Consider the following 55,403-nt stretch of genomic DNA (forward strand, 5'->3'; position numbering starts at 1 on the left):
CGGGAGTCACAGAAGTCGCAAAGCGCTCCAACATCCCGGCCCGTCCCTACCAGCATACGAACCACTCACGTGGCTTGAAGTTCCTTAGGAACTCAACGCCGGGGATCTCGGCGCCCGGAGCGGATCAGTCCAGGTCGACGACCACGGGCGCGTGGTCCGAGGGCGACCCGCTGCCCTGGGCGGGGTCGCGCTCGTCGCGGTCGATGAAGGCACCGGTCACCCGGCCGGCCAGCGACGGCGAGGCGACGACGAAGTCGATCTTGAGCCCGCGGTCGCGCTCGAAGCGCTGGCGGTAGTAGTCCCAGTAGGTGTAGCCCGGCGCGTGCTCACGGGTGACCTCGACGTACCCGTCGTCGAGGAAGCCCTGGAAGGCGGCCCGCTCCGGAGGGGTCACGTGCGTCGACTTCGCGAACTGAGCGGGGTCGAACACGTCGTCGTCGGTCGGGCAGATGTTCCAGTCGCCGACCAGCGCCGTGTCGCCGTCCAGCCACGAGCCGGCGGCGTCGCGCAGGCGGGCCAACCAGTCGAGCTTGTAGAGGTAGTGCGGGTCGTCGGGCTTGCGTCCGTTGGGGACGTAGAGCGACCAGATGTCGACGCCGCCGCAGCGTGCCCCGATCGCCCGGGACTCCGCCGCCAGCGGGTCGCCGTACCCGGGCATGTCGTCGAAGCCGACGCGTACGTCGTCCAGGCCCACGCGCGAGATGATCGCGACGCCGTTCCACTGGTTGGTGCCGGCGACGGCGACGTCGTACCCCAGGCCCTGCAGGCCCATGAGCGGGAGCTGGTCCTCGCGGGCCTTGGTCTCCTGGAGGGCCAGGACGTCGATCTCGTGGCGCTGGAGGAAGGCCTCGACGCGGTCGATGCGGGAGCGGAGGGAGTTGACGTTCCAGGTGGCGATGCGCACCGCCCCACCCTAGGAGGGCGCCCCCACCCCTCCGGAGGGCGCCCGAAGATTTTGCGTCGACAGGCCTTTACACGGGCGATCCTCATGCGCAAGGTTCAGCGCACGCACTGTTCTCGGGAAACAGGTGCACCTGCTGGACCCCGAGGCGGAGCGTGCCCACCACCCCCCTCTGAGGAGATCCTCCATGCAGCGCAGCCGTCTCGGGCAGCTTGCCCTCGCTTCAGCCGCCGTCCTGGCCGCCACCCTGGCCACCCCGGCGATCGCAGCCACCGACAGCGACATCCCGTCGTTCTCGGAGTTCCAGTCGCAGACCTTCCGCGACACGGACAAGCAGTACATCGTCAACGGTGACGAGCCGGTATCCACCACCGGTGACCTCAAGGCCTTCTACGACAGCATGGTCGAAGGGTCGGAGAAGGCCATCGAGGAGGGCCTCGTCGTCAACACCGTGGGCGGCGCGGACGACAAGTGGAGCGCCTCGCAGGCGATGAACCTCACCTACTGCGTGAGCACCAAGTTCGGCAGCCAGTACACCAACGTGGTCAACGCCATGGCGGCCGGCGCCGGCCAGTGGGAGGCTGCCTCGTCCAAGGTCGAGTTCACGCACCTGTCGGCCAACGACTCCAAGTGCACGGTCCGCAACAACGCGGTGCTCTTCTCGGTCGAGCCGACCAGCACCACGTCGTACATCGCCCGGGCGTTCTTCCCGAGCTCGCCCGACCGCTCGCGCAACGTGCTCGTCAACGCCCCGTCGCTGATGAACTCCGGCTCGTGGACCCCGTCCAACATCATGGCCCACGAGCTCGGCCACGCGCTCGGCTTCCGCCACGAGCACACCCGCCCCGAGGCCGGCACCTGCTTCGAGGACAACAACTGGCGTCCGCTGACGCCGTACGACTCGTCGTCGATCATGCACTACCCCCAGTGCAACGGCACGAGCAGCAACCTGAGCATGACGGCGACCGACCGCCAGGGGATCGTGGCGCTCTACGGAGCCTGATCCTCCACGACCCGCGAGCGCCCCTCCTGTCCCGAGCAGGTGGGGCGTTCGTGCGTCCGGGATCCTCGGGATCAGGCGGTCCAGGCGGTCAGCACGCCCGGCGTCGCGGAGTCGGCGAGGCGGACGGCCCGCTCGCGGGGCACGTCGTGCACGACGACCTTCTCGGCGCCCGCGGCCGTGGTCGCGACGAGGTCCACCAGGCCGAGCCGACGCTGGAACCACGACTCGGTCACCACCCACCCGATGATCCCGTCCGTCTCCAGCACCGTGCGCACGCGGGCCGCCTGCGCGTGGCCGACGACCAGGTGGGTCGGCGCGGCGGGGTCCGGAGCGAGGGCATGGCCGAGGTGCCGGTACGACGCCTCGGCGACCGCGGCCCCCCACGGCAGGCCCACGACGAGCACGGCCGCCGGCAGCCACCACCCGAGCCAGGAGATGTCGGTCAGGAGCACCGGGAGCACGCTCAGCACGGCGAGGTCGACCACGCCCAGCGCCTGGCCCACGTGCTCCCGGCGGCGGGCCGACGGGCCGTGGGCGGTGAGCGGGGCCGTCAGCCGTCCGGGTGCGGCCAGCACGTCGTGGCCGACGTCGACGCAGACCTGGCGCGGGCACGGGGGCAGGATCCGGGTGACGCCCTCGCTGCCGACCCCGGTCGCCAGCGTGGACAGCTCGCCGCCCCCCACGGCACGCAGCAGCAGCGGCTCGCGCATCTCGACGCCCCGGACCCTGGTCTCCTCGACGCTGATGGAGCGGGTGGTGAAGAGCCCGGCGGTCAGGTGCAGCGAGCCCTGGCCCCGGGTGAGCCGCATGTCCCACCACTGCACGACGTAACCGGTGACGGCGATCAGCACCCAGGTGAGGAGGCCGCCGATGAGCACGAAGGGCACCAGCAGCCACAGCGCGACGGACCTGACCCACTGCCAGCCGTCGCTGAGGTGCTCCGGGTCGAGGAAGGGCAGGTCCTCGCCGAACTGCGCGAGCAGGCCGACCAGGCCCGCCAGCAGCACCAGCCGCGTCAGGCTGAACGGTGCGAAGCGCAGCCACGACCAGTCGATCGCCGCCAGCTGGGTGTCGGGGGCCGGCGGAGGAGTGGGCGCCGCCGGCTCCCCGTCCACCGCGGCCGGCAGCTCCTGCCCGGTCTGAGCGGCGCGTCGGGCCAGCAGGAGCGCGCGGAGGTCGGCCGCTCGCTCGCGGGAGACCGCATCGAGGGTGATCCGGTCGTCGTCGACGCCGGTGCCGATCTGCACCTTGGACAGCCCCAGGACCCGGTGCAGCAGCGAGGCCTCGAGGTCGACGCTGCGGACCCGGTCGAGCGGGGCGGTCGAGGTCGTCTTGTTGAGCAGGCCGGTGCGCTTCTGGAACTGGGTCGCGGTCACCCGCCACGACGTGGTCAGCCAGGGGAGCACGCCGAAGACGACGGCACCGAGCACCACCAGGGGCACCGACCACCACGGCATGCCACCGTCGCGGCTGCTGAGGCCGACGAAGGCGATGACGGCCGGCACCAGGAACTGGCCGACCGCCTTCACCGGGTCGAGGAGGAGGTTGCGGGGGTCGAGGCGCTGCCACTCGGTGGGGTCGGGGTCCTGGCCCGGATCGGCCGCCGGACCCACCTCGGGGATCACGTGGCGTCGCCCTCGCTGGCGCCGGTGATCTCGGTGAGGGTCGCCACCAGCTCGCGCGCCTGCGCGGCGTCGAGGCAGTCGATCGTGATCGGTCCGGCCGCCGAGGCCGTGGTGACGGTCAGCGAGGCCAGCCCGAAGACGCGCATCAGCGCCCCCTGGCGCGAGTCGACCGTCTGCACCCGGCTGAGCGGGGCGATCCGCGAGCTGATGGTGATCCACCCGGCGCGCGTGTGGATGGCGGTGTCGGTGACCTCCCAGCGGTGCACGCGGTAGCGCACGGGTGGCATCACGACGGGGTACGTCACGAGGCCGACGAGGGCGAGGACACCGAGCAGCAGCACCCACCACGGCGGCGTGCCCACCGTCAGCCACCACACGGCGTACCCACCCACGACCAGCAGCCCGACGAACGCCGAGGTGATCAGCGCCGCCACCCGCCAGTAGCCCACCGCGCGAGGAGAGACCTGGTGGGCGGGCTCGCGCAGGGTCCCCGCGCTGCGCGAGGGAGGGGTGGCCGGGGCCGGTGCCTGGGTCATGGCCCCGAGTTTTCCACGACCGCAGAACTGCAGGTCTGTGCATCGCACCTACCTGCAATGCGAAAGTCGTTCCCCTCGGTGGTCTAGACCGGTTGTGTGGTCGTCGTCCGTATCCAACCGGAGGGAAACCCACATGAAGTCACGCACGATCAGCCGTCTCGCCGCAGTCACGATCGGGGCCACCGCCCTGCTGCTCGCCGGCAGCCCGTCGTCCGTCGCGGTGCAGGCCCAGGAGGACGTCCCGAGCTTCGCGGAGTTCCGCGCGGCGACGTTCCAGGACGTGGGAGGCCAGTACGTCGTCAACGGCGACGAGGTCATCGCCGACACCCAGGAGCTGCGCGCCTACTACGACCGGATGGTCGGGTCGAGGAAGGACACCGACGAGGCCGGTCTCGTGGTCAACACCGTCGGTGGTGTGGACGACAAGTGGAGCGCCGGCCAGGTCGCCAACATGACCTACTGCGTGAGCACGGCGTTCGGGTCCGACTACAACGCCGTCGTCTCGGCCATGGCCCAGGGCGCGGCCCTGTGGGAGTCGGCGTCGTCGCGGGTCAACTTCACCTACGTGCCGAGCGCAGACACTAACTGCCGCACGAGCAACAACGCGGTGCTCTTCTCCGTGGAGCCGACCTCGACCAACCAGTACATCGCGCGGGCGTTCTTCCCCAGCACCGCCGACTCCCAGCGCAACGTGCTCGTCAACTCGACGTCGCTGCAGAACTCCGGCTCGTGGACGCCCGGCAACATCCTGGGCCACGAGCTCGGCCACGCGCTCGGCTTCCGCCACGAGCACACCCGTCCCGAGGCCGGCACCTGCTTCGAGGACAACAACTGGCGTCCGCTGACGGCGTACGACTCGGCGTCGATCATGCACTACCCGCAGTGCAACGGCTCGTCCGGCGACCTGTCGTTCACGTCGACCGACGGCAGCGGTGTCCGCGCGCTCTACGGCAGCTGACAACCCCCCCACCGAAGGTCCGGCGCGTGAGCGCCGGGCCTTCGGGCGTCCGGAGTCAGCCGCCGACGGTCCAGGTGTCGTCGCCGGTCGGGCCGAGGGCGGTCGCCGTCTGCAGGAGGTACGACGTGAAGCCGCTCGCCGCGCTGAGCGCGTGCACCTCGGTCATCGTCCCGGCCCGGTTGACCAGCACGAGGTCGTCGCGGCCGTCGCCGTCGTGGTCGGCGGTGCTCACCGACCACGTGGCGGGGTCGACGGCCGGGGCCGCGGTGAAGGTCTGGGCCAGGTAGGTCGTGAAGCCGGTCTCGGCGTCGAGCACGTGCACCGCGGTGCGACCGTCGGACTGGAGGTCGACGAGGTAGAGGTCGTCGCGCCCGTCGAAGTCGTAGTCGCCGGTCGTGACCTGCCACCGGTCCGGTTCGAGGGACGGCGCCGCCGTGGCGCCGTCCGCGAGCTCGGTCTGGAAGCCGGTCGCGGAGTCCAGCACGCTCACCCCGAGCCGTCCGGAGTCGTCGAGGTCGAGCACCCACAGGTCGTCGCGACCGTTGCCGTCGTAATCGCCGGCGACGAACTGTGCCTTCCCCAGTCGGGTGTCTCGCTGCAGTATCGTGGCCTGGCTCAGGAACGACCGCAGGTAGGTCGAACCACCGAGCACCTTGACCTGAGCGGTCCCGAAGCCTGCGGGCAGTACGGCGTACACGTCGGTCACCCGGTCGCCGTCGAAGTCACCGGTGGCGTAGCTCCAGCCCTGGCCTTCGAGCGGGAGCCCCGTCTGGTTGGAGAACGTGGTGTAGCCCGACGCCGGGTCGAGGACGTGCGCCTCGACCCCGGTGGGGGACTCCGCGATCGCGACCACGTCGGCGGGGGTGGCGGTGGTGTGCCTGCTGATCCGCTCCACGCGCACCTCGTCCACGTACATCGATGGTGAGGTCGAGCGCTGGCCGCACGTGGGCTGTTCGTCGTCGGGACAATTTCGCTTCACCTGCAGGCGCATGTGCTCGAGGGTGACGGGCGCGTGGTCGGTCGACCACGTCTCGACGCCGTCGACGAAGAAGCGAGTGGGGATCGGCGACTCGGCGGCCGGATCCTGTCCGGGCGCCATGTAGGTGAACTCCGCGGAGTACTCGTGCCACTGCGTCATGTCCTCGGGGTACTTGTCGCCCAGACACGCTTGGTCCCCCAACGGCGGGGAGTAGCGCCAGTAGTACGCCGCGAGCACGCGCTCGCAGCGCGGCTTGCCGCCCCAGCTCTCGACGATGTCGATCTCGCCGACTCTCTGGGTGTCGTCGGTGCGGAGCCAGAAGGCCGGGTGCACGCCGGTCTCGGCGGGCATCTTGAGGGTCGCCGAGACCCTGTAGGTCGTACCGACCTCGTACGGGATCGTCCAGAGTGCCTCGAGATCCGCCTCGGGCCGCATCTCGAGCACGCTGCGGCCGTCGTACGTCGTCTGGGTGATCCGGTCGGCGTCGGAGCTCGACACATGGGTCCAGCGCTCGGCGTACGGCAGGTCGAAGCCGTCGTTGTAGACCTCGACCGGTCCCGTCGTGGTCGCCGCCGAGACGAGCGGAGTCTCCGGCACCACGAGGTCCGGTACGGGGGGCATCGTCGGGCTGAGGAATTGCAGCACGACGAGCAGCTCACGAAGCCAGGAGGGCATGTGTCCTTCGAGGGCCGGGGAGGGGACGACATCAAGTGAACAAGGGCAGTGGTGGTCCGGCCAAACCGACCGCCCGGATCAGGGCGATCCGGGCGCCCGGCCGTAGACTCCCCGCCCGTGGCTCTCACCATCGGCATCGTCGGACTCCCGAACGCAGGCAAGTCGACGCTCTTCAACGCCCTGACCAAGAACGACGTGCTCGCGGCGAACTACCCGTTCGCCACGATCGAGCCCAACGTCGGCGTCGTCGGGGTCCCCGACGACCGCCTGCCGAAGCTGGCGGAGGTCTTCGGCTCGGCCAAGATCCTGCCCGCGACGGTCGAGTTCGTCGACATCGCCGGGATCGTCCGCGGCGCCTCGGAGGGCGAGGGACTGGGCAACAAGTTCCTCTCCCACATCCGCGAGTCCGCGGCGATCTGCCAGGTGACCCGCGTCTTCCGCGACGAGGACGTCACCCACGTCGACGGCGAGGTCAACCCGGCCTCCGACATCGGCACCATCCAGACCGAGCTGATCCTCGCCGACGTCCAGACGGTGGAGAAGGCGATCCCGCGGCTCGAGAAGGAGGCCCGCGGCGACAAGTCCAAGGCCCCGGTCCTCGACGCCGCGCGCGAGGCGCTGACGGCCCTCGAGGGCGGCACTCCGGTCATCGACACGAAGCTCGACCGCGACCTGCTGCGCGAGATCTCGCTGCTGACCGCCAAGCCCTTCATCTACGTCTTCAACTGCGACGCCGACGAGCTCGCCGACGATGACCTCAAGGCCCGCATGCAGGAGATCGTCGCGCCGTCCGAGGCGATCTTCCTCGACGCCAAGTTCGAGTCCGAGCTCGTCGAGCTCGGCTCCGACGAGGAGGCCCGCGAGATGCTCGCCGAGATGGGTGTCGACGAGCCCGGCCTCGACGTGCTCGCCCGCGTCGGCTTCGACACCCTCGGCCTCCAGACCTACCTGACCGCCGGGCCCAAGGAGACGCGCGCCTGGACGATCCGCAAGGGCGCCACGGCTCCCGAGGCGGCCGGTGTCATCCACACCGACTTCCAGAAGGGATTCATCAAGGCCGAGATCGTGTCCTTCGACGACCTGATGGCCCTCGGCACCATGCAGAAAGCCAAGGAGGCCGGCAAGGTGCGCATGGAGGGCAAGGACTACGTCATGGTCGACGGCGACGTGGTGGAGTTCCGCTTCAACGTGTGAGGTCGGCACGGCGTCGTACCCGCATTGCCGCGGGTCTTGCCCCTCGTGACAGGCTCGGCGGGTGAGAGAGCACCGCGTCAACCCGGTCGACGCCATCTGGATGAACATGGACCGCGTCCAGAACCTGATGGTGATCGAGTGCGTCATGTTCCTCGACGGACCGGTGGACCGCGAGCGGTTCGACCGGGTGGTGCAGCACCGGCTGATCGATGCCTACCCCGTCTTCTCGCGGCGTCCCACCGTGCCGCGGCGGCGCTGGACGAAGGCGCGCTGGCGCGACGTACCGGACTTCGACTTCCGCGAGCACGTCCGGGAGGTGCGGCTGCCGGCGCCCGGGGACGCCGCCGCCCTGCAGGAGTACGTCGGGGGGTTCCTCGCCACGCCGCTGCCGCGTGACCGCCCGCTCTGGGACATCCACCTCGTGGAGGGGCTCGACGAGGGGTCGGCGATCTACGTCCGTCTGCACCACGCGCTGGCCGACGGCATCGCGCTCACCCAGGTGCTGCTGTCGCTGACCGACGCGACCGCCGATGCCGACGAGCACGGCTCGGACGGCGGCGGTGCGCGCCACCACGGCGTCGGCGACCTCATCGAGGCCGCCCGGCGTGCCGCCCCCGAGGTGACCGAGGCGCTTCACCCGGCCCGGGTCCGGGCCGGGATCGCCGCCGCGGTCCGGACGGGGATCAGCGGTGCCGGTGTGCTCTCCAAGCTGCTGCTGACCCGCAACCCGGAGTCGGCCCTCGCCGGGGCCGCCGGATCCCACAAGCGGGCCGTGTGGTCCGACCCGATCGACCTGCAGCTGATCAAGGACATCGCCAAGGGCTCCGACGCCACGGTCAACGACGTGCTGGTCTCGGCGCTCGCCGGTGCCATCGAGCGCTACCAGGTCGAGCACGGTGACCGCCCGGTCGACATCCCGACGATGGTCCCGGTCAACCTGCGCCCGATGCACCTGCCGCTGCCGCGCGAGCTCGGCAACCGCTTCGCGCTCGTGGTCCTGCTGCTGCCCTCCGGTCTGGTCACCGCGACCGACCGGCTCGCGGAGACCAAGCGCCGGATGGACCGCATCAAGCGCTCCCCGGAGCCGGTCATCACGTTCGCGATGATCCAGGGGATCGGCCGCCTCGGCCGGCGGCTGAGCAGCGCCCTCGTGACGTTCTTCGCCGGCAAGGCCAGCGGGGTCACCACCAACGTGCCCGGACCGCGCGAGCCCCGCTACCTGGCCGGGACCCGGATCACCAGCCTGCTGGGCTGGGTCCCCGGATCCGGGGACCAGACGCTCGGCACCTGCATCTTCACCTACGCCGGGACGGTGCGCGTCGGCTTCAAGACCGACACCGCGGTCATCCCCGACCCGGAGCACATCCTCGACGCCTTCCACGCGGAGATCGACGACCTCGCCGGCGAGCTGGCGGCCGCCCGGCCCTGACCCGCCGCCGATCGGGACTTCCACGCCGCTGCGTGGAAGCTCAGTCCAGCTGGACGGCGTCGGGGGCCGCGACGGCGTCCGCGGCGAGGATCGCTCGGGCGACCTCGACCTGTCGGACGAGGAACGCGCGTTCGTCCAGCTTCTTGCGGCGCATCCAGGTCGTGACCTCGAGGTTGCACTTGCTCGCGTTGCACGAGCCGCAGGCCGGGACCAAGTTGGACAGGGTGTAGCGCCCGCCGCGCGAGATCGGGAGCATCGTGTCCTTCTGCAGGGCCGCGACGTCGGCGCCGCAGTAGGCGCAGCCGCCCCACTCCGCGCGCAGCGCGGCCCACTGGGCGGCCGTCAGGTCGTGCTCGACCCGCGCCATCCGGCGCTTGCGACGGCGCGCATGGGTCGCGGCTCTGGTCCTGGACGGCACCGTACGAGCGTACGGCGATCGCGCGCTCGCGGCGGGCAGGCTCGGCCTTTCGGTCCCCGACATGTGGCGCGATACTCGGGGCCATGATCGGTCACAAGCCCGTCTCCGTCCCGGCCTCCGAGGGGGCTCGCGCCGCGGCCGAGGGAAAGGTCGTCATCTACTGGCGCAAGGGCTGTCCCTTCACCCGACGCCTCCGCCTGGTGCTCGGCCGGCGCGGCTCGGATGCCGTCTGGGTCGACATCTGGGCCGACCCGGACGGGGCGGCGTACGTCCGCAGCGTCAACGACGGCAACGAGACCGTGCCGACGGTGGTCATCGACGGGGTCGCGCACACCAACCCGTCACCGCGCGCGGTGGTCGCGGCGCTGCCCTGAGCCTCAGGCGACCAGTGACCGGGTCGTGCGCAGCAGCATCGCGAGCCCGCCGGTGACTACGAGCAGGGCGACGGTCACGGCGACCACCCCGGTCCAGCCGAAGCCGGTCCATGCCTGGGCGCCGAGGCTGCCGAAGACGGCGGCGCCGAGGTAGTAGGTGAACGTGTAGAGCGACGCCGCCTGTCCGGCGCTCACCCCGCCCGCGTGCGCCCGCGCCGGGACCCAGCCGCTGGCCACGCCGTGCAGGCCGAAGAAGCCGATCGCCAGCAGCGACAGCCCGGCGACCAGCACGACGAGCGACGGCGAGAGCGTGAGCAGCGCGCCGGACACCGCCACGCCCGCACCGATCGGGAGCACGCCGCGGCGACCGAAGCGGTCGGCCAGCCGACCGAACCCGGCTGCGCTGATCGCGCCGAGCGGGTAGACGAGGAAGACGAGGCTCGCGGCGCCGAGTCCGAGGTCGAAGGGCGGGCCCTCGAGGCGGAAGGTGATGACGTTGAGCATCGCCACCATGGCCCCGAAGGCGCAGCCGCCGATGACGTAGAGGCCGAGCAGGGCCGGGTCGCTCACCGCCCGGCGGGCCATGGACAGCATCGGGCGCACGCCGGTCGGGGCGGCGACGAAGTGTCGCGAGTCGGGGAGCAGGCGTCGTACGACGAGGGCGCAGGCGGCCGCGAGCGCCGCGGCCACCGACAGCGCCCAGCGCCAGTCGCCCAGCTCCGCGGCGTACCCCGTCAGCAGCCGGCCGGTCATCCCGCCCAGTGCGGTCCCGCCGATGTAGAGCCCGGCGGCACGGGCCTGGGTGGAGGAGTGCAGCTCCTCACGGAGGTACGCCGTCGCGGCCGCCGGCAGGCCGGCCAGTGCCACCCCCATCAGGCACCGCAGCACGAGCAACGCCGTCCACGACGGCGCCAGCGCGCACCCGATCGCGCACAGCGTGGAGAGCAGCATCGACAGGTGGATGAGGCGGGTCCGCCCGACCACGTCGGAGAGCGGTCCCACCACCAGCATCGCGAGTCCGAGCGAGAGCGTGGTCAGCGAGACGGTGAGCGTCGCCTCGGTCGTGGACACCTCGAAGCGGGTCGCGAGCGCCGGCAGGATCGCCTGGGTGCTGTAGAGCAGCTCGAAGGTCAGCACCCCAGCCGCGAAGAGCGCCACCACCACCCGCAAGTAGCCGGCGGAGCCCGGGAGGTGACCCTCGTCGACGAGGGGCGGCGAGGGAGCGGTGGGGGAGGACATGACCCCGCGAGTCTGCGCGAGCGCGAGTGATACGTCCAATGTCTCTGCCGACCGGACTGCATGCGTAGAACGTATGATGAGACCATGCAGATCCGGGACCTCGAGTGGCTCCTCGCCGTGGCCGACCACGAGCACGTCACCGGGACCGCCGCGGCCCTCGGTGTCAGCCAACCGACCCTGTCGCGCGCCCTGGCCCGGATGGAGCGCGAGCTCGGCGCCCAGCTCTTCGCCCGGACGCCTGACGGCGTGCGAGCCACGCCGGTCGGGGCCACGGTCGTCGACGGGGCGCGGGAGGTGCTCGCGCGCTACGACCAGCTGCTCGCCGACGTGGCCGGCGAGCTCGACCCGGAGTCGGGGGTGGCCCGGCTCGCCTTCCTCGACTCGATGGCCACCTCCCTGGTGCCGCGGCTGCTGCGCGACTTCCATGCCGCCGCCCCGGCCGTCCGGGTGCTGCTCAGCCAGGAGCCCGCCCACGAGATGGAGGCCGACCTGGCCCGCGGGGCCGTGGACCTGGCCGTCACCTCGCACCCGGCACCGGGCGGCGGGTGGCACGTGCTGCAGGAGGAGCGCATGGTCGTCGTGGTCCCGCCGACCCACCGGCTCGCGGGCCGGACCCGGCTGACCCTCGACGAGCTCGACGGCGAGGAGCTGGTGACGACGCCTCACGGCTTCGGGTCCCGCTCGCTCGTGGACGACCTGCTGCGCGAGGCGGCGGTGACGATGCCGGTGTCCTTCGAGAGCCAGGACCTCGGCACCATCGAGGGGCTGGTCGCGGCCGGCCTGGGGGTGGCCATCGTGCCCGAGGCGCTGGCCGGGGTGTCGGGGACGGCGGGCGTCCAGATCGCCGGGGCGCCCGGCGCCCACCGGACCATCGGGCTGACCTGGCGCCTCGACCGCCGGTTGCCCCCGGCCGCCGAGCGGCTGCGCTCCTCCATCACCGGCGGGGCGGTCTGAGCCGACGCCGCCGGAGGCGTCCAAGGTCACACGGCCCGGGACTTGGATCGTTCCAATCCAGTCCGCACACTGGAGGTACGACCACGAGAAGAGGATCCCGATGACCCGCCTGATCGACGAGCTCAACGCCCTGCACGCGTCGTACGTCGACGCCGTCAACACCGCCGTCTCGAACGACGACCTCACCACCGCCGCCGAGCTGGCCGGTGACTACGACCGCGACGCCATCATGATGATGGCCGAGCACGAGGGCCGCCAGGACCTGCTGCCGCTCTTCGGCCTCGACGCCTCCGGCGGACGCGTGTCCGTCGAGCGCGACACCCCGCTGCGCTGCATCGTCCGGCGCGTCACCACGCTGCGCGCCGCCTGACCGCATCCCACCCGGCGTGACTGCTCGGGCGCGCCTCCTCGGGACGGCGCCCCGGGCAACCGCCCGGGCGGCTGGAAGACTGCCGCCCATGGGACACGAGTGGGACGCACACACCGCCGTCGAGGCCACGCCCGACGGCTGGTCGGCCGAGCTCGATCCGGGCTGGGTGGTCGGCGGGGCGGTCAACGGCGGGTACCTGCTGGGCGTGCTCGGTCGCGCGATCGGCGAGACCGTCCCCGACAAGCCCGACCCGCTCGCCGTCAGCGCCTACTACGTCTCCGCATCCCGCCCCGGGCCGGCCACGGTCCGCACCCGCGTCGTCCGTGACGGCGGCAGCACCGCGACGGTGGCCGCCGAGCTCGGCCAGGGCGAGGACACCCGCATCACGGCCCTCGCGACGTACGGCGACCTGTCCCGGCTGCCGGACGACGTGCGCACCACGGCGGTCGAGCCCGACCTGCCGCCCCTCGAGGAGTGCTTCGCGACCTCCGACGCCCCGGCGGGATCGTCCCGGACCCCGCCGCTGATGGAGCGCTTCGACATGCGCTTCGACCCGGCGTGCGTCGGCTGGGCGCTGGGCCAGCCGAGCGGACGCGGCCTGCTGCAGGCGTGGTTCCGGCTGGCCGACGGCCGCGAGCCCGATCCCGTCCAGCTGCTGATGGTCCTCGACGCGCTGCCCCCGGTGACCTTCGACCTCGGGCACATGGGGTGGGCGCCCACCCTCGAGCTGACGGCCCACGTGCGTGCGGTCCCCGCGCCGGGCTGGCTGAAGGTGTCCCACCGCACTCGCAACGTCGCCGGCGGGATGTTCGAGGAGGACTGCGAGGTCTGGGACTCCGCGGGCCGCCTCGTCGCGCAGAGCCGCCAGCTCGCACGCTTCCCGCGTCCGGCCTGACCGGGTCGGCCCGCCTGACCGGGTCGGCCCGCGGGACCGGGTGACGCCAGCCCGACGGAGGGTCAGCCGCCGATCTGCTCGATCTGGTGCAACCCGCCGTGCTCGAGGGCCCGGGCCCGGACGTCGGCGTCGCTGCAGAACCCGTCGAGGGTCCGCTTGAGGCACAGCAGCCCGAGCAGGTGACCCTCGTCGTCGACGACGGCCAGCCGCCGCGTCGCCTGCTCACGCATGAGCGCGAGGGCCTCCTCGACCGGGTGGTCGGGGGAGACCGTCCGGCCGGCGAGCGGCGCCAGGTCGAGGGCCGGACCTTCCGGGTCCGTCGGCCCCGCCAGGTCGTCGCGCAGCAGCGTCCCCCGCAGCACGCCGCCGTCGGTGAGCAGGAGCATGTGGACGTGCGCGTCGCCGAACGCCTCGCGCGCGCCTGCGACGGTCAGGTCGCAGCCGTGCGTCCACGGCGCGGTCACCATCGCGGCGGCGACGGTCCGTGGGTCGCACGTCAATCGAACCACCGGCGGTCCATCGAGATGATCCAGCGACGGCGCGGGTGCTCGGTGACCGTCCAGATGCGGTCGGTGGAGGGCCAGTAGGACAGGTCCTCGGGTCCCATCGGCACCGCCCAGCGCCGGACCCGCATCGAGCCGGGCTGCCCGGCCGCCACGGTCCCCGGCATCCAGCGCCCGCGCGAGACGGTCACGTGGTAACGACCGCCCGCGAGGACCGCGCCCTGCATCTGCCGCACGCCGCCCTCGTCGATGGCGAGCGGGCGGGAGACGCCGTCCTCGCCCGTCTCGAGCTGCCAGGTGGCCGGGTCGAGCGGGTAGCGCGCCAGCCGGGTGCTCGCGTCGGGGTCGAGCGCGTACTCGCCCGCGACCAGCGCGGGCGGGTCGGAGCGTCGGTCGAGCGACAGGAAGGAGTAGCGCAGCTTGTCGTGGCCCTCGTCGGTGAAGGCCTGGTACGTCGCCCGCACCGGCAGCACGTAGCGGTGCCCGAAGGACGCCACCCGGGTGCCCGAGACCCCGATCTCGTCCGGGTGGTCGTCGTCCCCGGCGACCCGCATGATGTCGTCGACCCGCGCCGTGACGAACCCGCGGCTGGTGGCCGCGATGTGCAGCCACGGCCCGGCCCAGACGATCCCGCCGGCGTGGATGTTCATCGGGCGCAGCTGCAGGACCCCGGCCTTGTCGAGGACGGGGACCACCAGCAGGACGTGGCGGTACTCGAGGGTGTCGAGGTCGATGAACGTGACCCGCGAGCCGCGCTTGATGCCGTCCTTGGCGGTGGAGTACCAGGTGGTGACGAGCACCCGTCGGCCGTCGGGTCCGACGACCTCGGTGTCCGAGGAGTCCGCGCTGGTGGAGATGCCCTGTGGGTACCAGTTCTCGTCGCGCTCGTCGTACGCGTCCCACGCCCAGGCCCGGCGGACGGCGCGGCCGAGGAGCCGCGGCAGCACCCGCGCGGGACGGAGGCGGTACTTCAGGTCGGACAGCAGGCCGTCCAGTCCCGCCGGTTCACCGAGCACGGCGGCGAGGGCCGCGATCTCGCGGACGTTGTCGTCGGTGCGCTGCAGGTGCACGCCCTCGACGTGGGGGCGGGTCTCCTCGGGTCCGGGCGGGGGAGAGGATTCACCGGCTTCGCGCATGCCCCCACCGTAATCGCGCGTCTCCGGCGCCGGTCGTCGGCCGGTCCCCACGACCGGAGAGCACCCGCGCGCTGGTTAGGGTCGACGGCGTGACCGACCAGCCACGCGTCCCCGTCGTGGGGGCAGCGATCGTCCGTGACGGTCGCGTCCTGGCGGCCCGTCGTACGACGCCCGCCTCGGCCGCGGGCCGCTGGGAGTTCCCCGGCGGCAAGGTCGAGCCCGGCGAGACCCCCGACGCCGCCCTGGTCCGCGAGGTCGCCGAGGAGCTGGGATGCACCATCGCGGTGACTGCCTGGCTGCCGGGCGCGGCGGCCATCGGCGACACCCACGAGCTCCGGGTCGCCACCGCCGTGCTGGTCGCGGGGGAGCCCGAGCCGACCGAGCACGACCTGCTGCGCTGGCTCGGTGCGGACGCCCTCGACGAGGTCGACTGGCTCGAGCCCGACCGGCCGTTCCTCACGCTGCTGGCTGGGATGATGCCGCGGTGAGGGCGATCTTCTTCGATGAGGACGACGCGCGTGCCGTGGCGGCCCGGCTGCTCGCCGACGGCTTCGAGGCGAGCGTCGCCCGCGAGCGGCTGGCCGGCGAGGACGACGACGAGGGCCATCCCTGGGCCGTGCTGTCGGACGCGCCGGACTTCATGGTCGAGCTGCTCGTCGACGAGTACGACGGGTGGCTGGACGCCGCGGACGACGCGCCGGCCGCACCCCCGCTGCCGCCCCTGGACCTGCCCGCCGCCCCGAAGCGGATCAAGCGACCGACCGGTGACTGACCCGGCGACCGGGCCCGTGGCCGACCCGGCGGCCGCGGAGCGCACCGGTGCCGCGCGCAGCCCGGTGGGGACGTTGCCCCTCGTGCCCGCGGCGGCGTTCGTGCTGGTGTGGTCGTCGGGCTACATCTCGGGTCCCTACGGGGTGCAGCACGTCGAGCCGTTCACGCTGCTGGCCCTCCGTTTCGCCCTCGCCGCCGTGATCGCCCTTGCGGTGGCGCGTGTCTTCCGCGGCCCGCTGCACGTCGACCGCGCCGACCTGGGCCGGATCGCGCTGACCGGGCTGGCGATGAACGCCGTCCAGTTCGGCGCGATGTACCTCGCCTTCGACGCCGGCCTCGGTGCGACCCTCGCCTCCCTGCTCCACGCGCTGACCCCGGTGCTCACCGCCGTGCTGGCCGCGGCCCTCCTCGGTGAGCGGTTGTCCGCGCGGCAGGTCGCCGGGCTCGTCGTCGGCGTGGCCGGAGTGGTGATCGTGCTCGGTCCTGACATCGAGAAGGCCGGCGGGCCGGTGGCCGTCGCGCTCGGCGTCTTCGGTGCGATCACCCTGAGCCTGGGCACCCTCGGCCAGCGCTGGATCGGTCACGCCCCCGACCCGTGGTGGTCGGCCGCGATCCAGTTCAGCGTCTCGGTGCCGCCCCTGGCGGTGCTGGCCCTGGCCCTGGAGGGCACCGACGCGGTGAGCGACCCGGTGCGCGGCGGCCTGACCGTGGTCTTCCTCGCCATCGTCAACTCGATCATCGGCCTGCTCCTGCTGGGCAAGCTGGTGCGTGCCGGGGGAGCAGGTGCCGGAGCGAGCCTGTTCTTCATCGCCCCGCCGGTGACCGCGGTGATGGCGTGGCTGGTCCTGGGCGAGACCCTCGGGCCGCTGGAGCTGGTCGGGCTCGTGGTCGCCGTGGTCGGTGTGGCCCTCGGGACGGGCAGCCTCCCGACGAGGCGGCGCGGGGCCCGGCCCTAGGCTGGAGCCATGACGTCCGACCAGCGCCTGCTCCTGGTGCACGCCCACCCCGACGACGAGACCATCAACAACGGCGCCACCATGGCCCGCTACGTCGCCGAGGGCCGCGGGGTCACCGTGGTGACCTGCACCGCCGGCGAGATGGGCGAGGTGCTCGTCCCCGACCTCGAGCACCTGGCCTACGACCGCGACGGCGGCCTCGGTGAGCGACGCAAGGGCGAGATCGCCGAGGCGATGGCCGCGCTCGGCGTCACGGACCACCGCTGGCTCGGCGGCTTCGGTCGCTTCCACGACTCCGGGATGGCCTGGCACGCCGACGGCCACGCCGTCGCCGGCGACTTCGTGCCCGACAACGGCTTCTGGCACGCCGACCTCCTCGAGGCCGCCGACGAGCTGGTGCGGATCATCCGTGACGTCCGACCCCAGGTGCTCGTGACCTACGACGAGTTCGGCGGCTACGGCCACCCCGACCACATCCAGGCGCACCGCGTCGCGACGTACGCCACCGCCCTCGCCGCCGTCGCGGCGTACAAGCGCGACCTCGGCGAGCCCCACGACGTCGCCAAGGTCTACTGGTGCGCGATGAGCGAGAACCGCATGCGCGACAGCCTGCGCCGGATGCGGGAGTCGGGCGACACCACCAGCTTCGAGGGGATGGATCCCGACGGCGACCTCGGACCCTTCGTCACGGCCGACGACCTGATCTCGGCCCGCGTCGACGGCCAGGCGTACGCCGCTCGGAAGATGGACGCGCTCAAGCTGCACCGCACCCAGGTGGACCCCGACGGCCCATTCTTCGCCGGCGCCGAGTCCGGCCACGCGTTCTGGGGCGACGAGTACTACGTGCTCGCCAAGGGCGACCGCGGCCCGGTGGGCGAGGACGGCTTCGAGGCCGACCTCTTCGCCGGGCTCTGAGCCGGTGGGCCTCGTCCTCCGGGGCGGGTGCGCCGTCGTGCTCCTCGCGGTCGGTGCCGCCGCGGGGCTGGCCACCGTCCTGCTGCACCAGCGCGGCTGGGGGCTGGCCCTCGGGCTGGCCGCCGCGGCCGCCACGACCCTCGCCCTGCCGCGGGGCTGGTGGTCGCGGGTGGCCTTCATGCTCGGCTGGATGGGCGCCGTCGTGTGGGCGATGATGCCCAGGTCCGAGGGCGACTACCTGATCCCCGCCAACGCGTCGGGGTACGCCGTGCTGGTCGGGTCGTTCGTCGTCTTGCTGGTCGCGCTGGCCACCAGCGGACCTACTCGCGGGTCGCGCGACGATCCCGGGGATTCACCGACCCCGACCTAGGATGCGGGGCGTGTCGCTTCTCCCCGCCTCCGATGTCGACGCCGGCCCTGAGACCCAGGACAAGGCCGGCGGCCGTGTCGTGCTCTGGCTGCTGCTCGGCCTCCTCGTCGTCTTCGGGGGGCTCTACGTCGCGGCGCACTACGCCGCCGGCGACAAGGTGCCGCGGGGCACCACCGTCAGCGGTGTGAGCATCGGCGGCCACCCGCAGGCCGAGGCGGCCGACCGACTCCGGGCCGGGCTGGCCGAGCAGGTCAGCGCCCCGATCGAGGCCTCCGTCGACGGCACGCCCGTCACCGTCGAGGCCGCCGAGGCGGGGCTCGAGGTCGACTACGAGGCGTCCGTCGCCGAGGCCGGCGGCGAGGAGAGCTGGGACCCCGTCCGGCTCTGGAACTACTTCACCGGCGGTGACGACCTCGAGGCCGAGGTGGTCGTCGACGAGGCCGCCCTCGCTGCGCTCGCGACCCGCCTCGACGCCGAGCACGGCCGCACCCCGCGCGAGGGGGCGCTGGCCTTCGAGGGCGCCCGCATCACCGAGACCGAGCCGCGCACCGGGCGCTCGCTGGACCCGGCCGCCACGGGCGACGCCCTCGCCGCCGCCTGGCTGGAGGGCGCCACCGCCGAGCTCGACCTCGTCGAGGACCAGCCCGAGATCGACGAGGGCGACCTCGCGGAGGCCCGCCAGTCCTTCGCCAACGCCGCGGTCTCCGGACCGGTCACGCTGTCCTTCGAGCAGTCCAGCGTCCGCCTCCAGCCCGCCGACTACACCCCGGCGCTCAGCATGGAGCCGGTCGACGGCGCGCTCGAGCCCCGGCTCGACGACAAGGCACTGGCCGCGATGCTCGAGGGCAAGGTGGCCATCGACGGTGCTCCCGTCGACGCGACCGTCGCGCTGGTCGGCGGCCGTCCGCAGGTCGTGCCCGCCAAGCCCGGCGTGACCTACGACGAGCAGCAGATCACCGACGGCTTCCTCGAGCTGGTGGCCGCGTCCGGCGACCAGCGCACCCTGGCCGTCGACGCCAAGGTCGCGCGACCGGACTTCACCACCAAGGACGCCCGGGCCCTGCAGATCCGCGAGCAGGTGTCGTCCTTCACGACCTACTACCCCTACGCCGAGTACCGCAACGTCAACATCGGCCGGGCCGCCGAGATCGTCGACGGCTACGTCCTCAAGCCGGGCGAGACGTTCTCGCTCAACGACACCGTCGGTGAGCGCACCGTGGCCAACGGCTTCACCGAGGGTTACGTGATCTCCGACGGCATCCTCGTCCAGGACCTCGGCGGCGGCGTCTCCCAGATGGCCACGACGCTCTTCAACGGGATGTTCTTCGCGGGCCTCGAGGACGTCGAGCACAAGCCGCACTCCTTCTACATCGACCGCTACCCGGTCGGCCGGGAGGCCACCGTCGCGTGGGGCGCGGTGGACCTGCGCTTCCGCAACGACACGCCGTACGGCGTCCTCATCGACACCAACGTGACCCCGTCGACCCCGTCGACCTCGGGCGTCGTGACGGTGTCGATGTACTCCACGAAGCACTGGGACATCACCAGCGCGACCGGCGAGCGGCACAACATCACGCAGGCCGAGGTGCGCCGAATCAACACGCTGCGCTGCCACCCCAACGAGGGCTACGGCGGCTTCGACATCGACGTGACGCGGTTCTTCGAGCCGGTCGGGGCCAACACCGAGACGCGGGAGCCCGAGGTCTTCTCGACGACCTACACACCCAGCGACACGGTCATCTGCACCAACCCCGACGCCGTCGACGAGTAGGCGAACGACGGATCGCGGTCAGGCGCTGACGGCGCCGACCGGGCGCGCCCGCGCGGCGAGCGCCAGGACGGCGAGGGCCGCGACGACCGCGGCCGCCCCGACGACCACCGACTCCGGGCTGTCGGTGAGCCGACCGACCGCGATCCAGGACAGTCCCCACGCGGCCGCGGCGGCGAAGGTCCACCGGCGACCGGTACGGGCGAGCACCACGGCGGCGACGCCGACCACCACCACGAGCACCGCGACGGCGATGGCGTCGGCCACCGGCGAGGACGGGGTGACGCCCTGCTCGACGAGGGTCGCGGTGACGTTGGCGCAGACCGCCACGGCCACCCAGCCGAGGTAGAGACCGAAGGTCCCGTCCACGACCACCCGGTCCGCGAGCGTCGCGGGGGCGCCGAGGTCGGTGAGGCGCTGCACCAGCACCCCGAGCACGAGCACGAGGGCGACGATCACGGCCACGCTCGTCCACAGCCAGCCCTGCTGGGTGACCAGCAGCCAGGCGGCGTTGAGGGCCATCGAGGCCGCCGCCAGCCACCCCGTGGCGCGGGCGCGGGGGGAGGCGGCGACCGACGGCAGCCACTGCCAGATCGTGTACGCCGCGAGGCCGGCGTACACGACCGACCAGATCGAGAACGCCGGCCCGAGCGGCGCCAGCAGGGTGGCGTCGGCCGCGAGCGCTCCGCCCGACGACTCGGCGACGCGGGTGCCGATGACGCCGGTGCCCACCAGGGTCCCCACGATGCAGAAGACCTCTGCGAGCGTGACGACGACCTGGCGGGCCCGGTCGGTGGTGGTGGCTGTGCTCATGCGCCCCATTCAACAGGGGACGCGCCAGCCGTCAGGGCGTGAGGCGGTGCAGGTCGCGCGGGAAGAGCGTGACCTCGCGGACGTTGGTCGCCTCGACCAGCCGGCTCACCCAGCGCTCCAGGCCGATCGCGAACCCGCCGTGCGGCGGCATCCCGTGCCGGAAGGCCTGGAGGTACGCCGCGTAGTCGGCCGGGTCCTCGCCGCGCGCCCGAATGGCCGCGTCGTAGTCGCTCGGCCGGTGCAGCCGCTGACCACCGGTCACCAGCTCGAGCCCGCGGAAGAGCAGGTCGAAGCTGTTGGACCACCGGGGGTCGACTGCGCCCTCGTCGGTTGAGGTGCGAGCGGAGCGAGCCTCGAAACCGCTCCCCGTCCACGGGTGCGTGTAGAACGGCCGCTTGGCCATCGGGTAGCCCTCGACCGCCAGGAAGTCGGACCCGTGCTCCTCCAGCGCCCACGCGCCGAGCGCGCGCTCGTGCTCGGGCGCGAGGTCCGGCTCGTCCTCGGGCGCACCGACGAGCGCGAGCGCCTCGGCGAAGTGGATCACCGGGATCTCGGCCGGCACCTCGGGCACCCGCGCCCCGGTCCGCCCGACCGCCGCGGCGGCGTACGTCTCGATGCCCGACACCATCCCGGCCAGCACCTCGCGGAGCATCGCGAGCACGTCGCGGTGGTCGCGGACGAAGCCGAGCTCGACGTCGAGGGAGCGGTACTCCGCGAGGTGGCGCACCGTGTCGTGCGGCTCGGCGCGGAAGACCGGGCCGACCTCGTAGACGCGCTCGAAGACGCCCACCAGCTGCTGCTTGTAGAACTGCGGGCTCTGGGCGAGGTAGGCCGGACGGCCGAAGTAGTCCACCGCGAAGACGTTGGCCCCCGACTCGGTCGCGGACTCCACGAACTTGGGCGTGGTCACCTCGGTGAACCCGAGCCCGTCGAGGCTGGCCCGGAAGCCGCGCAGCGACGCCGCCGCCAGCTCCCAGCGGGCGCGCTGCGCGGGGTGGCGCCACAGCACCGGCGCGTGGTCGAGCAGGGTGGGTAGCTGGACGTCGAGCTGCGGGCGCCACAGCTCGGCCGGGGGAGTCTCGGCCGGCTCGGTGAGGGCCTCGACGACCGCGTCGGTCACCTCGACGCCGCCGGGCGCCTGGGCGTTGGCGGTCGCCGTGCCGGTCACCCGGACGGTCGTCTCCTCGGGCGGTACGACGGTCCCGGCCGGCAGCACGACCTGGGCCAGGCCGCTGCGGTCGCGGACGACCAGGAACGTGACCCTGGCCAGCTCGCGACGGCGGTGGACCCACCCCTCGAGCGTCACCGGGGAACCGGGCGCGAGGGTGGGCAGTGATGTGCAGAGCGATCTCATGACGACCTCCAGGTGGACTGGGCCCTGGAGGTGTGGGCGGGGGCTAGGTCGCGGTGCCACCACACCTTTGCCGGGTCGACCCCGGCCTCTCGTCGGTGACGCCGGACGCGCGGACGGCCACTGCGCTGCCGGGGTGCAGGGGAGATGTCAGGTCCCGTGGTCGTCGAGCCGAATGCTAGGCGCGAGGCGGCCCCCGGCGCACATCGATTGATCGCACCGTCAGTCGGTCACCAGGTAGCGGTAGGTGTGGTGGGTGACGAACCCCAGCCGTTCGTAGAGCCGGCCGGCCCCCGGGTTGTCGGTCTCCACCTGCAGCATCGCGGTGCGCGCGCCCTGCGAGGCGGCCCAGTCGAGGAGCTCCGCCACCACCCGGGTGGCCAGCCCCTGCCGACGCTGGTCGGGCGCCACCGAGATCGCGTCGAGGACCACCCAGTCGTCGTCGAGGGTGGCGCGACCCGTCGCCGTACCGTCCCCGAGCTCGACCACCACGCGCCCGACGGCCTCAGACAAGTAACGCGGTGTTAGTCGGTCGGAACGAGGCATCGACGCCGTGTCCCGTCCGACTGACACCGCGTTACTTGTCCGCAGCGCCTTCGCGACCCCGGCCACCTGACAGTGCGCCGATCCGCTGCCGAGGTCGCGCCAGCCGAGGTCGAGCAGGCCCGCCTCGATATCCGACCCGGCGACGGCCATCACCATCGGGTCGCGATCCCGCTCGCGGTGCCACGCCTGAACGGTCGCGGAGGCCTCCGCGAGCGGTCGCCCGGGGTCGCCCATCGCGAGCGTCGAGTTGGCCCGGCGCCGCAGCCGTCCGTCGTACGCCGGGGCGCAGCGCAGCACCCACTCGCCGAGCGGCTCGGCGACGAGGTCGGGCCACAGCACGTGGGTGTGCAGCTCGACGCTGCGAGGGGAGTCGCGGTGCCGCACCGAGGGGCGCGGTGGGACCGGCTTGCCGGAGACGATGTCGGCGACCGGCACCTCCACCGGCCCCCGGTCGGAGTCGATGACGACGACTCCGTCGCGCCACGAGAGGCAGACGCCGAGGACGTCGTTGAGGGCCGGTCCACCGGTCGGTCCGGTCTCTCCGCGGACGACGTGCCGGACCACCACACGCTGGCCGACGACGTGCGGCCCGAGCAGGTGCCTGCCCACGGCGTGGGGTTCCGGCGTCGGGGGCATGTCGGGATATTAGAGTGGTCCCGTTCCGCTTCACCCCCTTGCCTCCAGGAGGTTCCGGTGACCTACGTCATCGCCCAGCCGTGCGTCGACCTCAAGGACCGCGCGTGCGTCGACGAGTGTCCCGTCGACTGCATCTACGAGGGCAAGCGCATGCTCTACATCCACCCGGACGAGTGCGTGGACTGCGGTGCCTGCGAGCCCGTGTGCCCGGTGGAGGCGATCTTCTACGAGGACGACACCCCGGAGGAGTGGAAGCAGTACTACGACGCCAACGTCCAGTTCTTCGACGACCTCGGCTCTCCCGGTGGCGCCGCCAAGATGGGCGAGATCGACAAGGACCACCCGCTCGTCGCCGCGCTGCCTCCGCAGGAGCACGACGAGTGACGACGCCGGGACGGGTGTCGTCCCGGCTCCCCGACTTCCCGTGGGACAAGCTCACGGAGCACGCCGCCCGCGCGCGGTCGCACCCTGACGGCATCGTCGACCTGTCCGTCGGCACGCCCGTGGACCCGACCCCCGCGGTCGTGCAGCGCGCGCTCGTCGACGCCGCCGACTCCCCGGGTTACCCCACGACGATCGGGCTCGAGTCGACGCGCCAGGCGGCGATCGACTGGCTCGGGCGGCGCTTCGGGGTCACCGGCCTCGGCCTTGACGCCGTGCTGCCGGTCATCGGCTCCAAGGAGCTGATCGGCTCGATGCCGATCCACCTCGGCATCGGCGCGGGCGACCTCATCGTCTACCCCGAGCTGGCCTACCCGACGTACGAGGTGGGCGCGGCGCTCGCGGGTGCCCGCGCGGTCGCGACCGACTCGCTGACCTCGCTCGGTCCGGAGGTGCCACGGCTGCTGTGGCTCAACAGCCCCTCCAACCCGACCGGTCGTGTGCTGCCCGTCGAGCACCTCCGCAAGGTCGTGGACTGGTGCCGCCAGCGCGGCACGATCCTGGTGTCCGACGAGTGCTACATAGAAATGGCTTGGGACGCTGCGTCGGACGGCGGCCCGGTCTCGGTGCTGCACCCCGACGTCTGCGGCGACAGCCACGAGGGGATCCTCGCCGTCCACTCCCTCTCCAAGCGCTCCAACCTCGCGGGTTACCGCTGTGCGTTCGTCGCCGGCGACCCTGCCCTGGTGGGCGAGCTGCTCGCCGTCCGCAAGAACCTCGGCCTGCAGATGCCGGGCCCGCAGCAGCGCGCGATGGTCGCCGCCCTCGACGACGACGTCCACGTGGTCGAGCAGCACGCCCGGTACGCCGCGCGCCGTGCCACGTTGCGGGAGGCGCTGCAGTCGGCGGGATTCCGCATCGAGCACTCCGAGGCGTCGCTCTACCTCTGGAGCACCCGCGACGAGGACTGCTGGGAGACCGTGTCGACCCTCGCCGACCAGGGGATCCTGGTCGCGCCGGGTGAGTTCTACGGACGGGCCGGACGCCGGCACGTCCGGGTCGCCTTCACGGCGACCGACGAGCGGATCGACGCCGCCGTGGCCCGTCTCGCGGTCCTCACGGGCTGAGCAGCCCTAGGAGGCCGGGGCCTCGTCGGCGCCGAGGGTCTCGCGGCAGGAGCGCAGCTTGGTGTGGAGCCCGGAGTCGGGGACCGCCGAGGGGGCCACGATGGGCCCGACGGTGGGGCGCACGGCCGCACGGGGAGGGGTGGTCGCGGCCCGCGGGCCGGGCACCACGATCGGCCCCCCGTCGTACGTCGGCAACGGCTCGCCGACGCTCGCTGCGGGTCGCTGTCCCCGGGCCGCCTCCGGCTGAGCCCAGTGGGGTGCGCTGCCGGCGGACGGCATCGGGTGCACGGTCGCCTCGTGGGGGGCGGCCTCCACCTCGCCGTGCGCCTCGAACGCCGCAGCCTGTCGCACCTGGACGGCGCTGATGCTGTCCATCCGGAGGACCGACAACACGTCGTCGTCCCCGTGGAGCACGAGTCCGTGCCCGTCGACCGCGCTCACGCGGCCGTGGAGCCAGGAGCCGGCGACGAGGACGTCGACGCCGACGTCCGAGCCCTGCGCCCGCGTGAGCGCCGTACCGATGGTGTAGATCGTGGAGGTCCGCATGCCGGGAAACTAGGTCGGGGTCGACGCCACACCCTCGGCTTCTGCGGTCACATACCCAATGTGTGGAGGGTGGATCAGACCGCCACCGTCAGTCGGCGACGTCGACGTGGACGTGGTCGCGGTGCTCGAGGATGGCCCGGTCACCGCGGGAGGAGGACGGGACGTCGTAGTCGGTCCAGCCACTGCCGCTGCGCGAGCCGGCCCGCCAGATGCGGTCGTCGAAGATGATCGTGTTGATCGACAACCGGTCCGCCTGTGCGACGAGGTAGTGCGCCATGGCCCAGCCCCGCTCCTGGTTGGCCGCGTTGACCGGCCGGAAGAAGATGTCGACCGCGCGGCCCTCGTAGTGCGCCGACCCGTCCATGTGGCCCGAGGAGACGCCACCGGGCTGGAAGCCGCCGAGGGAGAGCGGACCGAAGACCGACTCGAGCTCCTCGCGCACCGTGGCCGCGCGGGCCACGAGCCCGGCCTCGTCCAGGCGGTCGCTGGCCTCCTCGGCGTCACCGGGGGTGTCGCACCAGAAGGCGGCCTCGTGGTTGCCGGTGAGTGCCGACGCGAGCGCCCGCCCGTCGGCCTCGTGGTCCGCGTAGGCGTCGGGGTAGGCGGAGCGCTGCACCGCCTGAGCGGCCACGGTGATCTCCATCGCCTCGTAGCCCTCGACCTCGACCAGGCCGTCGTAGAAGGCGTTGGCGGAGTAGACGGGGTCCAGGATCTGCTCGACCGTGCCCCAGCCCTGGGACGGCCGCTGCTGGAAGAGGCCCACCGAGTCCCGGTCGCCGTGCTCGATGTTGAGGATCTCCGACTCCTGGTAGGCCGTCGCCAGCGCGATGCTCGCCGCGCGTGCCGGCAGGCCGCGCTGCATGGCGATGGCGGTGATCAGGGCGGCGTTCTCCGCCTGCTCGAGGGTCAGGTCGACGACGAGACCGTCGACCTCCGCCGTGCATCCGTGCGAGTCGAAGAAGGGCGTGCCGCCCTCGCGGTCGACCAGGAAGCCGACGCCGACGAAGACGAGGACCGCGACCAGGCCACCGACGACGACCTTGCCGAGCCGCGTCACGGTCGGGCCACCGCGACTAGTCGTTGGCGTGGAGCGCGCTGTTGAGGGCGATGCCCTCGCGCTTCCACGCCACGGCCTCGATGGCGCCGCTGACCGAGTTGCGACGGAAGAGCACGTTGCTGGCGCCGGAGAGCTCGAGCGCCTTGACGACCTTGCCGTCCTCGGCGGGCAGCGTGACCTTGGTGCCGGCGGTGACGTAGCAGCCGGCCTCGACGACGCAGTCGTCGCCGAGCGAGATCCCGATGCCGGCGTTCGCGCCGAGCAGGCAGCGCTCGCCGATCGAGATGGTCTCCTTGCCGCCGCCGGACAGGGTGCCCATGATCGAGGCGCCGCCGCCGATGTCGGAGCCGTCGCCGACGAGCACGCCGGCCGAGATGCGGCCCTCGACCATGGAGGCGCCGAGGGTGCCGGCGTTGAAGTTGACGAAGCCCTCGTGCATGACGGTGGTGCCGCTGGCGAGGTGCGCGCCGAGGCGCACCCGGTCGGCGTCGGCGATGCGGACACCGCTGGGCAGGACGTAGTCCACCATCCGGGGGAACTTGTCGACGCCGTGCACGGTCACGTGCTGGCCGCCGCGCTGCAGGCGGGCGCGGGTGAGCTCGAAGCCCTCGACCGCGCACGGGCCGGCGCTGGTCCACACGACGTTGGTGAGCAGCCCGAAGACGCCGTCCATGGAGATCTCGTGGGGGCGGACGAGGCGGCTGGAGAGGAGGTGCAGTCGCAGCCAGACGTCCTCGGTGGACGCGGGGGCGGCGTCGAGGTCGGCGATCTCCACGACCCGGAGCTCCCGGCGTACGCCGCGCGCGTCGTCGGGACCCGCGAGCGCGACGAGGGCGTCGGGGACGTCCTGGCCGTCCCGGGCACCGAGGGCGGGGGAGGGGAACCACACGTCGAGGACGTGGTCGGCGGAGTCCAGGGTCACCAGGCCGTGGCCCCAGGCGGAACGGGCGGCGGAGTCAGTCACGGCGGCAAGCCTACGGAGTGGTCGGGAGGGCCGCCGACCGGTCCCGCCCGACGTACGGGCCGGTCCCGCCCGACGTACGGGCCGGTCCTGCCGTCTCTACTGACCGGTCCTGCCGTCCAGGCACTCCCGCAGCAGGTCCGCGTGGCCGCAGTGCCGGGCGTACTCCTCGATCATGTGCACGACCACGTCGCGCACCTCGACCTGGTCGCCGTGCACGTCGACGATGGTGTCGAGGTCGGTGCGCTCAAGCACCTCGCGGGAGTGGGCGACCTCCTCGCGCAGCAGCGCGAACGACGCGTCCACCAGCTCCTGGGTGGCCTCCCCGAGCTCGAAGCCGCCGTCCTCCTCCTGGAAGTGGCGCTCGAGGTCGTGCTGCCCCTCGATGATCCGGCGGAACCACGACTGCTCGACGCGCGCGAAGTGCCGGACCATGCCGAGCAGCGACATCCGCGACGGCGGGACCGATCGGGTGCCCAGCTGCGCGGGCGTGAGCCCCTCGCACTTGAGCTCCAGGGTCGCGCGGTAGTGCTCGAGGTACTCCACCAGGACGGCGCGCTCACCCCGACTGGGGGTGTCGCCCATCCGCGGGTCCTGGTCCTGGGGGAGCCACATGCCGTTGAAGCCGATCTCCGTCATGGGTCCACCCAACCGCGCGGGAGCGGGAGGTGGCAACGCGGTTGCGCTCTCAGTCCCCGTCCGGGACGAACACGTCGTCGACCGACACCGAGAAGAGCCGGCCGATCCGGAAGGCCAGCGACAGCCGCGGGTCGAAGTGGCCCTTCTCGATGGAGATCACCGTCTGCCGCGACACCCCGAGCGCGTCGGCACACTCGGCCTGTGACAGGCCGGCGTCCTCGCGGAGCACCCGGAGCCGGTTGTCCATCAGCCCTCCCGCCGTTGGAGGACGACCAGGCGGGTGCTCATGTCCGCCAGGCCCAGGACCAGGAAGACCCAGACGGGTACGGCGGCGGTGTCCAGGACCGAGGTGGCGAAGGTGGCCAACCCCATCGCGATCATCGTGTCGTAGAACGCGCTGCTGCTCGCCCGCGTCGTCCACTGCGACTCGATGGAGTCCTCGTCACGCTCCGGGTACGGCGTACGGTCCAGCGCGATCGCGACCAGCGCCACGACGAACGGCAGGCTCATTGCGGCGAACACCGTGAACGTCACGGCGTCCGAGGCGTCGGTGCGGGCCCACGCGGCGACGGCGCCGACGAGGGTGGCACCCACCAGTCCGGCGACGACGGCGATGACCCACCGGGTGGTGGTGCGAGTGGAATCGGTGGTGTTCATGAACTCTCCCCGTGGTGTATGACTTCTTTGACATGAGCAAACGCGGTCCGGCCGCACATGTCAAGTTTCTTTGACAGCGGTGCAACTGATTCGCCCGCGCTGCGCCCCGCGCCGTACGATCTCGGCACAGGCGTCTGAGCCGTCATCAGCGGCGAGCCTCCGGAAGAACGGCCGTCGCGCGCCAGCGACTCGCCCACTAGAACCGGACGGGTGGCCCGTCACAGCCGGCAACGAGCGGCACCGCCGGGAGGCGGCGCAAGCGAGGTGGTACCGCGGTCGTCAGATCGTCCTCGTGGTGTCAGGACCGGACTTCGTCCGTCCTCAGCCCGCGAGACGAGAGAGAGCCATGACGTACCCCAAGGTCAGCCACACGGACGCCACCCGAGTTGCGAGCGCGCCGACGTTCCCGGCGATCGAGGAGGCTGTGCTGGCCTACTGGGAGTCCGACGACACGTTCACCGCGAGCGTCGAGCAGCGCGACGCCGGCACCGACGGCAGCAACGAGTTCGTCTTCTACGACGGCCCGCCCTTCGCCAACGGCCTGCCGCACTACGGCCACCTGCTCACCGGCTACGTCAAGGACCTCATCCCGCGCTACCAGACGATGCGCGGCAAGCGGGTCGAGCGTCGTTTCGGCTGGGACACCCACGGCCTGCCCGCCGAGCTCGAGGCGATGCGCCAGCTCGGCCTCAAGACCACCGACGAGATCCACGAGCTCGGCATCGAGAAGTTCAACGCGGCCTGCCGCGAGTCGGTCCTCAAGTACACCGGCGACTGGCGCGACTACGTCACCCGCCAGGCTCGCTGGGTCGACTTCGACAACGACTACAAGACCATGAACCCCGAGTTCATGGAGTCGGTGATGTGGGCCTTCAAGCAGCTCCACGACAAGGGCCTCGTCTACGAGGGCTTCCGGGTGCTGCCCTACTGCTGGAACGACGAGACCCCGCTCTCCAACCACGAGCTGCGCATGGACGACGAGGTCTACCAGGTCCGCCAGGACCCCGCCGTGACCGTCGGCGTCCGCCTCGACCCGCAGGGCGAGGACGACGAGCTCGCCGGCGTGCTCGCCCTCGTCTGGACGACGACCCCGTGGACCCTGCCCTCCAACCTCGCCGTCATGGTCGGCGAGGACATCGAGTACGTCGTCGTCGAGGCCGCCGTCCCCGGCACCGAGACCACGGCCCGCTACCTCATCGCCGAGTCGCGCCTCGCGGCGTACTCGCGTGAGCTCGGCGAGGACCCGCACGTCGTCGGCCGCCACCGGGGCGCCGACCTGGTGGGTCGCTCCTACACCCCGCCGTTCTCCTACTACCTCGGCCACGAGCGGGCCTTCCGCCTCGTGGCCGCCGAGTTCGTCACCACGACGGACGGCACCGGGCTGGTGCACACCGCCGGGGCCTTCGGTGAGGACGACAAGGTGGTCACCGACCGCGAGGGCATCGAGCCGGTCATGCCCGTCGGCAAGGACGGCCGCTTCACGTTCCCGGTGGCGGAGTACGAGGGGATGCTCGTCTTCGACGCCAACCTGCCGATCATGGACGACCTCAAGTCCGTGACCCGCGGCGAGCCCGGCGGCTCGGTCACGCCCGGCACCGTGCTGCTGCGCCGCGAGACCTACGACCACTCCTACCCGCACTGCTGGCGCTGCCGCGAGCCCCTGATCTACAAGGGGGTCTCGTCGTGGTTCGTCGAGGTGACCGCGGTGAAGAACCGCCTGATGGAGCTCAACCAGCAGATCCGCTGGGTGCCCGAGCACATCAAGGACGGCAGCTTCGGCAAGTGGCTGGAGAACGCCCGCGACTGGTCGATCACCCGAAACCGCTTCTGGGGCAGCCCGGTGCCGGTGTGGAAGTCCGACTCCGAGGAGTACCCGCGCCTCGACGTCTACGGCTCCTTCGAGGAGATCGAGCGCGACTTCGGCACGCTGCCGCGCAACGCCGACGGCGAGGCCGACCTGCACCGCCCCTTCGTCGACGAGCTGACGCGCCCCAACCCGGACGACCCGACCGGGAAGTCCACGATGCGCCGCGTCACCGACGTGCTCGACGTGTGGTTCGACTCGGGCTCGATGTCGTTCGCGCAGGTGCACTACCCGTTCGACAACAAGGACTGGTTCGAGCACCACTTCCCGGGCGACTTCATCGTCGAGTACATCGGCCAGACCCGCGGCTGGTTCTACACGATGCACGTCCTGGCCGGCGCGATCTTCGACCGTCCCGCGTTCGAGACCTGCCTCAGCCACGGCATCGTGCTCGGCAACGACGGGCAGAAGATGTCCAAGTCGCTGCGCAACTACCCCGATGTGCGCGAGGTCTTCGACCGCGACGGCGCCGACGCGATGCGCTGGTTCCTCATGTCCAGCCCGATCCTGCGCGGCGGCAACCTCGTCGTCACCGAGCAGGGCATCCGCGACTCGGTGCGCCAGGTGCTCATCCCGCTGTGGAACAGCTGGTACTTCTTCAGCCTCTACGCCAACGCGAGCGACCACGACGCCCGGTGGCGCACCGACAGCAGCGACCCGATGGACCGCTACATCCTGGCCAAGCTGCGTGAGTACGTCGGCGCGATGACCCACCAGCTCGACAACTACGAGGTCGCCAACGCGTGCGACTCGACGCGGTCGTTCCTCGACGTGCTGACCAACTGGTACATCCGCCGCTCGCGCGACCGCTTCTGGGGCAACAACGCCGACGCCTTCGACACCCTCTACACGGTGCTCGAGGTGGTCTGCCGGGTCACCGCGCCGCTGATGCCGCTGACCACCGAGGAGGTCTGGCGCGGCCTGACCGGCGAGCGGTCGGTGCACCTCACCGACTGGCCGTCGGTCGACGACCTGCCCGCCGACGAGGCGCTGGTGGCGTCCATGGACACCGTCCGCGACGTCTGCTCGGCCGGCTCCGCCCTGCGCAAGGCCGCCAACCTGCGCAACCGGCTCCCGCTCTCGCGGCTGACGGTCGTGGCCGAGGCCGACCTGTCCGGCTTCGAGTCCCTCGTGTCCGACGAGCTCAACCTCAAGGCCGTGGACCTGCTGGCGCCCGACGCGCCCGAGGCGGCGTCGTACGGCGTGTCCCAGAGGCTGACGGTCAACGCCCGCGCCGCCGGTCCCCGGCTCGGCAAGGACGTCCAGCACGCGATCAAGGGCTCCAAGACGGGCGACTGGTCGGTGGCCGAGGACGGCACCGTGACGTCCGGCGGGCTCGCCCTCGTCGAGGGGGAGTACTCCCTCGAGACGGTGGCCGGCACGGCCGACGACTCCACCGCGGTGGGCATGCTGCCGCGCGGCGGCTTCGTCGTGCTGGACACGGCGGTCACGCCCGAGCTGCAGGCCGAGGGCACCGCCCGCGACCTGGTCCGGGCCGTCCAGCAGGCGCGCAAGGACGCCGGGCTCCAGGTCAGCGACCGGATCGCGCTGTCGGTGTCGGGGCCGGCCGACGTGCTGGCCGCCGCCCGCACCCACGAGGGCCTGCTCGCCGAGGAGACGCTGGCCACGAGCGTGGCGTACGCCGACGCGGCCGACGTCGCCGTCTCCGTCGAGGTCGCCGGGCGCTGACCCGTCCCGGCAGACATCCCGATGCTCCGGGGGCGTGGCTCTCGCACCGCCTTCGGAGCCCGGCTGGTTGAATCGGCCCCATGCCACTTGACCTCTCGGCCGACGTCGTGACCCTGACCCATCAGCTCGTCGACATCGAGTCGGTGAGCCACCACGAGCAGGAGATCGCCGACGCCGTCGAAGCGGCGCTGCGTGCCCTCCCGCACCTCACGGTGACCCGGCGCGGCCACACGCTGGTCGCGCGCACCGAGCTCGGTCGCGGCGAGCGGGTGGTCATCGCCGGCCACCTCGACACGGTCCCGCTCAACGACAACCTGCCCTCGCGCCTCGAGGGCGGCATCCTCCACGGGCTCGGCACCTGCGACATGAAGGGTGGCGACGCGGTGATGCTCAAGCTTGCCGCCGACCTCACCGAGCCCGACCGCGACCTCACCTTCATCTTCTACGAGGCCGAGGAGGTCGACTCGGTCCACAACGGGCTGCGCAAGCTCACCGAGAGCGACCCCGGCCTGCTGGAGGCCGACTTCGCGATCCTCATGGAGCCGAGCAACGCCGCCGTCGAGGCCGGGTGCCAGGGCACGATGCGCGTCGACGTCCGCACCACGGGGGAGCGGTCCCACTCGGCGCGCAGCTGGAAGGGCGTCAACGCGATCCACCAGGCGGCGCCCATCCTGGCGCGGCTCAACGACTACGTCGCCCGCCAGCCCGTCATCGACGGGCTGGAGTACCACGAGGGGCTCAACGCGACCGGCATCCGCGGCGGCGTTGCCGGCAACGTGATCCCCGACGAGTGCGTCGTCGAGGTCAACTTCCGCTTCGCGCCGGACCGCAGCGAGCAGGACGCGGAGGCGTTCGTCCGGGACTTCTTCGAGGGCTACGAGGTCACCGTCACCGACATGGCGGCCGGCGCGATGCCGGGCCTCGACCGGCCCGCGGCGAAGGCCTTCGTCGAGGCCGTCGGCGGGCGGGTCGCGCCGAAGTTCGGCTGGACGGACGTCGCCCAGTTCACCAAGCTCGGAGTGCCGGCCGTGAACTTCGGCCCGGGCGACCCGATGTTCGCCCACAAGCAGGACGAGCACGTCCCGGTCGAGCACATCGAGCGGTGCGAGCGCGTCCTGCGCGCGTGGCTCGGCGACGGGGGCGTGCAGGCATGAAGGACCGTTTCAAGGGGCCGATCCTCGAGCGTCGCGGCCAGGTCGAGGAGGGCACCACCGACCAGCGGCTGCTGGACTCGCGCGGCTCCGCCGACTGGGTGCACACCGATCCGTGGCGCGTGATGCGGATCCAGGCGGAGTTCGTCGAGGGCTTCGGCGCGCTGGCCGAGATCGGCCCCGCGATCGGGGTCTTCGGGTCCGCGCGCACCCGGCAGGACGCGCCCGATTACGGCATCGCCGAGCAGGTCGGACGCAGGCTCGTCGAGGAGGGCTTCGCGGTCATCACCGGCGGTGGGCCCGGAGCGATGGAGGCCGCCAACAAGGGGGCCAGCGAGGCCGGGGGCGCGAGCGTCGGCCTCGGCATCGAGCTGCCCTTCGAGGCCGGCCTCAACCAGTGGGTCGACAAGGGCATCAACTTCCGCTACTTCTTCGCCCGCAAGACGATGTTCGTCAAGTACGCCCAGGGCTTCGTCGTGCTGCCCGGGGGGCTCGGCACCTTCGACGAGCTCTTCGAGGCGCTGACCCTCGTCCAGACCCAGAAGGTCACGTCGTTCCCCGTCGTCCTGATGGGGGTCGACTACTGGAGCGGCCTGCTCGCGTGGCTGCGCGACACGGTGCTGGCCGAGGGCAAGATCAACGCCGCCGACCTCGACATGATCACGCTGACCGACGACGTGGACGAGGCCGTGGCGATGATGGTCGCCGCCCGCGCGGACCGGGTCCCCACCCCCACCCCCGAGCGGCCGGAGTGACCCGATGACCTGGTTCTTCGCCATCCTGATCGTGCTCGCCATGGGCGGGGTCGCGGTCGTGGCGTCCGGGCGCGGCGGCTCGCTGCCGGAGGCGTACGACGACCGCCCCGACGTACGCATCCCGGCGGACGGTCCGCTGTCCAGCGACGACGTGCGCGGGGTGCGCTTCTCGCTGGGGCTGCGCGGCTACCGGATGTCCGAGGTGGACGCGCTGCTCGAGCGCCTCGCCACCCAGCTGGACGAGCAGGCGGCCGGTCCCGCAGGTGCACCTGCCGAGGACCCCGCCGCGCGTCCCACGCGTGGCGACGGCGACCCGACCTAGGGCACACTGCGCGGATGTCCACCGAGATCCTCGTCTACATCCTCACCCCGCTGGCGGCGGTGGTCGTGGTGTTGACCCGGCTGCGGCTGGCCAGGGGCGATGCCGTCGCCGGCCAGTTCCAGATCAGTGAGCGTCTGCTGCTGGTCCACACCGTCGCGGGCACGATCGCGCTGCTGCTCTGGGTGCTCTTCCTGGCCTTCCCCGAGGACTCGTTCCTCGGTGGCTCCGTCGTCGGGATCGTCGCCCTCGGCTTCTTCTGGCTGACCGTGATCGCCGGGCTGCTCATCCTGACCCGGTGGCTGCCCACCCGGGGCCGTCACGCGGACGACCGGGCGACCGACGGCTGGAGCAAGGGCCCCGGCCTCTCGATCCTGGCCCACGTCGGCCTCTTCGTCGGGGTCAGTGTCTTCACCTACGCCTACCTCACCTCCGCGGTGTGAGGCGCCTCGTCCCGCTCGTCGTGGGCGGACTCCTGACGGCGGTGCTGGTCGGCGCGCCCGCGGCGCCGGCGTCGGTCGGCCCGGCGGCGACGACCACCTCGTCACCCCACGCCGCGTCGGCGTACGCCCCCACCGACCGCCGCCCGGCGGTCGTCGAGCACCGCGTCATCGGTCGCTCGGTGCGCGGTCGGCCGCTGCACGCGTGGCGGCTCGGTGAGCCCGGCAAGCGCCGGGTCGTGCTGCTCTCGACGATGCACGGCAACGAGCCCCACACCCGGCAGATCCTGACCAGCCTGCGCGACGGCCGGCCGGTCCGGGGGATCGACCTGTGGGTCGTGCCCGTCGTCAACCCCGACGGCCTCGCCCAGCGCACCCGGCGCAACGCCCGGGGCGTCGACCTCAACCGCAACTTCCCCCACGACTGGGCCGACCTCGACGGCAACTACGAGTCGGGACCGCGGCCGGCGAGCGAGCCGGAGACCCGTGCGGTGATGGGGTTCCTGCGGCAGGTCCGTCCTCGCCGGGTGCTGAGCTTCCACCAGCCGCTCAACGGCGTCGACACCGACACCAAGGACGCGCGCTTCGCCCGCCGGCTCGCGCGGGCACTGCGGCTCCCGACGACCACCCTAGACTGCGGCGGCCTGTGCCACGGCACCATGACGAGCTGGTACAACGCCCGCTTCGCCGGCGCCGCGCTCACCATCGAGTACGCCGCCCGCCCGCCCCGGCACCGGATGGTCGTCGAGGCGCCGCGCCAGCTGCTGGGGGTCCTCGGCGCCCGTCGGTGATCCCGGGAAGCACCACCCGCCCGGTCAGCGGCCGTGGAAGGTGGGCTTCTCCTTCGCCATGAAGGCGTCGACGGCGGCGAGGTGGTCCTCGGTGCCGCCGGTGAGGGCCATCTTCTCCGCCTCGAAGGCCAGCGACTCCGCGAAGGAGTGCGACGAGGAGTGCTCGACCGCCTGGCGGATGGACCCGAAGGCGACGGTGGGACCGGCCGCGAGCCGGACCGCCAGCTCACGCACCGTGGCGGCGAGCTCGTCGGCAGGCACGACGTGGGTGGCCAGCCCGAGCTCGAGGGCCTCGGTGGCCGGGACCGTGCGCGGGAAGTAGAGCAGCTCCATGGCCCTGCCCCGGCCCACGAGGCGTGGCAGCGTCCAGCTCGCCCCGGTGTCGCACGAGAGCGCGACCCCGGCGAAGGACGTGTTGAAGGCGGCCGAGTCCGCCAGCACCCGGAAGTCGGCGGCGAAGGCCAGGCTCGCACCGGCGCCGGCCGCGACGCCGTTGACGGCCGCGACCACCGGCTTGGCCATCGTGGCCAGGGCCAGCACGGTGGGGTTGTAGTGCTTCTCCACGGTGTCGGACAGCGGCACGCTGGTGTCGCCGCGCAGCCCGGCGAGGTGCTCCTTGAGGTCCTGGCCGACGCAGAACGCCCGGCCGCTGCCGGTGAGCACGACGCAGCGCACCTCCGGGTCCGCGGCCACCTGCTGCACGCGCTCGAGCAGCAGGTCCTTGGTCGCCACGTCGAGGCCGTTCATGGCGTCGGGACGGTTGAGGGTGATCGTGGCGACGCCGGCGTCGACGTCGAGGAGGACAGGATCGGTCGAGGTCATGGCCGCAGTCTGCCCGATCAGGCGGGGGTGAGCGTGCGGGCCACGAACGCCTCGGAGGCGGACGCCAGCCGGCCGGCCTCGCGGCGGAAGTAGTCGGTCGCCCGGCGACCGGCCCAGTCGTCGGGCAGCAGCTCGCGGGGCAGCCCCGGGTCGGTGAAGAGGAACTTGCGCCACTCGTGGACCAGGTGGAAGCGGGCCGCGAAGGCCGCCTCCTGGGGGTCGTCGTGGGCGGCGAGGTGCGCCTGGACCGAGGCGGCGGCGTCGTCGAGCCACGCGGCGTACTCCGCCCCGATGGCCTCGATGTTCCAGGCCCGGACCGGAGAGTCCGGCGGGTCGAAGTCGGTCGCCCGCGCGGTCGTGGCGCCGGCGCCGGCCCGGGCGAGGGTCTCGCCCAGCTCGGCCCGCACCCACGGGCTCACCCAGACGCGGTCGTCCAGCTCGGCGTACCCGAGGTAGGGCAGGTCCCGCAGCACGGCCGCCCGCACGGTCCGGGAGGGGAAGGGGTCCAGGAACAACAGCTGCCAGCAGCCGTCCCACCGCGTGTCGCGGCGGCGGTAGATGCGCTCGGACGCCTCCTCGAGCCGGCGGATCGCCTGGGGGGTCGCGGCGTACCCGCGGTGGCCCTCCACGGTGGCCGGCTCGAGCCAGCCCTGCGACACCATCCGCGAGATGGCGGTGCGGACCGCAGGAGCGGCGATCCCGATGGGCGCGAGGAGACGCACCAGGTCGGCCACCGCTGCCCGGTGTCCGCGGGTGCGCAGGTGGTCGCCGTAGACGTCGAACAGGGCGGACCTCGCGTGCATGGTCGGAGTCTGCCAGCCCCTGTGGTGCCCATCACCTGCGACATGGGGGATAATGGATGTAGAACGACTTCGTCGAGGTGGCATGCCGCCTCGATTTCGCATGTGGAGCCACGCGGCCCACTGAGCTGAATCAGGAAGAGGGTTGCGCCGATGGCCGCCATGAAGCCCAGGACTGGGGACGGACCGCTCGAGGTCACGAAGGAAGGTCGTGGCATCGTGATGCGCGTCCCGCTCGAGGGCGGTGGACGCCTGGTGGTCGAGCTCAACGCCGACGAGGCGGGTGCCCTCGGGGACGCCCTCAAGGACGTCGTCGGCTGATCGTGGCCCCGACCCCCCAGCTCCCTTCCCAGGTCTCGCCCCCGGAGTTCGCCCTCAGCCCGGCGTTGCCGCACCAGATCGGCGGCGCGGAGGTCTGGGCCTTCCCGGTGCTCCCCGGGGAGGACGGCGACGTCATCCTCGGTCCCGGCGCGGACGAGGCGTCCGAGCTGCTCGGGGTCGACCTCCTGGGGCTCCTCGAGTCCGCCCGCGCCACCGGCCGCACCGGTGAGGTGACCACGGTCCCCGTCGTGTCCGACGCGGTCGCGATGGTCCTGCTGGTCGGGCTGGGCGAGCAGACCGTCACCGACTTCCGACGGGCCGGCGCCACCGTCGCCCGGGCCACCAAGGACCGCGCCAGCGTCGTCACCTCCATCACCGCCATCGCGCCCGAGGGTGCGCTGGGGGCGTTCGTGGTCGGTGCTGCCCTCGGCTCCTTCGCCTTCCACTGGCGCTCGACCGGTCCGGCCGAGAAGCCCGTCGGTCGCATCGTCCTCGCGGGCGTCGACGACCACGACGGGGCGTACGACGACGAGCTCGCCCGTGCCATCGCTCTCGGTGGCGCCGGGTGGCGCTCCCGGATGCTGGCCACCGTGCCGGCCAACCTCAAGAACCCCGCCTGGCTCGCCGAGCAGGCCGAGGAGTTCGCCGCCGAGGCCGGCCTCGAGGTCACCGTCTGGGACGAGAAGGCGCTGGCGACCGGCGGCTTCGGCGGCATCCTCGCCGTCGGCGGCGGCTCCGCGTCGCCGCCCCGGCTGATCCGCCTCGACTACACGCCGCCCGGTGCGGGCAAGGGCACGCCGACCGTGGCGCTGGTCGGCAAGGGCATCACCTTCGACAGCGGCGGCCTCGACATCAAGCCGGCCGAGAGCATGCTCTCGATGAAGCGCGACATGTCCGGCGGCGCCGCGGTGCTGGCCACCATGGCCGCGCTGCGCGACGTCGGATGCCCGGTGCGGGTGGTGGGCCTGGTGCCCGCCGCCGAGAACTCCATCAGCGGGTCCGCGATGCGCCCCGGTGACGTGGTGACGCACTACGGCGGGCGCACCAGCGAGGTCAACAACACCGACGCCGAGGGCCGCCTGGTCATGGCCGACGCCATGGCGTACGCCGTGGCCGAGGTGCGCCCCGACGTCCTCGTCGACATCGCCACCCTGACCGGCGCCATGAAGGTCGCGCTCGGCCAGGGGACCGGCGGCTACTTCGCCAACGACGAGGTCCTGTCCGGCCTGCTCGCCGAGGCCGCCACGACCTCCGGAGAGCTGCTGTGGCGGATGCCGCTGGTGGCCGACTACGAGGACAAGGTCAGCTCGAAGATCGCCGACGGTGACAACGCCGCCGGCGGGGCCGGGGCCATCACGGCCGCCCTCTACCTGCAGCACTTCACCGGCGACGTGCCGTGGGCCCACATCGACTTCGCCTCGATCGCCGAGGCGCCTGCCGACCGCTACGAGTGGACCGCCGGCCCGACCGGCTTCGGCCCGCGCCTGCTGCTCACCTGGCTGGGGTCGGAGTCCCCGCTCGAGGGCGTCGGGCGATGAGGGGCCTCACGGTGCGCTGGTCGCTCGTCGACGCCCCCGAGGGGGTCGAGGACGCGCTAGCGTCGTACGTCGCGGAGACCTCGCACGCACGCTTCACGGGCATGGCCGGGCTGGCCTTCAAGACGTGGCGGATGCGCCGCGGCGAGTGGTTCGAGGGGTCCTACGTCTTCGGCTCCGACGAGGCGCGGGCTGACTTCCAGCGCGCGTTCGTCGAGGGTGCAGCGGAGGCGCCCGGCTCGCAGATCATCGGCAGCCCACCGATCCTCGTCGAGGAGTGCGACATCGTCGCGATCGCGGAGGGCTGGGACGGCTTCAGCGCCGCGTCGCGCGCCTGAGCGACCTGCCGACCCGGACGGGCCGCAGGTCGCGCGTCGGCCTCAGGCCTCCGGGGACCAGATCTTCTTGGCGCAGACCAGCCCGTCGCCGACGGGCAGCAGCACCGACACGAGCGAGTCGTTGTCGGCGATGGAGCGGCCGAGGTCGCGGATCGCCACGGTCTCCTCGTCGCGCTGCGCCGGGTCGGCCACCTTGTCGTGCCACAGCGCGTTGTCGAAGGCCACCACGCCACCGGGGCGCAGCAGCCGCAGCGCCTCGCTGAGGTACTCGGCGTACTCGCGCTTGTCGCCGTCGCAGAAGACCATGTCGTAGTGGCCGTCGGTGAGACGTGGCAGGACGTCGAGCCCGGCGCCGGCGATGGTGCGCGCCCGGTTGGCCGGGACACCGGCCTCGCCGAAAGTCTCCTTGGCCAGCCGCTGGTGCTCGGCCTCGATGTCGACCGTGGTGAGGACGCCGTCGGCACGCATGCCGCGCAGCAGCCAGAGGCCCGACACCCCGGTGCCGGTGCCGATCTCGACCACCGCGCGGGCGTCGAGGACGGAGGCCAGGAAGCGCAGCGCGGCGCCGGCGCCCGGGCTGACGGGGACGACCCCGACCTCCTCGGCGCGGGAACGGGCGGACGCGAGGACCTCGTCCTCGGCGACGAACGCCTCGGCGTAGGTCCAGCTCGCGGGCTTGATCGGGGTGGTGATGGTGGCCTCCTGGGTCGGACACGCACGGCAGCCGGGCCGCGTGCATCGAGTGCGGCGACTCTATCGCGCACCAGCCGTCCCACCACCCGGCAGCACGGGTGGGCCGCAGACGCTCGCGGTCGGTCTCAGGGAACACCGGGCCCCGCTCCTCCGTTGTCGAGGTGTACCGGCCGATTCCCAGCAAGGCGGGGGCCGGCTCACAGGGTTCTCTCAGGACCGCTCCCTAGGTTGAGGAAGGCCAGAGCACTGTTCAAGCGCCACACCACCCAGCAGGGGGCAGCCGTGGACCACTCCACCGACACCACGGACTCCGGTCCCGCGCACGTCGGCGCCGTGCCCACCTGGGACGAGGTCGTCGAGCAGCACTCCGACCGCGTCTTCCGCCTCGCCTACCGCCTCACCGGCAACCGGCCCGACGCCGAGGACCTGACGCAGGAGGTCTTCGTCCGGGTCTTCCGCTCCCTGGACTCCTACACGCCCGGCACCTTCGAGGGCTGGCTGCACCGCATCACCACCAACCTCTTCCTCGACGGCGCCCGCCGCAAGCAGCGGATCCGCTTCGACGCGCTCTCCGACGAGCGCGCGGCGCGGCTCCAGAGCGCGTCGCCGGCGCCCGACGCGGCGTACGCCGACCAGACCTTCGACGACGACATCGAGAGCGCGCTCGCCACCCTGCCGCCCGACTTCCGCGCCGCCGTGGTGCTGTGCGACGTGGAGGGCCTCACCTACGAGGAGATCGCCGAGATCATGGACGCCAAGCTGGGCACCGTGCGCTCACGCATCCACCGCGGTCGCGCCATGCTGCGCCGCGCCCTGGCGCACCGCGCGCCCGTCGAGGGTCGGGAGCGGTACGCCGGCCCGGCGCTGGCCGACGAGGTCGCCCGGTGAGCCACCTGGGTTCCCGCGTGAGCGCGCTGCTCGACGGCCGGTTGCCGGCCGCCGAGGAGGAGCGCCTGTGGGAGCACGTGCACACCTGCCACCCCTGCCGTGACCTCGTGGAGCGTGAGGGGTGGGTCAAGACCCAGCTGGCTGGCCTCTCCTTCGACTGCGGGGGTGCGCCGGACCGGCTCAAGGACTCGCTGCTGTGCCCGACGTCGGCGCTGCGCCCGGAGGCGTTCCCGACCACGTCCCGGCCGCGGCACCGCGGGCTCGCCCTGATCGGCGGCGGCGCGGCCGGTGCCGCGGTCGTCGGCGTGCTCGCGCTGGGCGCCGCCGGCTCCCCGCAGGTCGAGCGCCGCGCCCCGGTCAGCGACCTGAACCGCCCGGTGACGACCTCCAACGTCGATCCGCAGAGCCGCCCCGTACGCCGCCCGCGCACCCCCGCGCCGACCCAGGTGTCGGCCTCGCGGTCCGCCGGCGAGAAGTCCGGCCAGGAGTCCGGACAGGCCCGCTCCGTGCGCCACCTGCTCGACGGGCTGGGCGCGCGGGGGACAATGGCCCCGTGAGCGACCAGGAGCACCCGGACCACCGCCTGCCTGCCCAACCCGACCCGCAGCCCGACCCGCTGTCCGACACCGGGCACGGTGCGGGCAACGGCGACGCCGACGTCAACACAGACGGTGACGCCGGGGAGCCGACCCAGCCGATCCCCGGCTGGACGCCGCCCACCCAGGCGCCGGCAGCTGCTCCGGAGGCCACGCCCGTCCCGGGCCCGCAGGTCCCTCCGCCCGCCTCGCCCTTCGGGCCCCCTCCCGCGGGCGCCCCTACCGACCCGACCGCGTCGACCGACCCGACCGCGCCGCCTCGCCAGGGGCCGGCCCCGCTGTCCCCGATCCCGCAGCAGTCGTGGGGACCGGGCGGCACCGCCCCCTCCTCGTCCGAGCGACCGTTCGGAGGGTTCTTCACCGGGGAGCCCGCCACGGCCCCGATGCCGGTGCAGCCCACGGTGCAGCCCACGGACGGCCGTCGTCGGGTGTCGCGCTGGACCTGGCCGGCCGTCGCCTTCCTCGCCCTCGTCGTGGGCCTGCTCGGCGGGTTCCTCGGCGCCCTGGGCTTCGACCGCCTCGGCGACGACAACGGTCGGTTCGAGGGCGGGCTCGACGCCGTCCAGACGCGGGACTCCGCCCCGCTCGACGCCGACAACGGCTCGGTGCCTGCCGTCGCCCAGGCCTTGCTGCCGAGCACCGTCCAGATCATCGCGGCCTTCGGCGGTGAGGACGGCGGTGCCACCGGGTCGGGCTTCGTGCTCGACCGCCAGGGCCACATCGTGACCAACAACCACGTGGTCGCCTCGGCCGCCGAGGACGACGGAACGATCCGGGTCGTCGACTCGGAGGGCACCCGCCACGACGCGACCGTGGTCGGGCGCAGCCCCGTCTACGACCTCGCGATCCTCCAGGTGGACGAGGTCGAGGGCCTCGTCCCGGCCGCTCTCGGCGCGTCCTCCGTGCTCAACGTCGGCGACCCGGTCGTCGCCTTCGGCTCCCCCCTGGGCCTCAGCCAGACCGTCACGTCGGGCATCGTCAGCGCACTCAACCGGCCGGTGACCACCGGCGACTCCGACAACGAGTCGTCGTACATCAACGCGGTCCAGACGGACGCGGCCATCAACCCCGGCAACTCCGGCGGACCGCTGGTCAACCTCGCCGGCGAGGTCGTGGGCGTCAACTCCGCCATCGCGACCACGGGTGGCAGCCTCACGGGCGAGTCGTCGGGCAACATCGGGGTCGGCTTCGCCATCCCGATCGAGCAGGTCCGCACGACGGCCGACCAGATCCTGGCCACCGGGGAGGCGCGCTACCCGGTCATCGGAGCGCAGGTGCGCACCGGCGGCGGCGACTCCGAGGGTGCACTCATCACGCAGGTCAACGACGGCACCCCCGCGCAGGACGCCGGCCTGCTGGAGGACGACGTCGTCATCCGGGTCGACGGCGCCCCGGTCACCGACGGCATCGCCCTGATCGTGGCGATCCGCACCCACCAGCCGGGCGACACCATCGAGTTCACCGTCCGTCGTGACGGCGAGGAGCGCACCGTCGAGGTCACCCTCGACGGCGAGGTCGGCTGATCAGTCGGCGTCGCCGCGACCGGCGTCGCTCTCCACGAACGGGTGGTCGGAGACGAACGTCTTGGTCTCGGCGTACATCCGCTCGATGAACCGCTCCAGCTCCGCACCCTCGACGCGCCACTGCCCGCGCCCGCCGATCTTGATGGCGGGCAGGTCCCCCCGGCGGACCAGCGCGTAGACCTGGGCGCTCGACGTGTTGAGCACCTCGGCCACGTCGGCCAGGGTGAGGAAGCGGGGGGAGTCCGGCATGGGGCCATGGTGCCAAACTCCGTGCCCGAGGGGTACGACGACCCGGTGCCTGTGGACGAGCAGGTGTGCGATCGCGTCCGGGTGGACATGATGCAGTGCGTGTCTCGGACCCACACCGCTCCCGACGTGCCCGCCGCCACCCGCGCCCAGCCGCCCGGCTGGCGCGATCCCCGCCTGTGGGTGGGGGTCGCCCTCGTCGCCGTGTCCGTCGTCGCGGGTGCACGCCTGCTCGACGGTGCGGACCGGAGCGTGACCGTCTGGGCGGCGGCCGTCGACCTGGCGCCGGGCGACCGCCTCTCCGCCGAGGACCTGGTGGCCACGTCGGTGCGGTTCGAGGACACCGCCGATCTCGACCGCTACCTCGCGACCGACGACCCGCTGCCCGACGGGCTCCAGCTGGTGCGCGGGCTCGGTGAGGGCGAGCTGGTCCCCGGTGCGGCGCTGGGGTCGCCGGAGGAGGGCGACACCGTGAGCCTGTCGCTGTCCTTCCCCAGCGAGCTGGTGCCGAGCGGCATCGCGACCGGGTCGGTCGTCGAGCTGTGGGTGGTCCCCGGGGAGGCCGCGCGGCGCAGCGAGCTGTCCGGACCGGTGCTCAGCGACGTCGTCGTCATCGACGCGCCGGCGGCCGGTGAGTCGCTCGGCTCGGTCGGCGTCGGGCGCCAGCTGGTGCTCGGCATCCCACGCGACGAGTCCGAGGCGCTGGCGGAGCTCCTCGCCGCGAGCGAGGAGCAGCGCGTCCGGGTCCTCGGGCAGGGCTGAGCCATGATCTGCGTGCTGATGATGGCCTCGGGTGCCGCGTGGGAGTCCGCGGCGCTCGCCCGCCTCGACGGCCAGGACGGCGTCGTCGTGCTGAAGCGGTGCGTCGACGTCGACGACCTGCTGGCGACGGCCACCAGCGGCCAGGCCGACGTGGCGGTGGTCGGGCTCGAGGCTCCCGGCCTCGACCCGTCGGCGGTCGCGCACCTGCGCCGGTACGCCGTGCGTCCGGTCGCCGTGGTCTCGCGCACCGACGACCCGGACGTCCTCACCCGCGCCCAGCGCATCGACGTACGAGTGCTGGTCGCCTTCGACGACCCGGAGGGCCTGGCCGAGGCGGTCGCCACGGTGGAGGACGCCGCCGACACCCGGGTCCGGGCCGATCCACTGGCGCCCCCGCCCGCCGAGGCGCCCGATGCCGACCCCGGCCACCGGCTCGTCGTGGTGTGGGGGCCGGGCGGCGCCCCGGGGCGGACGACCACGGCCGTCACCCTCGCCTCCCTCCTCGCCCGGCGGGATCGCGACACCGTGCTGGTGGACGCCGACCCGTACGGCGGTGGGGTGGCCCAGCAGCTCGGCATCCTCGACGAGGTCTCCGGCATCCTGTCCGCCGCGCGGCTGGCGGGGTCGGGGCACCTCGGGGAGAGGTTCGCGTCCACCTGCAGGGGAGTCGGCGACCACCTGCGGGTCGTGACCGGCCTCCCCAGGGCAGACCGCTGGATCGAGGTCCGGGGATCCGCGCTGCAGCAGGCCCTCGAGTGCGCGCTCGAGCACGGCGACGTGGTGGTCGACACGGGCTTCAGCCTGGAGGACGAGCCCGGCCAGGACTTCGGCTCGCGGCCCTCGCGCAACGCGATGACGCTCACCGCCCTCGACCTCGCCGACGAGGTGGTCGTGGTCGGATCCGCCGACCCGGTGGGACTGTCCCGCCTGGCCCGCGGACTGGTCGAGCTGCGCGACCGGACCGGAGGGGCGCCCGTGCGCGTCGTGGTCAACCGGATGCGCCCGACCCTGGGGTGGTCGGAGCGGGAGATCGCCGGCATGGTCGAGGGGTTCTCCCGCGTGCTCGGACTCCACTTCCTGCCCGACGACCGTGCGGCCACCGACCGCGCCCTGGTCTCGGGCCGCGCACTGGTGGAGGAGGGGGACTCGGCCCTGCTGCGTGACTACGCAGCCGTGGCGGACGCGACGTTCCCCGCGTCCGCGCCCCCGGTGGGCGGGAGCCGGCGAGCGGGGCGGAGACGCTGGAGGCGTTCGTCCACGGCATGACCTGGATCACGCTCCACGCTCGGGAGTTTTGTCAACGATCTGACAAGACGGCGTCAAGAGGTGACACTGGGATCCCCCCCGGATCCATCCCCTCTTTGGAGTACTCCCATGCAGAGTATGTTCGCGCGCTTCGGCGCGCCCCTAAGTTTGGCCATTTGCCTCGGACTCGCCGCGGCGCCCGCCGTCGCAGCCCGGGACACCGCATCCCGGGCCGCCGACCAGATCAAGGGCTCCGGTCGGCCTGACGTCATCAAGGCGCTCACCGGCAACGACCGCGTGACGTCGAAGGGCGGCAAGGACGTCGTCTACGCCGGCCCGGACGACGACTGGGTCGACGGCGGCTCCGCCAACGACAAGCTGTGGGGCCAGGACGGCCACGACACCCTGCTCGGCGGCGGGGGCGGCGACCTCCTCATGGGTGGCACCGGCAACGACGCGCTCGACGGCGGTGACGGCGTGGACAACGTCGTCGGCGGCCCCGGCAACGACGGCCTGGTCGGACAGGTCGGCAACGACAAGCTGCAGGGCCAGGGCGGCGACGACTCCTTCGTCGGCGGCGCGGGCAACGACTGGCTGGTCGGTGCGGCGGGCAACGACACCATCGACGGCGGCACCGAGGGTGACCGCATCGACGGCGGCACCGGTCACGACGCCATCCTCGGCGGCGACGGCAACGACCTCATCGACGGCAACGGCGACAACGACGCCATCGACGGCGGTGCGGGCGACGACCGCCTCGCCGGTGCCTCGGGCGACGACTCCATCGCCGGCGGCGACGGTGCCGAGAACATCAACGGCGGGCCGGGCAACGACGTCCTCGACGGCGGCCTCGGGGACGACGGCATCGCCCCCACGTCCAAGGGCAACGGCAAGCGCTCCCCGGAGATCAACGGAGGCCCCGGCAACGACGTGATCCGCGGCGCCGACGGTCGGGACAAGCTCATCGGCGGACCCGACAACGACGTCGTCGACGGCGGCACCGGCGACGACCACGCCCTTCAGGGCGGACCCGGCAACGACGTCATGATCGACGGCGACGGCAACGACCACTACATCAAGGGCGACGAGGGTGACGACACGTTCTTCGTCGGTCCCGGTGCGGACAAGGTCTACGCCGAGCAGGGCAGCGACACCATCTACCTCTACGACGACGGCGTCCGCGACGAGTTCTACTGCGACGACTACGACGACATCGGCACCGCCGCGGAGGGCAAGAACGACCGCGTCATCTACATCGGTCGCATCGACCCCCTCGACAAGATCCGCGCGGAGCGCGAGACGTGCGAGTCCATCACCGTGATCGCCCACCTGCCCGCCGGCTGGCCCTACGGTCCGGTGGCCGGTGTCAGCGCCCGCGCGGTCGCGCAGCCGACCGCCGCACCGGTGGCGGCGTCGTACGCCGCTCGTCGGCTCGCCGCGATGGGCTGAGCGCTCCACGACCTCCGGGGTGGGGAACGGGATCGGTGTCGGCCAGGAGCCGGCGGCCGGTCCCGTTCCCCATTTCCTGCCTGGGGAGATGTCAGGCGGCGAACAGCAGGTAGAGCCCGCCCACGGTGAAGAACACCATCGCGACGAGCAGCGAGAGCTGACCGGTCAGCTGGTGGCGCCGGGGGAGGATCCGGACCGCGCGGTCGTGGGCCGCGATCACGCCGAGCACGTGACCGACGATCACCGCGCCGACCTTGAGCCGGGCCAGGAAGTCGGGGTGGAAGGACAACCAGTAGTTGACCTCGAGGTCGGCGGTCCCGAGGTAGTCGTCACCACGGCTGAACGGGTCGCTCAGCTGCACGATCGTCGTCTGGCCGTACTCCACGAGGTAGGTCAGGTAGTGCGCGATGATGTAGCCGACGATGATCGGGACCACCGAGTGCGCGAAGACGTCGGGCAGCGTCGAGCGACGGACGTCAGGCCCCACACCCGTGGCCATGCAGCCGGCGGCGAAGATGACCCCCACGCCCACGCAGAAGACGAGCAGCGCGACGTTGTCGATGAGGCCCGAGGGGATCGACGTCGTCTGGACGAACTTCACCCACGGGCTCGCCTCCTTGAACGAGTCGTACGCCGTGCTGCCGAAGAGCACGGCCACCACGCCGACGAGGCCGGGAGCCACCGGGACGGTGTCGAGGTTGGCGAGCGGGCTCCGGATGACCAGGCGCCCGTCGCGGTGGCCCCAGACCGACAGCTTGGCCACCAGCGACGAGTAGACCTCGAAGGGGTCCGCCCGCTCGTAGAAGCGGTTGCCGAAGAGCGCGCCGCCGATGAGCATGATGCCGATGTACATCGCGCACCACAGCCGGACCGGGCCGATCTCGGTGGAGTGCGGGTAGACCAGCTCCAGCCACACGAAGGCGTAGAGACCGACCGCGGCCGGCCAGTAGCCCAGCCGCTCGGGGTAGGTGTACATCCCCACCTCGGGGTCGCTGCCCGACACCTTGGCGAGCACTGCGTTGATGGTCCGGCTGGGGCTGATGGCCTTCCAGACCGGGCCGAGGAGCACCGACGCGGGGACGAGGCCGACCCAGAGCAGCGTGTAGAAGACGCCCAGGAACGGGTTGACGAGGGTGTCCTGGCCGAAGACGGCGGCCGCGGCGACGTACAGGAAGAAGACGAAGCCGAGGACGCGCAGCGCGACCCGCCACGCCGTGGACGACGTGAGCCGGTCGAGCCACGCCGGTGCGGGCCGGCCGCTGGTGGCGGCGTCGTAGCGCGGGGTGCGCCACGCGACCGCCAGCACCGTGAACGACACGACCAGCGCGGCGACCGCGCCGGCGATCGCGAGCTCGAGCGGGATCGGGAGGTCCTTGGCGCCGCCGATCCCGTGGGCGAGCAGGTCGCGCCCGGCGGTGGGCAGGCCCACCTCAGCGGACTTCGAGCTGGACGACCACGAGCTCGAGGTCGTGGGACTCGACCTCGACGATGCCGGGCTGGTCGATGACCAGCGGGAGGGTGCTGGTGCCGGCCTCGTAGGCCAGCTCCTGCTCGGGGGTCGAGTGCACGTGCAGCTCGCCGGGCGCGTCGGCCGTGATGACCAGGTCGATCTCCTCGCCCAGCGGGACGGCCACGCGCTCCCCGTTGGGGGTCACGGTGTCGCCCTCGAAGGTGATCTCGATCGTCGGCCGCTCGGGCTCCGGCGTCTGCGTGTTGTCGCTCGGTGTCGCGGACGCGCTCTCGCTGGTGCTCTCGCTCGCCGAGGGCGAGTCCGAGGCGGAGGCGGACGAGCTGGTCTCGGGCTCGGGGGTGGTGTCGTCACCGCCGCAACCGGCGACGCCCAGCGTCACCAGCAGCAGGGTCGTGGCCAGCGGGGTGAGCCGCGTCGCGCGCATGGGTCCTCCAGCGAGTCGGGGTTGCGGGGCCTGCACCCCGTGTCGGCGTTGGACTCCCACCGCTCGGGGTGGGAGCCTCTGCCAGAATCGCACGGGGAGCAACACCGTCGGCGTCCGGGCCGTCCCGTGGGCCGCCAGGAGTGTCCGACACCATACGAAGGGGCTGACATGACCGAGCGGCTGCGGCCGCGGGACCTGGCTTTGCTGGCCACCGAGTCCCCATCGACGCCGATGCACAACGCCACGGTGGAGATCTTCGAGCCCGGTGACTCCGGCTTCGACTACTCCCGCCTCGTGGAGCTGATCTCCGACCGGATCGCCTTCGTGCCCCGCTACCGCCAGCGCCTGCAGACGGTGCCGGGCCGCCTCGCCAACCCCGTGTGGGTCGACGACCCGGACTTCGAGATCGGCTACCACGTACGCCGCTCCGCGCTCCCGCGCCCCGGTGACCACCACCAGCTGCGCGAGCTGGTCGCCCGGATCGCCTCGCGCCCGCTCGACCGCAGCCGGCCGCTGTGGGAGATCTACTTCGTCGAGGGTCTCGAGGGGGGTCGTGTCGCGGTCCTCACCAAGAGCCACCAGATCCTCGTGGACGGTCGCGAGACCGTGGACATCGGACAGGTCCTGCTCGACACCACCGCCGAGGCCCCGGACCTGGGCCACGACGAGTGGCAGCCCCGCGGCCGACCGACCGCGCTGGGACTGGCGCTGGGAGCAGTCACAGACACCCTGGAGCGGCCCGCGACCGCGGTCCACACGGTGCGCGCCAACGCGGAGTCGGCGGCCCGGACCGTGAGCTCGGCCGCTCACAAGGTCGGTGGCGTCGCCGGGGCCCTGGCCGGTCGGAGCCCGGTCCACGGCAGCCCCATCAACCGGCCGCTCTCGCAGCAGCGTCGCTTCCTCGCCATCCGCACCGAGCTCGCGGTCTACAAGCAGATCCGCAGCGTGCACGGCGGCACGATCAACGACGTGGTCCTGGCCACCATCGCCGGCGCGCTGCGCGGCTGGCTGATGACCCGCACCGAGTCCATGGCCGGGGTCCGCACGATCCGCGCGATGGTGCCGATGTCGGTGATCGACGACGACCTCGAGGCGACCTCGCTCGGCACCCAGATCGCCGGCCACCTGGTCAACCTGCCGATCAGCGAGGCCTCGCCGGTCGTCCGGCTCCACCAGGTCAGCTACGGCTTCCAGGCGCACAAGGAGACCGGTCGTGCGGTGTCGGCCCGCCGCCTGGCGGGGATCGCCGGCTTCGCGCCGACGACCTTCCACGCGCTCGGCTCCAGGGTGGCAGCCGCGGAGGCACGTCGCGGCTTCCACCTCTCGGTCACCAACGTCCCCGGTCCGCAGTTCCCGCTGTACGCCGCGGGCGCCGAGATGGTGGAGACCTATCCGGTCCACCCGTTGCTGCCCGAGCACACGCTGGCCGTCGGCGTCACGTCGTACAACGGGGGCGTCTTCTACGGCATCACCGCCGACCGTGACGCCGTCCCGGACGTCGACACCCTCGGCCAGTGCCTGCTCGAGTCGCTCGACGAGCTCGTCGAGACCGCCAGCGGTGCCCGCAAGCGGGCGCCCCGCGGGCGCCGCAAGGGGGAGCGCTCGTGAGCGTGCGCGCCTACCTGCCGACCACCCTGGACCTGCTGGCCCGGTTCCACGCCGAAGCCGCGGTGCCGGTCGACGCCGACCCCATCACCGCCGAGGACGACTCGGAGGAGGCGGAGTACGCCGCGCTGATGACCGCCGCGGACGCCTCGGCCGCGCTCCTCGACGGTCCCGGACGCCGGGTCGTGCTGGTCGCCGAGGTCCCGGCGGGGGCCACGTCGGTGCCCGTGCGGCTCGTGGCGTCCGTGCACGTCGACACCGACGACGACGCGGACCCCGACGACGACCTCGCGTGGTACGCCACCCAGGAGATCCCGGACCTGCTCGCGGGTCGCTAGGGTCGGCCCCATGGACGCGATCACTTCTCCTCCGGCTCCGGTCAACGAGCCGAACCTCACCTACGCCCCGCACAGCCCCGAGCGCGCCGCGCTCAAGGCGGAGCTGGCCCGGCTCGAGGGCAAGCAGCACACGCTGCGTGCCCACATCAACGGCCGACGGCGCAACGGCGGCGGCGCGGAGATCAAGGTCGTCCAGCCGCACGACCACCAGCACGTGCTGGGCACCTTCAAGAACTCCACGGCCAAGGACGCCGAGGCGGCGGTCAAGGCCGCGGCAGCGGCCGCCCCGGACTGGCAGGCGATGTCCTTCGACGACCGCGCCGCCATCATCCTCAAGGCCGCGGACCTGCTGGCCGGCCCGTGGCGGCAGCGGATCAACGCCGCGACCATGCTGGGCCAGTCCAAGACGGCGTTCCAGGCCGAGATCGACTCGGCCTGCGAGCTGATCGACTTCTGGCGCTTCAACGTCCACTACGCGCGCGAGATCCTGACCGACCAGCCGATCGCCAACAGCCCCGGCATCTGGAACCGCACCGACCACCGCCCGCTCGAGGGCTTCGTCTACGCGATCACGCCGTTCAACTTCACCGCCATCGCCGGCAACCTGCCGACCGCGCCGGCGCTGATGGGCAACACCGTGATCTGGAAGCCGTCGCCCACCCAGCAGCTCGCCGCGTCGCTGACCATGGAGCTGCTCGAGGAGGCCGGCATGCCGCCCGGCGTCATCAACATGCTCCCCGGTGACGGCCTCGAGGTCTCCAAGGTCGCGCTCACCCACCGCGACCTCGCGGGTATCCACTTCACCGGCTCGACCCCGACCTTCCAGCACCTGTGGCAGACCGTCGGGACGAACATCTCGGGCTACCGCGCCTACCCGCGGATCGTGGGCGAGACCGGCGGCAAGGACTTCGTCGTCGTGCACCCGTCCGCCGACCCCGACGTCGCCCGCGTCGCGCTGCTGCGTGGCGCCTTCGAGTACCAGGGCCAGAAGTGCTCGGCCGCGTCGCGTGCGTACGTCGCGCGCTCGGTGTGGGACAAGATCAAGGACCAGCTGGTCGCCGACACCGACGGCCTGGCCATGGGTGACGTCACCGACTTCAGCAACTTCATGGGCGCCGTGATCGACGACCGCGCGTTCGCCAAGCACAAGAAGGCGATTGCCCGGGTGCGGGCCAACAAGCACCTCACCCTGCTGGCCGGTGGGCAGACCGACGACTCGGTCGGCTACTTCGTGCGCCCGACGATCGTGCAGTCCACGGACCCGACGGACCAGATGTTCTCCGAGGAGTACTTCGGCCCGATCCTGGCCGTGCACGTCTACGAGGACGACCGGTTCGAGAAGGTCGTGGACCAGATGGAGTCGTTCGCGCCGTACGCGCTGACCGGGGCGATCATCGCGCAGGACCGCTCGGCCGTGGCGTGGGCCCGCAACGCCCTGCGCTTCGCGGCCGGCAACTTCTACGTCAACGACAAGCCGACCGGTGCGGTCGTGGGGCAGCAGCCCTTCGGCGGCGGTCGCGCGTCGGGCACCAACGACAAGGCCGGCGCGGCGGTCAACCTGCTGCGATGGACCTCGCCGCGCTCCATCAAGGAGACGTTCGTGCCCCCGAAGGACCACCGGTACCCCTACATGGACGCCGAGTGACCCTGCTCCACCCCGGGGACCCGACCCCGTTGCACATGGGGTCGCTGCACCCCTACGAGCAGGCCCTGGTCCTGCTGCTCGCGTTCGGTCCGTTCGTGCTCCTCGCGGTGGTCGTCTGGTGGCGCCGCCGCGAGGACCACGAGGACTGACCGGAGGTCAGCGGGCCAGCCACTCCTGGCCGACCTGGTGCTCCTTGGCGAGCGCCTTCTCGATCATGTCCGCGACGAGCTTCTCGATCTTGCCGCCGACGAGCGGGATGGAGACCTTGACGGTGAGGTCGACCACCTCGACGGTGCCGGCCCCCGCCGGGGAGAGCGTGACGCCCCCGGTGATGTCGCCGGGCTTGCCCGGGATCGTCAGGTGCAGGTCGGCGGCGGTGGTCGAGCCCCAGCGCTCGGTCTGGACGATGACGATCTCGTGGCCGACGAACTTCCGGGCGAAGGACGGGAGCGAGGCGGCCGACTGCACCTGCTCGACGACCACCGTGTCGCCCTCCACCGTGGCCGACCCGCGGAGCACGTGCTGGCGGGCCAGCACCTCCTCGCGGAAGGCGACGTCGGCCAGCATGGCGGCGACGGCGTCGGGGCTGGCTTCGTACGCGAGCTCCTTGCGCAACGACGTGGCCATCAGTGGTTCCTGCTCTCGTGTGTGTGCGGCATGCGGGACATCATGGCGGAGGCGGCCGGTCCGGTCACGACCGAATGTCTGGTGGACGAGACATTGACGGCCGACCCCGTGTTGTGGCCGTCACAGCCGGGTCCTAGTGTCGGATCGTGCTCACCACGCTCGAGGACGACAAGGCCGAACTGCTCACCCGCGCCGCCGACGCCGCGCGTCACTCGAAGGGCACGGGGGGACCCGACCACGACCAGGTCGAGGACCTCCTGATCGCCTACTACCGGCACGTCGCCGCCGAGGACCTCGTCGAGCGCAGCCCCGAGGACCTGTACGGCGCGCTGGCCTCCCACCACCGGCTCGCGCAGTCGCGACCGCAGGGCACTGCCGCGGTGCGGGTCGTCACCCCCGGTCCCGCCGACGCCGGCTGGGCGGCGGCCGGACACTCGGTGGTCGAGGTCGTCACCGATGACATGCCCTTCCTGGTCGACTCGGTGACCATGGAGCTCGCCCGGCTCGAGCACAACGTGCACGTGGTCATCCACCCCCAGTTCGAGGTCACCCGCGACATCACCGGTGCCCTGCAGACCGTCGGCGCCGTCGAGGAGGGCGTGGTCGACGAGTCGGCGCCCGACGCCCTCAACGAGTCCTGGATGCACGTCGAGATCGACCGGGTCGTCGACCAGGCCGACCTGACCCTCATCGAGGAGTCCCTGCAGCGGGTGCTGCGCGACGTCCGCGAGTCGGTGGAGGACTGGGAGAAGATGCGCGACCGGGCCCTCGGCGTGGTCGCCGAGCTCGAGTCGGACCCGCCCCCGCTGGACCCGGGCGAGGTGAGCGAGGGTGCCGAGTTCGTCCGGTGGCTGGCCGACGACCACTTCACCTTCCTCGGCTACCGGGAGTACCGCCTCGAGGAGGACGGCGAGGACCTCCTGCTGCGGGCGATGCCCGGCACCGGGCTGGGGATCCTGCGCGCCGACCAGGACATGTCCGAGTCCTTCGGCAAGCTCCCCGGGCTCGTCCGGGAGAAGGCCCGCGAGAAGACCCTGCTCGTGCTGGCCAAGGCCAACTCGCGCGCCACCGTGCACCGCCCGGCCTACCTCGACTACGTCGGCGTCAAGACGTTCGACGCGCAGGGCGAGGTGGTCGGGGAGCAGCGCTTCCTCGGTCTCTTCTCCAGCGCGGCCTACACCGAGTCCGTGGGCCGGATCCCGCTGCTGCGCGAGAAGGTCCGCTCGGTGATGCAGCAGGTCGGCTTCGACCAGCGCAGCCACGCCGGCAAGGCCCTCATGGACACCCTCGAGAACTACCCCCGCGACGAGCTCTTCCACACGCCGCCCGACGAGCTGGCCCCCACGGCGCAAGCCGTCATGTACGCCCGCGAGCGGCGCCAGCTGCGGCTCTTCGCCCGCCGCGACACGTACGGCCGCTACGTGTCGGTCCTCGTCTACCTGCCCCGCGACCGTTACAGCACCACCGTCCGCGAGCGCTTCTCCCAGATCCTCACGGACCGCCTCGGCGGCGACAGCGTCGAGTTCACCGCGCGCGTCAACGAAGCCACCAGTGCGCGGGTCCACTTCGTCGTGCACCCCCGCAAGGGCGAGACCGTCCCCGACGTCGACGTCGCCGACCTCGAGCGCCGGATGATCGAGGCGTCGCGCTCGTGGCGCGACGACTTCACCGCCGCCGTCATCACGGAGTACGGCGAGGAGCGCGGCTCGCGCCTGGCTCGCCGGTGGGTCGCGGCGTTCCCGGAGGCGTACAAGGAGGACTTCAACCCCCGCCAGGGAGCCGCCGACCTCGGCCGGATCGAGGCCATCGAGGGCGACGAGGGCATCGACCTGGCTCTCTTCGAGCAGGTCGACGCCGGTCGCGGCGAGGCCCGGCTCAAGGTGTTCCGCGTCGGCCCCCCGCTCTCGCTGAGCGGGGTGCTGCCGATGCTCTCCTCGATGGGCGTCGAGGTCGTCGACGAACGGCCCTACTCGCTGGAGGGCCTGGGCCGCGAGACCTACATCTACGAGTTCGGGCTGCGCTACGGCCGCCAGCTGCCGGCCACCGCCCGCGACCTCTTCTCCGATGCGCTGCGCGCCGTCTGGGACGGGCGCAACGAGATCGACGGCTTCAACTCCCTGGTGCTCGGCGCCGGGCTGACGTGGCGCCAGGCCACCGTGCTGCGCGCCTACGCCAAGTACATGCGCCAGGGCAACACCCCCTTCGCCCTCGACTACATCGAGGGCGCGCTGGCCAGCAACGTCGACATCACCCGGCTGCTGGTCCAGCTCTTCGAGGCCCGTTTCGATCCCGCCGGCGGCGCGCTGGCCGACGACGAGGACCGCACAGCCCGGGTGGCGAAGGTCGAGGAGCGGCTGGCCCGCGCCCTCGACGACGTGGTCAG

60 protein-coding genes (1 of these 60 running past the window's edge) are annotated in these 55,403 nt (G+C 72.4%); 36 read left to right on the forward strand and 24 right to left on the reverse strand.

Going from position 1 to position 55,403, the window contains the following annotated elements:
• Positions 1-124 precede the first annotated feature (124 nt).
• Positions 125-904 (reverse strand): exodeoxyribonuclease III, encoded by a 780-nt coding sequence (locus tag DAE25_RS18980; protein ID WP_107767706.1) that lies wholly within the window; start codon positions 902-904, stop codon positions 125-127.
• Between the two features lie 184 nt (positions 905-1,088).
• Here DAE25_RS18980 and DAE25_RS18985 point away from each other — a divergent pair, with 184 nt between their 5' ends.
• Positions 1,089-1,904 (forward strand): M57 family metalloprotease, encoded by an 816-nt coding sequence (locus DAE25_RS18985; RefSeq protein ID WP_107767707.1) that lies wholly within the window; start codon positions 1,089-1,091, stop codon positions 1,902-1,904.
• Between the two features lie 71 nt (positions 1,905-1,975).
• Here the strand turns inward: DAE25_RS18985 and DAE25_RS18990 are convergent, their stop codons facing one another.
• Positions 1,976-3,529, reverse strand: a complete 1,554-nt coding sequence (locus DAE25_RS18990; RefSeq protein ID WP_107767708.1) for a PH domain-containing protein — start codon at positions 3,527-3,529, stop codon at positions 1,976-1,978.
• Positions 3,526-4,065 carry a PH domain-containing protein gene (locus DAE25_RS18995; RefSeq protein WP_107767709.1) on the reverse strand — a complete coding sequence of 180 codons (540 nt, stop codon included), beginning with the start codon at positions 4,063-4,065 and terminating at the stop codon, positions 3,526-3,528. Before DAE25_RS18995 ends, DAE25_RS18990 begins: the two co-directional genes overlap by 4 nt.
• Before the next feature lie 133 nt (positions 4,066-4,198).
• Here DAE25_RS18995 and DAE25_RS19000 point away from each other — a divergent pair, with 133 nt between their 5' ends.
• The gene (locus DAE25_RS19000; protein WP_107767710.1) at positions 4,199-5,023 is read left to right on the forward strand and encodes a M57 family metalloprotease; all 825 of its coding nucleotides are present in this window, start codon (positions 4,199-4,201) and stop codon (positions 5,021-5,023) included.
• A gap of 55 nt (positions 5,024-5,078) precedes the next feature.
• Here DAE25_RS19000 and DAE25_RS19005 read toward each other — a convergent pair whose 3' ends face one another.
• Complete coding sequence (locus DAE25_RS19005) at positions 5,079-6,677, reverse strand: FG-GAP-like repeat-containing protein (RefSeq protein WP_107767711.1); 1,599 nt, start codon at positions 6,675-6,677, stop codon at positions 5,079-5,081.
• Positions 6,678-6,794: 117 nt separating this feature from the next.
• On the opposite strand from DAE25_RS19005, the gene ychF reads away from it, so the two are divergent.
• Together ychF and DAE25_RS19015 are read left to right on the forward strand one after the other, a co-directional pair.
• The gene (ychF, locus tag DAE25_RS19010) at positions 6,795-7,871 is read left to right on the forward strand and encodes a redox-regulated ATPase YchF (protein ID WP_107767712.1); all 1,077 of its coding nucleotides are present in this window, start codon (positions 6,795-6,797) and stop codon (positions 7,869-7,871) included.
• Positions 7,872-7,932: 61 nt separating this feature from the next.
• Positions 7,933-9,300, forward strand: coding sequence for a wax ester/triacylglycerol synthase family O-acyltransferase (locus tag DAE25_RS19015; RefSeq protein ID WP_107767713.1), 1,368 nt, complete (start codon positions 7,933-7,935; stop codon positions 9,298-9,300).
• Positions 9,301-9,340: 40 nt separating this feature from the next.
• Here the strand turns inward: DAE25_RS19015 and DAE25_RS19020 are convergent, their stop codons facing one another.
• Positions 9,341-9,718: an HNH endonuclease gene (locus DAE25_RS19020; RefSeq protein ID WP_234411148.1), complete on the reverse strand. Its 378-nt coding sequence runs from the start codon at positions 9,716-9,718 to the stop codon at positions 9,341-9,343.
• A gap of 83 nt (positions 9,719-9,801) precedes the next feature.
• Between DAE25_RS19020 and DAE25_RS19025 the strand changes: the two genes are divergently transcribed.
• The gene (locus tag DAE25_RS19025) at positions 9,802-10,092 is read left to right on the forward strand and encodes a glutaredoxin domain-containing protein (RefSeq protein WP_107767715.1); all 291 of its coding nucleotides are present in this window, start codon (positions 9,802-9,804) and stop codon (positions 10,090-10,092) included.
• A 3-nt stretch (positions 10,093-10,095) separates the two neighbouring features.
• Here the strand turns inward: DAE25_RS19025 and DAE25_RS19030 are convergent, their stop codons facing one another.
• Positions 10,096-11,331, reverse strand: a complete 1,236-nt coding sequence (locus tag DAE25_RS19030) for an MFS transporter (RefSeq protein WP_107767716.1) — start codon at positions 11,329-11,331, stop codon at positions 10,096-10,098.
• Positions 11,332-11,415: 84 nt separating this feature from the next.
• Between DAE25_RS19030 and DAE25_RS19035 the strand changes: the two genes are divergently transcribed.
• The 3 genes from DAE25_RS19035 (at position 11,416) to DAE25_RS19045 (ending at position 13,550) form a co-directional block, all read left to right on the forward strand.
• The gene (locus DAE25_RS19035) at positions 11,416-12,285 is read left to right on the forward strand and encodes a LysR family transcriptional regulator (protein ID WP_107767717.1); all 870 of its coding nucleotides are present in this window, start codon (positions 11,416-11,418) and stop codon (positions 12,283-12,285) included.
• Between the two features lie 100 nt (positions 12,286-12,385).
• Positions 12,386-12,655 (forward strand): hypothetical protein, encoded by a 270-nt coding sequence (locus DAE25_RS19040; RefSeq protein ID WP_107767718.1) that lies wholly within the window; start codon positions 12,386-12,388, stop codon positions 12,653-12,655.
• 88 nt (positions 12,656-12,743) lie between these two features.
• A complete protein-coding gene (locus DAE25_RS19045) occupies positions 12,744-13,550 on the forward strand; it encodes a thioesterase family protein (protein WP_107767719.1) in 807 nt (268 codons plus the stop codon).
• A gap of 62 nt (positions 13,551-13,612) precedes the next feature.
• On the opposite strand, the gene DAE25_RS19050 is transcribed toward DAE25_RS19045, so the two are convergent.
• Both DAE25_RS19050 and DAE25_RS19055 read right to left on the reverse strand, forming a co-directional pair.
• A complete protein-coding gene (locus DAE25_RS19050) occupies positions 13,613-14,059 on the reverse strand; it encodes a CBS domain-containing protein (protein ID WP_159083840.1) in 447 nt (148 codons plus the stop codon).
• The gene (locus tag DAE25_RS19055; protein ID WP_199907693.1) at positions 14,047-15,189 is read right to left on the reverse strand and encodes a hypothetical protein; all 1,143 of its coding nucleotides are present in this window, start codon (positions 15,187-15,189) and stop codon (positions 14,047-14,049) included. The genes DAE25_RS19050 and DAE25_RS19055 overlap by 13 nt, the downstream gene beginning before the upstream one ends.
• Positions 15,190-15,278: 89 nt before the next feature.
• On the opposite strand from DAE25_RS19055, the gene DAE25_RS19060 reads away from it, so the two are divergent.
• From DAE25_RS19060 to DAE25_RS19085, 6 genes are read left to right on the forward strand one after another with little or no spacing between them, the layout of a single operon-like run.
• Positions 15,279-15,677 carry a (deoxy)nucleoside triphosphate pyrophosphohydrolase gene (locus DAE25_RS19060; protein ID WP_107767722.1) on the forward strand — a complete coding sequence of 133 codons (399 nt, stop codon included), beginning with the start codon at positions 15,279-15,281 and terminating at the stop codon, positions 15,675-15,677.
• On the forward strand, positions 15,674-15,961 hold the full coding sequence (locus tag DAE25_RS19065) for a hypothetical protein (protein ID WP_107767723.1): 288 nt from the start codon (positions 15,674-15,676) through the stop codon (positions 15,959-15,961). The genes DAE25_RS19060 and DAE25_RS19065 overlap by 4 nt, the downstream gene beginning before the upstream one ends.
• Positions 15,954-16,916 (forward strand): DMT family transporter, encoded by a 963-nt coding sequence (locus DAE25_RS19070; protein WP_107767724.1) that lies wholly within the window; start codon positions 15,954-15,956, stop codon positions 16,914-16,916. Before DAE25_RS19065 ends, DAE25_RS19070 begins: the two co-directional genes overlap by 8 nt.
• Positions 16,917-16,925: 9 nt before the next feature.
• Positions 16,926-17,831, forward strand: coding sequence for an N-acetyl-1-D-myo-inositol-2-amino-2-deoxy-alpha-D-glucopyranoside deacetylase (gene mshB / locus DAE25_RS19075; protein ID WP_107767725.1), 906 nt, complete (start codon positions 16,926-16,928; stop codon positions 17,829-17,831).
• A 4-nt stretch (positions 17,832-17,835) separates the two neighbouring features.
• The gene (locus tag DAE25_RS19080; protein WP_107767726.1) at positions 17,836-18,201 is read left to right on the forward strand and encodes a hypothetical protein; all 366 of its coding nucleotides are present in this window, start codon (positions 17,836-17,838) and stop codon (positions 18,199-18,201) included.
• Positions 18,202-18,211: 10 nt separating this feature from the next.
• Positions 18,212-19,972, forward strand: coding sequence for a VanW family protein (locus tag DAE25_RS19085; protein WP_159083842.1), 1,761 nt, complete (start codon positions 18,212-18,214; stop codon positions 19,970-19,972).
• A gap of 18 nt (positions 19,973-19,990) precedes the next feature.
• Here DAE25_RS19085 and DAE25_RS19090 read toward each other — a convergent pair whose 3' ends face one another.
• The 3 genes from DAE25_RS19090 to DAE25_RS19100 form a co-directional block, all read right to left on the reverse strand.
• Positions 19,991-20,782: a hypothetical protein gene (locus DAE25_RS19090; RefSeq protein ID WP_107767728.1), complete on the reverse strand. Its 792-nt coding sequence runs from the start codon at positions 20,780-20,782 to the stop codon at positions 19,991-19,993.
• Between the two features lie 31 nt (positions 20,783-20,813).
• Entirely contained in the window at positions 20,814-22,136 is a 1,323-nt protein-coding gene (gene aspS, locus DAE25_RS19095; protein WP_107767729.1) for an aspartate--tRNA(Asn) ligase, read from the reverse strand.
• Between the two features lie 219 nt (positions 22,137-22,355).
• Positions 22,356-23,315: a GNAT family N-acetyltransferase gene (locus DAE25_RS19100; protein ID WP_107767730.1), complete on the reverse strand. Its 960-nt coding sequence runs from the start codon at positions 23,313-23,315 to the stop codon at positions 22,356-22,358.
• 57 nt (positions 23,316-23,372) lie between these two features.
• On the opposite strand from DAE25_RS19100, the gene fdxA reads away from it, so the two are divergent.
• Positions 23,373-23,699 carry a ferredoxin gene (fdxA, locus tag DAE25_RS19105; RefSeq protein ID WP_056885930.1) on the forward strand — a complete coding sequence of 109 codons (327 nt, stop codon included), beginning with the start codon at positions 23,373-23,375 and terminating at the stop codon, positions 23,697-23,699.
• The gene (dapC, locus tag DAE25_RS19110; RefSeq protein ID WP_234411149.1) at positions 23,696-24,823 is read left to right on the forward strand and encodes a succinyldiaminopimelate transaminase; all 1,128 of its coding nucleotides are present in this window, start codon (positions 23,696-23,698) and stop codon (positions 24,821-24,823) included. Before fdxA ends, dapC begins: the two co-directional genes overlap by 4 nt.
• Before the next feature lie 6 nt (positions 24,824-24,829).
• On the opposite strand, the gene DAE25_RS19115 is transcribed toward dapC, so the two are convergent.
• From DAE25_RS19115 to DAE25_RS19140, 6 genes are all read right to left on the reverse strand, one after another.
• On the reverse strand, positions 24,830-25,369 hold the full coding sequence (locus DAE25_RS19115) for a hypothetical protein (RefSeq protein WP_107767731.1): 540 nt from the start codon (positions 25,367-25,369) through the stop codon (positions 24,830-24,832).
• Positions 25,370-25,457: 88 nt separating this feature from the next.
• Positions 25,458-26,426, reverse strand: a complete 969-nt coding sequence (locus DAE25_RS19120) for a hypothetical protein (RefSeq protein ID WP_107767732.1) — start codon at positions 26,424-26,426, stop codon at positions 25,458-25,460.
• Positions 26,427-26,442: 16 nt separating this feature from the next.
• Positions 26,443-27,390, reverse strand: a complete 948-nt coding sequence (gene dapD, locus DAE25_RS19125) for a 2,3,4,5-tetrahydropyridine-2,6-dicarboxylate N-succinyltransferase (RefSeq protein ID WP_107767733.1) — start codon at positions 27,388-27,390, stop codon at positions 26,443-26,445.
• Between the two features lie 96 nt (positions 27,391-27,486).
• A complete protein-coding gene (locus DAE25_RS19130) occupies positions 27,487-28,026 on the reverse strand; it encodes a DinB family protein (protein WP_199907682.1) in 540 nt (179 codons plus the stop codon).
• Positions 28,027-28,075: 49 nt separating this feature from the next.
• Positions 28,076-28,273, reverse strand: a complete 198-nt coding sequence (locus DAE25_RS19135) for a helix-turn-helix transcriptional regulator (RefSeq protein ID WP_107767734.1) — start codon at positions 28,271-28,273, stop codon at positions 28,076-28,078.
• Positions 28,273-28,683 carry a hypothetical protein gene (locus DAE25_RS19140; RefSeq protein WP_107767735.1) on the reverse strand — a complete coding sequence of 137 codons (411 nt, stop codon included), beginning with the start codon at positions 28,681-28,683 and terminating at the stop codon, positions 28,273-28,275. The genes DAE25_RS19135 and DAE25_RS19140 overlap by 1 nt, the downstream gene beginning before the upstream one ends.
• Before the next feature lie 346 nt (positions 28,684-29,029).
• Here DAE25_RS19140 and ileS point away from each other — a divergent pair, with 346 nt between their 5' ends.
• The 6 genes from ileS (at position 29,030) to DAE25_RS19170 (ending at position 35,692) form a co-directional block, all read left to right on the forward strand.
• Positions 29,030-32,236 carry an isoleucine--tRNA ligase gene (gene ileS / locus DAE25_RS19145; RefSeq protein ID WP_107767736.1) on the forward strand — a complete coding sequence of 1,069 codons (3,207 nt, stop codon included), beginning with the start codon at positions 29,030-29,032 and terminating at the stop codon, positions 32,234-32,236.
• An 80-nt stretch (positions 32,237-32,316) separates the two neighbouring features.
• A complete protein-coding gene (gene dapE / locus DAE25_RS19150) occupies positions 32,317-33,390 on the forward strand; it encodes a succinyl-diaminopimelate desuccinylase (RefSeq protein ID WP_107767737.1) in 1,074 nt (357 codons plus the stop codon).
• On the forward strand, positions 33,387-34,142 hold the full coding sequence (locus DAE25_RS19155) for an LOG family protein (RefSeq protein ID WP_107767738.1): 756 nt from the start codon (positions 33,387-33,389) through the stop codon (positions 34,140-34,142). Before dapE ends, DAE25_RS19155 begins: the two co-directional genes overlap by 4 nt.
• Positions 34,143-34,146: 4 nt before the next feature.
• Positions 34,147-34,464: a DivIVA domain-containing protein gene (locus DAE25_RS19160; RefSeq protein WP_107767739.1), complete on the forward strand. Its 318-nt coding sequence runs from the start codon at positions 34,147-34,149 to the stop codon at positions 34,462-34,464.
• A gap of 14 nt (positions 34,465-34,478) precedes the next feature.
• Positions 34,479-34,904 carry a hypothetical protein gene (locus DAE25_RS19165; RefSeq protein WP_107767740.1) on the forward strand — a complete coding sequence of 142 codons (426 nt, stop codon included), beginning with the start codon at positions 34,479-34,481 and terminating at the stop codon, positions 34,902-34,904.
• Positions 34,901-35,692 carry a M14 family zinc carboxypeptidase gene (locus tag DAE25_RS19170; RefSeq protein WP_159083843.1) on the forward strand — a complete coding sequence of 264 codons (792 nt, stop codon included), beginning with the start codon at positions 34,901-34,903 and terminating at the stop codon, positions 35,690-35,692. Before DAE25_RS19165 ends, DAE25_RS19170 begins: the two co-directional genes overlap by 4 nt.
• A 24-nt stretch (positions 35,693-35,716) precedes the next feature.
• Here the strand turns inward: DAE25_RS19170 and DAE25_RS19175 are convergent, their stop codons facing one another.
• Entirely contained in the window at positions 35,717-36,514 is a 798-nt protein-coding gene (locus tag DAE25_RS19175; protein ID WP_107767742.1) for an enoyl-CoA hydratase/isomerase family protein, read from the reverse strand.
• Between the two features lie 17 nt (positions 36,515-36,531).
• Positions 36,532-37,317 (reverse strand): PaaX family transcriptional regulator, encoded by a 786-nt coding sequence (locus DAE25_RS19180; protein ID WP_107767743.1) that lies wholly within the window; start codon positions 37,315-37,317, stop codon positions 36,532-36,534.
• Positions 37,318-37,467: 150 nt separating this feature from the next.
• Between DAE25_RS19180 and DAE25_RS19185 the strand changes: the two genes are divergently transcribed.
• Genes DAE25_RS19185 through DAE25_RS19195 form a run of 3 tightly spaced genes read left to right on the forward strand, consistent with a single transcriptional unit; the run spans position 37,468 to position 39,508 of the window.
• The gene (locus DAE25_RS19185; protein WP_082599809.1) at positions 37,468-37,635 is read left to right on the forward strand and encodes a DUF3117 domain-containing protein; all 168 of its coding nucleotides are present in this window, start codon (positions 37,468-37,470) and stop codon (positions 37,633-37,635) included.
• Between the two features lie 2 nt (positions 37,636-37,637).
• A complete protein-coding gene (locus DAE25_RS19190) occupies positions 37,638-39,173 on the forward strand; it encodes a leucyl aminopeptidase family protein (protein ID WP_234411150.1) in 1,536 nt (511 codons plus the stop codon).
• Positions 39,170-39,508, forward strand: a complete 339-nt coding sequence (locus DAE25_RS19195; protein ID WP_107767744.1) for a hypothetical protein — start codon at positions 39,170-39,172, stop codon at positions 39,506-39,508. Before DAE25_RS19190 ends, DAE25_RS19195 begins: the two co-directional genes overlap by 4 nt.
• A gap of 42 nt (positions 39,509-39,550) precedes the next feature.
• Here DAE25_RS19195 and DAE25_RS19200 read toward each other — a convergent pair whose 3' ends face one another.
• Entirely contained in the window at positions 39,551-40,201 is a 651-nt protein-coding gene (locus DAE25_RS19200; RefSeq protein ID WP_107767745.1) for an O-methyltransferase, read from the reverse strand.
• A gap of 282 nt (positions 40,202-40,483) precedes the next feature.
• Between DAE25_RS19200 and sigE the strand changes: the two genes are divergently transcribed.
• From sigE to DAE25_RS19215, 3 genes are read left to right on the forward strand one after another with little or no spacing between them, the layout of a single operon-like run.
• The gene (gene sigE / locus DAE25_RS19205) at positions 40,484-41,089 is read left to right on the forward strand and encodes an RNA polymerase sigma factor SigE (RefSeq protein WP_234411151.1); all 606 of its coding nucleotides are present in this window, start codon (positions 40,484-40,486) and stop codon (positions 41,087-41,089) included.
• Positions 41,086-41,646 carry a zf-HC2 domain-containing protein gene (locus DAE25_RS19210; RefSeq protein WP_107767747.1) on the forward strand — a complete coding sequence of 187 codons (561 nt, stop codon included), beginning with the start codon at positions 41,086-41,088 and terminating at the stop codon, positions 41,644-41,646. Before sigE ends, DAE25_RS19210 begins: the two co-directional genes overlap by 4 nt.
• Complete coding sequence (locus DAE25_RS19215) at positions 41,643-43,208, forward strand: S1C family serine protease (protein ID WP_107767748.1); 1,566 nt, start codon at positions 41,643-41,645, stop codon at positions 43,206-43,208. Before DAE25_RS19210 ends, DAE25_RS19215 begins: the two co-directional genes overlap by 4 nt.
• On the opposite strand, the gene DAE25_RS19220 is transcribed toward DAE25_RS19215, so the two are convergent.
• The gene (locus DAE25_RS19220; RefSeq protein ID WP_056886059.1) at positions 43,209-43,457 is read right to left on the reverse strand and encodes a helix-turn-helix domain-containing protein; all 249 of its coding nucleotides are present in this window, start codon (positions 43,455-43,457) and stop codon (positions 43,209-43,211) included.
• A gap of 99 nt (positions 43,458-43,556) precedes the next feature.
• Between DAE25_RS19220 and DAE25_RS19225 the strand changes: the two genes are divergently transcribed.
• The 3 genes from DAE25_RS19225 to DAE25_RS19235 all read left to right on the forward strand — a co-directional run bounded on the left by DAE25_RS19225 (position 43,557) and on the right by DAE25_RS19235 (position 46,910).
• Positions 43,557-44,216: a hypothetical protein gene (locus DAE25_RS19225; RefSeq protein ID WP_159083844.1), complete on the forward strand. Its 660-nt coding sequence runs from the start codon at positions 43,557-43,559 to the stop codon at positions 44,214-44,216.
• 3 nt (positions 44,217-44,219) lie between these two features.
• On the forward strand, positions 44,220-45,482 hold the full coding sequence (locus DAE25_RS19230; RefSeq protein WP_107767750.1) for an AAA family ATPase: 1,263 nt from the start codon (positions 44,220-44,222) through the stop codon (positions 45,480-45,482).
• Positions 45,483-45,590: 108 nt separating this feature from the next.
• Positions 45,591-46,910: a calcium-binding protein gene (locus tag DAE25_RS19235; RefSeq protein WP_107767751.1), complete on the forward strand. Its 1,320-nt coding sequence runs from the start codon at positions 45,591-45,593 to the stop codon at positions 46,908-46,910.
• Between the two features lie 91 nt (positions 46,911-47,001).
• On the opposite strand, the gene DAE25_RS19240 is transcribed toward DAE25_RS19235, so the two are convergent.
• The gene (locus DAE25_RS19240) at positions 47,002-48,339 is read right to left on the reverse strand and encodes a hypothetical protein (protein WP_234411152.1); all 1,338 of its coding nucleotides are present in this window, start codon (positions 48,337-48,339) and stop codon (positions 47,002-47,004) included.
• Between the two features lies 1 nt (position 48,340).
• Positions 48,341-48,805 carry a hypothetical protein gene (locus DAE25_RS19245; protein WP_107767752.1) on the reverse strand — a complete coding sequence of 155 codons (465 nt, stop codon included), beginning with the start codon at positions 48,803-48,805 and terminating at the stop codon, positions 48,341-48,343.
• 168 nt (positions 48,806-48,973) lie between these two features.
• On the opposite strand from DAE25_RS19245, the gene DAE25_RS19250 reads away from it, so the two are divergent.
• From DAE25_RS19250 to DAE25_RS23280, 4 genes are read left to right on the forward strand one after another with little or no spacing between them, the layout of a single operon-like run.
• Positions 48,974-50,413, forward strand: coding sequence for a WS/DGAT/MGAT family O-acyltransferase (locus tag DAE25_RS19250; RefSeq protein ID WP_107767753.1), 1,440 nt, complete (start codon positions 48,974-48,976; stop codon positions 50,411-50,413).
• Entirely contained in the window at positions 50,410-50,748 is a 339-nt protein-coding gene (locus DAE25_RS19255) for a DUF6912 family protein (RefSeq protein ID WP_107767754.1), read from the forward strand. Before DAE25_RS19250 ends, DAE25_RS19255 begins: the two co-directional genes overlap by 4 nt.
• Before the next feature lie 10 nt (positions 50,749-50,758).
• Complete coding sequence (pruA, locus tag DAE25_RS19260; RefSeq protein WP_107767755.1) at positions 50,759-52,393, forward strand: L-glutamate gamma-semialdehyde dehydrogenase; 1,635 nt, start codon at positions 50,759-50,761, stop codon at positions 52,391-52,393.
• Complete coding sequence (locus DAE25_RS23280) at positions 52,390-52,542, forward strand: hypothetical protein (protein WP_159083845.1); 153 nt, start codon at positions 52,390-52,392, stop codon at positions 52,540-52,542. The genes pruA and DAE25_RS23280 overlap by 4 nt, the downstream gene beginning before the upstream one ends.
• 7 nt (positions 52,543-52,549) lie before the next feature.
• Here DAE25_RS23280 and DAE25_RS19265 read toward each other — a convergent pair whose 3' ends face one another.
• A complete protein-coding gene (locus tag DAE25_RS19265; RefSeq protein ID WP_107767756.1) occupies positions 52,550-53,020 on the reverse strand; it encodes a DUF2505 domain-containing protein in 471 nt (156 codons plus the stop codon).
• A 146-nt stretch (positions 53,021-53,166) separates the two neighbouring features.
• Here DAE25_RS19265 and DAE25_RS19270 point away from each other — a divergent pair, with 146 nt between their 5' ends.
• Positions 53,167-55,403 carry the 5' end (the start) of an NAD-glutamate dehydrogenase gene (locus DAE25_RS19270; RefSeq protein WP_107767757.1) on the forward strand. The gene runs 2,638 nt beyond the window's last position, so only the first 2,237 of its 4,875 coding nucleotides appear in the window; its start codon is at positions 53,167-53,169; the stop codon falls past the right edge of the window.

The organism is Nocardioides terrigena (assembly GCF_003047265.1).
Classification (GTDB): Bacteria; Actinomycetota; Actinomycetes; order Propionibacteriales; family Nocardioidaceae; genus Nocardioides; species Nocardioides terrigena.

Coding starts and splice junctions, on each gene's coding strand:
- DAE25_RS19005 (WP_107767711.1), bottom strand. CDS start 6,677: ATGCCCTCCTGGCTTCGTGAGCTGCTCGTCGTGCTGCAATTCCTCAGC.
- DAE25_RS19185 (WP_082599809.1), top strand. CDS start 37,468: ATGGCCGCCATGAAGCCCAGGACTGGGGACGGACCGCTCGAGGTCACG.
- DAE25_RS19130 (WP_199907682.1), bottom strand. CDS start 28,026: ATGACGGAGATCGGCTTCAACGGCATGTGGCTCCCCCAGGACCAGGAC.
- DAE25_RS19155 (WP_107767738.1), top strand. CDS start 33,387: ATGAAGGACCGTTTCAAGGGGCCGATCCTCGAGCGTCGCGGCCAGGTC.
- DAE25_RS19100 (WP_107767730.1), bottom strand. CDS start 23,315: ATGCCCCCGACGCCGGAACCCCACGCCGTGGGCAGGCACCTGCTCGGG.
- DAE25_RS19025 (WP_107767715.1), top strand. CDS start 9,802: ATGATCGGTCACAAGCCCGTCTCCGTCCCGGCCTCCGAGGGGGCTCGC.
- DAE25_RS19245 (WP_107767752.1), bottom strand. CDS start 48,805: ATGCGCGCGACGCGGCTCACCCCGCTGGCCACGACCCTGCTGCTGGTG.
- DAE25_RS19045 (WP_107767719.1), top strand. CDS start 12,744: ATGGGACACGAGTGGGACGCACACACCGCCGTCGAGGCCACGCCCGAC.
- DAE25_RS19265 (WP_107767756.1), bottom strand. CDS start 53,020: ATGGCCACGTCGTTGCGCAAGGAGCTCGCGTACGAAGCCAGCCCCGAC.
- DAE25_RS19160 (WP_107767739.1), top strand. CDS start 34,147: ATGACCTGGTTCTTCGCCATCCTGATCGTGCTCGCCATGGGCGGGGTC.
- DAE25_RS19035 (WP_107767717.1), top strand. CDS start 11,416: ATGCAGATCCGGGACCTCGAGTGGCTCCTCGCCGTGGCCGACCACGAG.
- DAE25_RS19220 (WP_056886059.1), bottom strand. CDS start 43,457: ATGCCGGACTCCCCCCGCTTCCTCACCCTGGCCGACGTGGCCGAGGTG.
- DAE25_RS19175 (WP_107767742.1), bottom strand. CDS start 36,514: ATGACCTCGACCGATCCTGTCCTCCTCGACGTCGACGCCGGCGTCGCC.
- DAE25_RS19230 (WP_107767750.1), top strand. CDS start 44,220: ATGATCTGCGTGCTGATGATGGCCTCGGGTGCCGCGTGGGAGTCCGCG.
- DAE25_RS19090 (WP_107767728.1), bottom strand. CDS start 20,782: ATGAGCACAGCCACCACCACCGACCGGGCCCGCCAGGTCGTCGTCACG.
- pruA (WP_107767755.1), top strand. CDS start 50,759: ATGGACGCGATCACTTCTCCTCCGGCTCCGGTCAACGAGCCGAACCTC.
- mshB (WP_107767725.1), top strand. CDS start 16,926: ATGACGTCCGACCAGCGCCTGCTCCTGGTGCACGCCCACCCCGACGAC.
- DAE25_RS19135 (WP_107767734.1), bottom strand. CDS start 28,273: ATGGACAACCGGCTCCGGGTGCTCCGCGAGGACGCCGGCCTGTCACAG.
- DAE25_RS19195 (WP_107767744.1), top strand. CDS start 39,170: ATGAGGGGCCTCACGGTGCGCTGGTCGCTCGTCGACGCCCCCGAGGGG.
- DAE25_RS19040 (WP_107767718.1), top strand. CDS start 12,386: ATGACCCGCCTGATCGACGAGCTCAACGCCCTGCACGCGTCGTACGTC.
- DAE25_RS19115 (WP_107767731.1), bottom strand. CDS start 25,369: ATGCGGACCTCCACGATCTACACCATCGGTACGGCGCTCACGCGGGCG.
- ileS (WP_107767736.1), top strand. CDS start 29,030: ATGACGTACCCCAAGGTCAGCCACACGGACGCCACCCGAGTTGCGAGC.
- DAE25_RS18985 (WP_107767707.1), top strand. CDS start 1,089: ATGCAGCGCAGCCGTCTCGGGCAGCTTGCCCTCGCTTCAGCCGCCGTC.
- DAE25_RS19235 (WP_107767751.1), top strand. CDS start 45,591: ATGCAGAGTATGTTCGCGCGCTTCGGCGCGCCCCTAAGTTTGGCCATT.
- DAE25_RS19030 (WP_107767716.1), bottom strand. CDS start 11,331: ATGTCCTCCCCCACCGCTCCCTCGCCGCCCCTCGTCGACGAGGGTCAC.
- dapE (WP_107767737.1), top strand. CDS start 32,317: ATGCCACTTGACCTCTCGGCCGACGTCGTGACCCTGACCCATCAGCTC.
- DAE25_RS19055 (WP_199907693.1), bottom strand. CDS start 15,189: ATGCGCGAAGCCGGTGAATCCTCTCCCCCGCCCGGACCCGAGGAGACC.
- aspS (WP_107767729.1), bottom strand. CDS start 22,136: ATGAGATCGCTCTGCACATCACTGCCCACCCTCGCGCCCGGTTCCCCG.
- DAE25_RS19140 (WP_107767735.1), bottom strand. CDS start 28,683: ATGAACACCACCGATTCCACTCGCACCACCACCCGGTGGGTCATCGCC.
- DAE25_RS19180 (WP_107767743.1), bottom strand. CDS start 37,317: ATGCACGCGAGGTCCGCCCTGTTCGACGTCTACGGCGACCACCTGCGC.
- DAE25_RS19165 (WP_107767740.1), top strand. CDS start 34,479: ATGTCCACCGAGATCCTCGTCTACATCCTCACCCCGCTGGCGGCGGTG.
- DAE25_RS18995 (WP_107767709.1), bottom strand. CDS start 4,065: ATGACCCAGGCACCGGCCCCGGCCACCCCTCCCTCGCGCAGCGCGGGG.
- DAE25_RS19000 (WP_107767710.1), top strand. CDS start 4,199: ATGAAGTCACGCACGATCAGCCGTCTCGCCGCAGTCACGATCGGGGCC.
- DAE25_RS19250 (WP_107767753.1), top strand. CDS start 48,974: ATGACCGAGCGGCTGCGGCCGCGGGACCTGGCTTTGCTGGCCACCGAG.